Raw genomic sequence first — 55,215 nt, forward strand, 5'->3', positions numbered from 1 at the left:
CCGGCTCGGTCCCCACCGCCGGCGCGACCGGCGGAACCCGCCGGGCGGGCCGCAGACCACCGGGCAGGTAACCGCCCTGGCCGGTCCGCACATACGCGCCGTCGATCAGCCAGCCCGGGCGCCGCGGCATCCCGTCGGCCGGGACCGTGCGGGTGTCGCGGCCCGCGAACAGGGTCGACGGGTCCATCTCCACTCCGGCCGCCGCGAGCTCGGCCACCGCGAGCAGCAGCCGGCGCAGGCCGTGCTCCCCCGGTGCGTCGGTCGCCACGACCCGGTGCGGACGTCCGGCGAGAATCTTCGCCGTGAGCTGGGAGAGCACCCGGCCCGGCCCGGTCTCGACGAAGACCCGCACGCCGGCCGCGTACATCGCCTCGATCTGCTCGACGAAGCGAACGGGGGCCGCGACCTGGCCGGCCAGCGTCGCGCGCGTGCCGTCCGGGGTCCGCGGGTAGGGCGCGGCGGTCGTGTTGGACCACACCGGCAGCGTGAGATCGCCGACGGCCGTGGCGGCGAGCTCACCGGCCAGCGCCTGGGCCGCGCCGGCGATCACCGGGCTGTGAAAGGCGCAGGCCACCGGGATGCGCCGGGCCGAGAGTCCGGCGTCCTTGAGCCGGCCGACCGCGGCGTCGACGTCGGCGGTCGGCCCGGAGATCACGGTCTGGCGGGGCGCGTTCTGGTTGGCGAGCGCCACTCCCGCCACGGTGCCGTCGGCGGCGGGCGCACCGAGCACGTCCCGGATCTGGTCGGCCGTCGCCGACACCGCGGCCATGGTGCCCGGGTCGCCGCCGGCCGCCGCGAGGATCGCGTCGGCGCGGGCCCGGCTGAGGCGGACGAGGTCGGCCCGGTCGTACGCCCCAGCCGCGCACAGCGCGACCAGCTCGCCGTAGGAGTGACCGGCGACGTGGTCGGGACGGATCTTCAGCCCGGCCAGGATGTCGTGGACGGCCAGCCCGGCCATTCCCAGCGCGGGCTGCGCCGCCCGGGTGTCGGTCAGCGCCGCGGCCTGGGCCGCCCGCTCGGTGTCGCTGAAGGCGGCCGGGGGGAACATCGTGGCGGCGACATCCGGGGCGAGCTCCAGCAGGGAGCGCAGGCGCGGGAAGGCCACGAAGAGATCCGCGAGCATCCCGGGCCGCTGGCTGCCCTGGCCGGGGAAGAGGAACGCCACCGAACCGGAGCCAGAGCCCGCGACGGACGTCCCAGCACCGGCGGAGGTGGCACCGGAGGCGCCGGCCGTTCCGCCCGCGGCGCCGGCCTCGTCCTCGGCGTGGACGAACACGCCGAGGCGGGAGTCGGACCGCGGCTCCCGCGCCCGGTCGAGGGCGGCAGCGAGCTCGTCCAGCTCGTCGACGACGAAGGCGATCCGCACCGGGCCGCCTCGCTCCTCGGCCGCGGTGCGGGCGAGATCGCGCAGGTGGTAGGGCCGGCCTGCCTCCTCGTTGGCGCGGGCCAGCTCGGCGAGGCGGTCCAGCCGGCGCAGCGCGGCGGCCCGGTCCCGGCCGCGGATCACGAACAGCTCCGCCGGCCACCGGTCCAGGCCGTGCGCGGGCTCCGGTGCCTTGTCGTAGGCCGACACGACGACGTGGAAGTTCGTCCCGCCGAACCCGAAGGCGGACAGGCCGGCGTGGCGGCGCCCGGCGGGCGCGATCCACGGACGGGCCTGGTCGTCGAAGTAGAACGGGCTGCTCTCCCGCTCCCAGTACGGGTTGGGGCGGTCCACGTGCAGCGTCGGCGGCCGCACACCGGTCTCCACCGCGCGTGCCACCTTGACCAGCCCGGCCAGGCCCGCGGCGCACTTCGTGTGGCCGATCTGCGACTTCACCGAACCGACCGCGCACTGGCCGACGGCGGCGCCGTGCTCGGTGAACACCTCGGTGAGCGTGGCGAGCTCGGTGCGGTCCCCCACGACTGTTCCGGTGGCGTGCGCCTCCAGCATGCCGACCTCGGACGGCGAGATTCCCGCCGTCGCGTAGGCCCGCTCGAGGGAGATGACCTGCCCGGCCTTGCGCGGCGCGGTCAGGCCGAGCGCCCGGCCGTCGGAGGAGCCTGCGACCGACCGGATGACGGCGCGGATCCGATCACCGTCGCGCCGCGCGTCCGCGAGGCGCTTGAGAACGACGACGGCGACACCCTCACCAAGGCTGGTGCCGTCCGCGCTGGAGTCGAAGCTGCGGCAACGGCCCCCGGGAGACAGCGCGTGCACCGAGGCGAACAGCAGGAAGTCATGGACGCTGGAATGTGTGTCCACACCCCCGCACAGCACCATGTCGGACGAGCCCGCCGACAGTTCCTTGCACGCCGCGTCCAGGGCGGCCAGTGAGGAGGCGCACGCCGCGTCGACGGTGAAGTTCAGGCCACCCAGGTCGAGCCGATTCGCCACCCGTCCTGCTATGACGTTCGCGAGCAGGCCGGGAAAGGAATCCTCGTCGAGCTCGGGCAGGAGCTCCTCGAGCTCGGCGGGAAGCTCACCGACCCAGGCCCGGTGCGCGGAGCGGAATCCATACGTCGTGGAAAGGTCGGACCCTGATTCAGCGCCGAAGACGACGGAGGTGCGTCGGCGGTCGAACGGCCGGTTCTCGTACCCGGCGTCGCGAATCGCCCGGGCGGCGACCTCCAGCGCGAGGAGCTGGCCCGGATCAATGCTGCGCAGAGAACGCGGCGGTATTCCGTAGGCGAGCGCGTCGAACGGGATTCTCGGCAGGAATCCGCCCCATTTGGACGGCGTCCGCCGGCCGGCGTCCTTCACGACCGATTCCGGGTCGTAGTAGAGATCCGCGTCCCACCGCTCGGGTGACACCTCTGTTATCGCGTCGACGCCGCCGACCACGTTGGCCCAGTAGTCCTTCTCGTCGGAAGCCCGCGGAAACACCGCTGACATACCGACGATCGCGATGTCGAGCGACCGCGCCGCCTCGCGCACGGCGGCCACGGACCGCGCGGCGCGCTCGGCTTGGTCGCCGTCGGCCACGTCGGTGCTCCCGGCGGTGCGCTGGGCCGGCAGCGCGGCGACCTGCCCGGTCGGCCCGCCGGCCCGCTCGGCTGCCCGCTCGGCGACGAGCGCCGTGGCCTGCTCGGTCACCTCGGCGTGCAGCCGGCCGATCGTCGTGCGGTCCGATCGCAGGGCCGCCACCTGGCCGATCATGAACATGCCGTCCGTGGCCTGCTCGCGGGGCCCGACCGCGACCAGCTGGCCCCCCTCGCGGCGGACGCCCCGGCTGGCGATCCGCAGCCGGCCCAGGTTGAGCGACTCCAGCTCGGCCCACATCTGCTTGCGCGCCACGCCCGCGGCCGTCAGCTCCTCGCGCCGGCGCAGGAAGGTGTGCACGAACTCGGACTCCACACACCGGGTGGCGTGCCCGGGCGAGGTCTCCAGCAGCACGGTGCGGGTGGCGCCGATCGCCGCCTCCTGGAAACCGGGCATGATCGCGCCGTCGGCGACCGCCTCCTCGGTGAACAGGTAGGCCGTCCCCATGAGCACACCGACCCGCGCGCCGCGGTCGGCCAGCGGCGCCGCCGCCGCCGCGACCATGGCCGCCGAGGTCGCGTCATGGATGCCGCCCGCGAACAGCACGTGGACGTCCTGGAGTGACCCCGGCTCGTCGCCGGCGGCCCGGGCGAAGGCGAGCAGGCGCGTGATCTGCGCCTCCCACAGCGAGAAGCTGGCCCGCGGCCCGACGTGGCCGCCGCACTCGCGGCCCTCGAAGACGAACTTGCGCGCCCCGTCGGTGAGGAAGCGGTCAAGCAGCCCCGGCGAGGGCACGTGCAGGAAGGTGTCGATGCCGGCGGCCTCCAGCGGCGCCGACTGGGCCGGCCGGCCGCCGGCGATCAGCGCGCAGGGCGGGCGCACCTCGTGCACCGCCTCAAGCTGGGCCGCGCGCACCTCGGGCGGCGCGAACCCGAGGATCCCCACGCCCCAGGGCGAGTCGCCGAGCAGCTCGGCGGTCGCCGTCAGCAGCGTCCGGGTCGCGGCGCCGTCCAGCAGCGCGAGCGCGAGGAAGGGCAGCCCGCCCCCGTCGGCCACCGAGCGGGCGAACCGCGCCCGGTCACTGACCCTGGTCATCGGCCCCTGCGCGACCGGGTAGCGCAGCCCGCGGGCGGCCGCGAACGGCGATCCCGGCGCGAGCGGCCGGTGGCGCGCTGCCGAGTCGAGGGCGGTCCGCACGGACTCCCGCACGGCCCGCACCACGGCGCTCGCCGACACGTACCGGTCGGCCAGGTCGGCCGCCAGCGCACCGTCCTGCCCGACCGGGAGAAGCTGTTCCCGCAGGTCGCGCCCACCCAGCCGCAGTGCCACCGGGCCCCGCTCGCCGCCGACGGTGGATGCCGTGGCCGCCGGCGCTGTTGCCGCCGGCGCGGCGGACGTCAGCGCGCCGTCGGAGGCGAGCTCGCCGCCGGTGTCCCGGAAATCCGTGGCCGGCTCGTCGCCGTCCTTGGGAGCACCCGTGCCGGCAGGCCAGCCGACCAGCCGGGCGACCGGCAGATCCGGGCGCACGTAGACGCGGTGGCCCTCGATCAGCGCGGTCTCGCTGCCGTCCATGGCGCGAACGGCGGCCGCGATCTCGGTGGGCAGCTCCATCTCGCGAACGAGCGCGAGCTGCGAGTCCAGGACCACACCGGCCGCCCCGCCGGCGATCGCCGCGGCGGCCGTGGCCGGACCAATGCCACCAGCGGCCCACACGGGGGCAACGGTCCCGTCCCGCCGTGTCGCCTTCGCGGCGATCAGGTGCTGTAGCAGAGTGAACGTCGTGAGGTCACCGACCCGTCCGCCGGCCTCACTGCCGCGAGCGACGAGGCCGGCCGCTCCCGATTCGAGCGCGCCCATCGCGTCCGCCACGGACAGCACCTCGACGAGGACACGCCGACCGCGGCCGGCCGCCTCGGCCACCGTCCACGGGGCGTTCACCCCGAGCAGCACCGTGTCGACGCCGGCAGGCAGGTCACCGCTGCCGATCGGGCAGCCCTCGGGGACCCGGACCCCGAACGGCGCGGTCGACCAGGCGGCCGCGGCGGCCATCGACTCCCGGCCGCGGGCCGGGTCGAGGCCGAGATCGAGGATTCCCAGGCCGCCGGCGTGGCCGACCGCCGCCACCAGGTGCGGCGCGGGCTCACCGAACGGGCTGACGACGACGACCAGATCCCGGTCTCCGGGCTCGACCGCCGCGGGCCTCGGTTGGGCGCTGAACGAGCTGCTCATCGGATGCTCCTCCTGGCCAGGCACCACCGTGATGGGCGACGACCGGGAACGGATGCCGTCGGCGCCGGCCGGCGGGCCGGGGTCGGATTCGGGCGGGCTCGGCCGGCGGGCGCCGGTGAACCACGGGAGAGATCGCCGACAGACCGCCGCTGATCCGCGCGCCTCGCGGTAGTCCGGTGTCGGCGTCGTGGGGCGATCGGCATATCAGGCAGGTGCAACTCCATATGAGGGACAGAACCGGCGACCGGCCCGGACTCCCCGCCGCCGGCGACGATTCGGTCGTAGTGACTGCGGCCCGGTCCGATCGGCTCACCCGAGGCAGCGAACGTGCGCGAAATACTAGCCCGTCCGGACGGGGTCTCCACAACCAGGGCGCGCCACGAAACGATCAGGTGCCCCCGCTCATCACCCACGCACGCCGGCGAACACATGGAACGCGGCACGGCACGCTCCACGGCGATCTCGGGGCCGACCGCACCCGACGTGTTGTCCCGCTCCACGGGCAGCACGCGTTTCGCCGTACACCCGATGTTCGCCGCGACGATGCCGCACACACGCCTGGAATGGTTGCGATTCTGCACCTCGCCAGGATTCTTTCCGGCGCGCGCACAGAGTGACATGTCATGCCGTCCGGGTGCGGAGCGTCGGCGACCGAAACCACCGGGAATCAGTGCCGGCTTTCCCCGGACCGGCACCGCGGCCCCGACGGCGGACCGCACCCGCATCCCATCCCATGACATGACATTCATCCAGCCGTTCCTCCGGTGACGATCTGGAACAGCCGCCGACGCCAGCCTGGGCCGGACGGGCGTGCTGTCGGCAGACTCGTCTCTTCTGACCCCCACATACGCAGTGACATGGCCCGTTCAACCTAGTCACCATAACCGAGTGGCCGCAAGCATAAGCGCCGCCCATTTCTCTCGCCCATCTTGGATCCGCCCCCTCGAACGCGCTCGATCGCGACAAATACCCAGTTCACAAGGGCTTTTCCGACGCGATCAGGGCACCGCACGGATGTCGCCCGGGCTCCGGGCAAGCCACACGAGACCACGGGGAGCATTCCGCGACGATGCCGAGCAGGCGGCAAGACCACCCGAAGTGACTAGAGCCAGGTCACGGCCTGGGAGTCCTTGCGTCAGAGTGCTCGGACGACTCTCCCGAGTCATTCGTGGATGCCCGGCCAGGACTCAGGGGCCGCATCGGGTCAGGAGCGCATCAGGTCACCGACGCGTCGCCTCAGGGTCTGTCGGGTCAGGGTGTGCCGGGTCAGGGCGCGGCCGGACGGCGGCGGCGGCACGACGGCGACTCGGCGACGGCGACCACAGCGACGGCCGGCGACGACGACAGCGGCGGCCCGGCAGTCGGCGGGCGAGGCGCAGGCGCCGACCAGCAGCGATCGGCGGCGCGCCGAGAAGGACGGTTCCGACCGGAGTACTCCGAACACCGGTCCACTCGCGGCCAGGGGGTCAGGGGGTCACGACCTGCCGCGACGGCCTGTCACGCGCACCACCGAGGCGGGGCGCTCATACGGCGGGGGCGGGGCCGCGATCGCGGGGCTCGGCGCCTGGCCGGACTTCGCGAGGAAGGACGACCGAACTGTCACAACGGACGGCCAATCCATCCGGTTCCATGCGGGCCGCTCCATACCGGCGACCTGCTCCATACCGGCGACCGCCGTGGCGGGCCGGCCGATCGCCGGCCGGCCCGCCACGCCGAACATGTGACCGCGAGTTGCTTCGACGTCAGCCCGCGGCGGGTGACCGGGATGGGCGGTCCCGGTCCCGCCGGTCTCCCGTCGGGGGTGCGGACGGCCTCGGTCCGCGTGCGCCGTGGCGCGTGGCCGAGCCCTCGGACGCGCCGCGCGCCGGGCGAGCGCGGGCGCGATCCGGTGTACGTTCCGCCTGGGCGCCGATCTCTCGACGTCCGGGCTATGTCGGGCCGTGGGCTGGTCCGACGACCCTGCCGGGCATGCCGGCCGGGCGTTGCTATCCGGGCGCCGGTGCCCCCGGAGGGTGCGGGTCAGGCGAACCCGCACGGACGATCATGAACAGGTTGTGCTGAGGAGAGCGATCGGCACCGGGTGGGCACCCGCACCGCCCGCTCGTGCGCCGCCGGTCCGCGGACCCGCGAGCGCCCCGACCACGGCTGGCCGGGATACGACGGCACCGGCTACGGGCGGGGCAGCCCCGGCGCCGGCATCGAGCCCATCTCACGCTGCCAGGCGAGCGCGAGCTGGGTGCGGTTGGAGCAACCGGTCGCCACGAGCGCGTGCGTCAGGTGGTGCTTGACCGTGTCGATGCTGATGCAGAGGGCCTCCGCCACCTGCCGGTTCGACTGGCCCTCCGCCACCAGGCGGACGACGTCGCGCTCACGGGCGGAAAGCTTCGCCGTCACGGCCGGGCCCGGATTCACCCGGATGTAGAAGCGCAGCAGGTTGCCGAGGTGGCGGGCGAGCACGGCGCCCACGGCGCGGTCACGCGGCCCGAAGGCACCGGGCCGCGGGTCCAGCAGGGAGACGACCGCACCGACACCGCTTCCCCCGGCGAGCCTGATCAGCAGCTTCGCGTGGATCCCGTGGGCGCGCAGGAAGCGCTCCAACCGCAGCCGGACTTCGGGCCGGTCGGGCACCCCGATCTCGTCGAGCGTTACCAGGCCACGCTCCCACATCAGTCGCAGGCTCTCCGGGTCGTTGAAGACCTCGAGGCTGCGGTACCGCTCCAGGAAGGGCCCGGCCATGCGCAGCGCGAGACCGCGACCAGTCGGGCGGGCGTCCTGGAAGGTCGCCTGCGGGGACGAGCCGAGGAAGAACGCCGAGTGGCGGTAGCCGAGATGGCGGGCCATCCCGTCGAGCGCCGCCTCGCGGAACGCCGGCAGCGACGCCGCTCGTTCGCAGTCCTCGACGACGCGGAGCACGCCGCGCAGCTCCGCCGCGCCGAGCGCCAGATCCCGCGGCACCTGCGGCCCGCGGGCCGCGACCGGGGCGCGGCCGGGCAGTCCCGCCGCCACCGCGCCGGGACGGGTACGGGCGCCCGGGTGGCCCACCGCGGACGTCGCCGAGATCGGCGCGTGCCGCATCGTGGGTGCCCGGTGCGGGGCCGCCACGCCGGGCGGCCGAGAAACCCCCGCCGATGTGTCCATCGTCACGGCGAGCCGGCCGGTGGCCGGATGGCCGCTGGGGCTACCATCGGGATTGCTGAGCATTCGGTCAGTCACACATGCCTCCGGGGGCAGACCGACACCAGGTCACTGGCCGGTAGTCGCGAATCAGCCGGCGTATTTCCGGCCAAGCTGGACATGTTCGGCAAGCCTAGGGCCGCGACTACCCAGATGCCAGTCCGCGAAGCCTACTTTCTGACGCCTGATAAGCCTGGCCCGCTTATGTGAATAATGAACCTCAGTTCATGCGTCATTTCCCCGCAGGACACCGTTGATCGTCACGACTGTGACACGCACAGTCACATCAACGCAGCGCCTCCACCACCCAAAGGTGCCAGCAACCGCCCTCAAATTGGCCCGGTCCGACCACCACCTCCACTTTCGGCTGCACGCGTGTAACCGCCTGCCACAGAGGGTAGTTTTCTCACCGAGCGTATATTTGACGATCACATTCGATCACCATTGCGGTCGGCCCACGAGGCCCGCCGAAATGAGGTGAAGCGAGTGACGACCGGATTCGCGATCTTCCTCATCGCCGCGGGCGCAACGCTCCGCTATGCGTTGTCCTATCGGTTGACCGGCATCGACCTGCGGGTCCTCGGTTCGATCATCATGCTGGCCGGTGGAGCCACCCTGCTCGTCTGTCTCGGGCGCGGTCTACGCCCGCCGCGCCGCCGCCGACCGGCAGCCGTTGCCGCGACGCTTCCACTTCCTCCGTTTCCCCCGCGTTCCCCCTCGGCGGATGGCACGACCGAGCGGTTCTGGCCGCAGGCCGGCACTGAACGGTTCGGGACAGAGGAGCCAACCGGATTTCGTTTCCCGGCCGCCGGACCACCCCCGGGCCAACATCCCCACGCGGGCATCCCCGCCATGTGGGAGGACCTCGGCCCCAGCGGTTTCCCCAGCCCCGCCGGGCGGGTCTACAACCCCGGGTACCCCCACGAAGGTGGTCCCGAGTGGTGGGGCGCCGGAGAGAGTCCGCCCCGCTCAGACGTCGCACCGGGGTGGTGCGACACCGGCCCGGACCTGGGCCCGCCGCAAGGCGGCGAGCCCGCCGCGGGCACCCCCGAGGAGCCCGGCGAGCACGCCCGTCACCTGCCACCGAGGGCCGTGTGGCACCTCGACGACGCGGGATGGCCCGACGAGACACACCGCCCGGCGGGCTGACGACGTGTGCCGATCCCAACAGATGCCGATCGCCACAGGTGGCCGATCACAACAGGTGAAGGGCACGCGCACGGTGGACGGCGTCCCGGCGCCTGGCGACGTCCAGCTTGCGGTAGATGCTCTTGAGGTGCGTCTTGACGGTGTTCACCGACACGTACATCTCGGCCGCGATCTCCGCGGTGGTGAGCATCGTGGGCAGGTAGCTGAGCACCGCGAGCTCGCGCTCGCTGAGCCGTTCGGCCGGCTCCGGCCGGTGCTCCCCACTCCCCGGGCGCGGCCCACCACCCACGCTCCCACCACCGGGGCCGCCTCGGCGCCGGGCGTCACCGGGGCCGCCCACGGGCGCGCCATCGGGGCGCCACGGCCCCCGGGGCGACCCGAGCCCACCCACGCCCCCGCCACCACCACCGAAGCCGTCGCCACCGACGCGGTTGCCGTCGACGCGGTTGCCGTCGCCATCGACGCCATTGCCATCCCGGCTGAGGCCGCCGTCGTTGATACCGATGCCGCGGTCGACGCCGTTGCGGACGTCCCGACCGCCGCCGGCCCGGCCCGGCGCGCCGGGCCGGGCCGGATCCGGGCCGGCGAACGACCCGGCCGGCCGCCCCGGCCCAGCGGCCGGCACCGTGGTCCGGGACCGCTGCGACATCGGCGAAGCCGGTTGCGGCACGACGACATCGGGCCCGACCACCAGGTCCGTCGGCTCCCCCGTGCGGGCCACCGGCCCAGCACCTGACGCGGCGGGCGCCCGGGCGCCCGCCCGAGGCGGCGCGCTCCCCTGCCCCGACGCGCCGGGCCCCGCGTGCGCCGCCGCTGACCTCGACGCCGCTGACCTCGACGCCGCAGGCCGAGGCGACGCGGACCCCTGCGCCGCGGACCGCGACGGCACGGGCACCGGCCGCGGCCCGGGCCTCCCCGACCGGGTGAGGACGGCGACGAAGGCCGGATAGGCGTCGGTCAGCCCGGGATGGGCGAGCACCATCGCCAGCGCCTCCGTCCCCGCCTCGAAGAACGGCGCGACCATGCCCTCGTCCGCGGCGAGCGCCACCGCCCGGGCGAGCAGGCCACCGGCGCGGGCGTGGTCGTCACGCCGGGCGGCCGCGACCGCGCCGAGCACGCACGCCGCGACGAGTCCCGCGCCGCCGTCGTCGGCCCGCAGCAGCGGGGCGAGCGCCTCCTCCGCCGCGGGAACGTCGGCGCAGGCCAGGGCGCAGCGCGCCAGCGCGAGCTGGGTCTGCGGGTCCGGGGCCGCGCGGTCGGCGTCCCGCAGCAGCAGCCGGCGGGCCGCCTCCGGATTACCGGCGGCGACGAGCAGGTCCGCCTCGGCCGCCCGCCTGGCCGCCACGCACAGCGGCGGCATCGGGCCGGTCCTGGCGACGAGCAGCATCCGCCGGGCCGCGCGCACCTCGTCGGGTGATCCGTCGAGCAGGCGCAGCCGCGCGGCGCAGATCGCGGCGATCCCGCCGAGGAACGCGGGGTGGGCGGCAGTGATCGTCATCCGCGCCGCGCCCAGCCACCGGTCGGCCTCGACCGGCTCCGCACGCTGCAGGTGAACCAGCACGGCGGCCAGATACGCCTCGGGCAGTCCGGGGGTGCCCCACCGCTCGCCGGGTCGTGCCCCGCCGGGGACGCTGGTCGCCGCATCGGGCAGGCCGGCCAGCGCACCAGAGCGACCGGCCAGTGCTCCGGACGGGTCGGCCGCCGTGCCGACCACCGCGTACAGGTGGCTCTCGGCCTGGCGCAGCCGGCCGCGCAGCGCGTACTGGAGGGCGAGTGCCCCCAGGCAGGACACCTCGACGCCGCCGAGCCCGGCCCGCCGGGCCACCTCGGCGCCCTCGCACAGCAGGCCGGCGGCGACGGCCAGCCGGCCGAGCCACAGCTCGCCCCGGCCCCGCGCGCACAACGCGAGCGCGCGGGCCCGCTCGTCCGGCACCCGACCGGGCCTCGACGGAGCCCGCTCGGCCCCAGCCCGCTCGATCACAGCCCGGTCGATCACAGCCCGGTCGGCCGCGGCGTCCGGATCGCCCCCGGATGCCCGTGCCGGCCCGGCGGCGGCGCCCGCACGCGGTGCCGTCCCGGCGGGCGCGCCACCCGGCGGCCCGGAACGCTGCAGCCGCCGGGCCGCGGCGATCATCGCCGCCGGTTCCCCGGCAAGCTCGGCACGGTACGCCTCCACGATGTCGATCCGGTCGACGAGCGTCCGGCGGCGGGCGGCCGCCGGGCCCGACCCCGCCGCAGGCAGCTGCGCCCGCGCGGAGGACAGGCTGGCCGAACCGGCCTCCAGCCGGCCGGAGCGCAGCTGTGCGACGGCCAGGACGAGATCGCACTCGGCCGACAGCCCCGCCGCCGCGGCGGGCAGCCCGGCGACCAGCGCATCGAGCTCGGGTGAGCGTCCGAACAGGACGTCCACCAGCGCCGGGCCGTCGACGAGCAGACAGGCGAGATACCACCAGTCACCAGCCCGCGACGCGTGACGGGCGGCGTCGGGCGTGCGGTCGTTCGCGGCGAACCAGAGGGCGGCGCGGAGGTTGAGCTCGCGGGGGTCCTCCTCCGGATCACGCACGAGCACACCGCGCAGCATCGACGCGAACATCCGATGGAACCGGTACCACTCCTGCGTGGTCTCAGCCGTGGCCTCCTGGGTGAGGCGATACTCCGGGCGGCCGTCCGGCAACGTGGCGACGGCCGCCGGGAGCGGACCGCCCACCCCGTCGTCCGGGTGGTCGCCGGCACCCGGGTGAGCTGTCGCAGCCGGCCCGTCCAACAGCCGGACGAGGAAGCCGCCCGGGCGCGCGAGCTCACCGAGCAGGTGCGCGGATGTCTGGGCGGACGCGGGCGCCACCGCGGAGACCGCGTGGGCGAGCGGGGCGCTGATCCGCTCCAGCACGCTCGTCCGGAGCAGGAACCGTCGGACGGGCTCCGGGTACTCCTCCAGCACCTCCGCGTGCAGGAACTCGGCGATCGCCGCCCGCGCAGCGCGGGACGGGTCGAGCTCGGCCGACAGAGCGCCGCTCCCCGCGCGGGACGGGTCGAGCTCGGCCGGCGGGACGCCGCTGCCCGCGCGCTCGGCGTCGCGGCCCGGGACCACGTCGGCCGGGACGGGGACCGGCGGGGCCGGCGCCCACTGCTCGTCCCGGCCGGCGGGCGCGCCGGGGGCCGGGCTCCGGGCTCCGCTCGACACCGCGCACGCCGCGGCCAGCCGCAGGCCGACCGCCCAGCCCTCCGTCGCGCGCCGCAGCTGGGCCGCCGCGCCGGGCGGGACGCGCAGGCCGTGGGCGGCGAGCAGTTCGACGGTCTCCGCCGTGGTGAAGGCCAGCTCCGCCGGGCCGATCTCGGTGACCCTGCCCTCGGCGCGCAGCCGGTGCACGCGCAGAATCGGCGCCCGCCCCGACAGGACGATGCGCAGGTGGCCCTCGCCCTCGCTCGCGAGCAGCTCCAGCCCGGCGAGATCATCGGGATCCCGGACGAGGTGCGCGTCGTCGAGGACCAGCACCGCCGGGGCCGGCAGCTCGGCGAGCTGGTTGACCAGCTCCCGCCGGAAGCGCTCAGGGCAGATCCAGGCGTCCGCGGCGACCAGGTGCGCGAGACGGTCCCCGGGAGGCAGGCCGGCGTCCCGGGTGAGCCCGCGCAGGATCTGCGACCACAGGGACACGGGCGGACCGGGCCACCGCGTCGTGCTCCGCGCCAACGGCAACAACGACAGCGCGGACGAAGGCGACCCCGGCTGCGACGGCGACGGCGGCCCGCTGGCCACCGGATCGCCACCTGGGTGCTCGGCGCGCGCGGTACGCCGTCCGAGCATCGGGTCGACGCGCAGCCAGACCACCGGGTGCGCGGGCCGACCCGATCGCGCCCAGTCGGCGAGCGCCATCGTCTTGCCGGCGCCGGCCGGTGCGCACACCACGGTCAGCGGCCGGTCGACCGCCTCGTCGAGCAGCGCCAGCAGCCGCGGCCGGGTCACATGCGGGACGACCGGACGCGGGGGGACCAGCCTCGTACCCACCACCGGCAGGTCGCCGGCCGGCGGCGGCTGGATGCGCGGCCGCGCGGCGGCCCCGTCTCCCCCACCGGCCCGGGGCATGGCAGACCCGGGCGTTCCGAAACGATCGTCCGGTCCGTCCGCGCCGGCCACGCGCTCACCCCCACTTCCCAAACTCAGGGTAGTGGTACAGCTACTTCGAGCCACCGGCAACCGGGCGCGAGAGCGGTGTCGGAAAGAAGTACGCGCCGTCCTCAGGACGCGCGCGCCGCCCGGCGAGCCGAACTCGACGCGCGCAGCGCCGAGGCCGCGGTCGCCACGAAAAGGACGTCGAACCCCATCTGGACGGTGACGACGACCCGGGCGGCCTGACCCGTGGCGTGGATGTCCCCGAAGCCGACCGTGGTCAGCACGGTGACGGCGAAATAGAGCGCGTCGGTCTTGGTCCGGATGCCGGAGATCTGGGCGGACGCACCGACCGCCAGCGCGTAGTAGGCGGCGGCGAACAGGACGACGGTGACGCAGATCCCGGCGAACAGCCACTGCGCGCGGACCCACGCGGCAGAGACGTGCCGGGCGAAGACCACCTGCCTGGCGAGCAGGCATCCGGTCAGGATCAGGCCGAGGGCGAACAGCCCCACCCGCAGCGGGAACCACCGCCCGCCGCCGTGGCCGTAGACGGGCAGGGCGTAGTAGGCCGTCAGGCACCCGGCCAGGATCGCGGCCGCGACCGCACCCATCCGGCGTGCGGACGGCTCCGGGAGCGGGCCTGGCAAGGGCCTCGCTCCCGGAACCGCCCGTCCGGCGTCATGCGATGGACGTCCATCGCTCATGCCTGCCTGCCCGGGGCCGCGCGCGTGTCAGGCCGCGCAGTCCGCGCACACCGCCCGGCGTGGGTCGGCGAGCTGGCTGCGGTGCTGCACCAGGAAGCAGCTCGTGCAGGTGAACTCGTCCGCCTGCCGGGGCAGCACCCTCAGCGCGAGCTCCTCGTCCCTGACCTCGGCGTCGGGCAGGTCCAGCTCCGCCTCGAGCGCATCCATATCGTCGCCGAGGTCGGCCGCCGCTCCGGCGCGCTGCGCCTTCAGTGTCTCCAGGCTCTGCTCCTGGAGCTCGTCCTCCTCGACATCCGTGCTTCGCCGAGCGTCGAAGTCACGAGCCATGCGTCTCCTTACCTTTCCTCGTCCTCACAGACCGCGGCCTGTCGACACCGGCGCCGACCCTGACCACCGGATCGACCATGTGCGGTACCCGAACGACATCGGCTGATCACAATACGCAGTGGCTCTGGCCAGAGAAGTGGGCGACAAGCAGATGTCCGCGTTCCCCGCACCTGGAGCCGGTACCCACGGCCACCAGTTCGGAACGCGGATCTCCAGAGCCGAGCGAAGGATACGGGCCGAGGAGTGTCCGCACCAAGCAGGGGCAGCCCGGCGCGGTGTCACTCCCGCCACATTCGGACGCTCCGGACCACCAGGATGGCCCCGCGATGACCGGCACCGTCGGCACGATCGGTCTGTCATGGGGCGAACCGGGCCGCGACGGCGACCGGCCACACACCGCCCGTCGGTGGTGGGTCGGCCGACGCGAGAACGCCGGCGCGGCTCGGAGGTACCCCGGCGCGCTCGGACGGATCAGCGGCAGCGGTTCAGAGGTAGAGGCCGGTCAGCCCGTCGTCGAGCCGCTCGGCGGCCACGGCGTGCACGTCACGCTCGCGCATCAGGATGTAGGTGGTCGAGTGCAGCTCGACCTCGGCGCGGTCCTCCGGGTCGTAGAGCACCCGGTCGGCCACCTGGATCGTGCGCACCGCCGTGCCGACGGCCACCACGTCGGCCCACGCCAGCCGCTTACCCATCTGCGCGGTGGCCGGGATCACGATGCCCGCCTTCGAGCGCCGGTCCGCGGAATCCTCCCGCGGCCGCACCAACACCCGATCATGAAGAAGCCGGATGGGCAGCGAACCACCGGACACGTCGATGCCGGCCGCGCCCCCGACACCGTTGACATCGCCGGAAACTACGCTCACACGCTCGGACCCTACTCGTCCACGGCGGCGGGACCGGCCCGATGCTTCCGATTTCCCGGTAGAGCAGGCCGTGCGGTGCCGCCGGGGCCGTCCCGCCGGGAAATCAAACTGCCCGCCAGCCGGCGGCGACACAGCGGATCCCAGCCCTCACGCTCGTCGCCGGGCGAGCGGGCGGATCATCCGCCGCGATCTCGCTCGCACCCAGGTACACCGCCCCGACACACAGATGAATCCCACGCCTTACCCCCACCCGCGAACACGGGCATATCAACCAGCCCGGATGGGGAATGCCACCTCAACGCGGTATAAGCTGCCGCCCATCGCAGCCCGGCCCTACACGGCCGGCCGCGCAGAGGCGCCGGGGGGGGAGCCCGGCCTCCAGGAGAAGCGTCCGCGTCGGAAGCCAGGTAACCGTCGACACGCACGAGCCGAGGGATGGGGCAAACCAATGGCGCTGAGAATCAGTGTGGACCTTGAGGGGCTGCGCTGGGCGGACCTCTTCCGGTTCGTCGATCTCGCTCGAAACGGCGGCATCGGGCCAGAGGACCAGGTCGACGTCATCACGTACGGCAGTGACCCGATGTCGGTCAGCCTCTCGGCGCGGATCTACCCGGCCTCCGACGGATTCCTGTCGACCGAGCAGCCGGAGATCGGTTCGGGTGAGGGCATGCGCGGATCGACGCCGCTGTCGATCGGTTCCGGAAGCACCGGGACGGGAGCGGGCTTCGGTTACGACGGCACGCCCGAGCGCGCCGCTTCGTCCAATGGCAGCCACTATCCGGCGTTCGACAACGGATCGGAGCGCCCGCCGTCCGCGGCCGGCAACCTGCCGTCGTACGGGCCCGGTGGTTATGACGGCCAGCAGGAACGGGGCACCCCGCCGCCTCCGCCGCCCCCGAGCGGCAGCCACTACCCGGCCTTCGACGGCCAGAACGAGCGGATGCCCGGCCAGAACGGCCAGTTCGCCGGCTTCGAGCCGGTCTTCGACCGCTCACAGGGCGGTAAGGACACCGGCGGCGCCGCAGGCGTGGAAAGTCCCTATATCGAGGAGTTCGCACGGCTCCAGGAGGGGCTGATGCGGCAGGTCCGCCGCGACGGCGAGGTCCGGCCCGACCGCACCTGACGCCAGCCGGCCCGGCGCTGGCCCATCTGGGCCGGACCGATCCGACCGAGCGCGGGCGCTGTGTGACGGGAGCTCCGACGGAGCGCACCGCTATCGCCACTCTGTCGCGGCAGGTGCACACAGCACTCGCTATCTGTGGAAACGGCGGACGCACATAGTGAGGACAAGGTCACCAGTTACCCGCAGTGGTGGTGCCCCCCGCACGTTTCCGCCCGCAATGGTGCATGCTGCCTTCGATGGAGGATCCGCGCGTAGTCGACGTCGAGCGGTACCACGGTCAGTTGCGCTCGGAACTCGAGATGATCGCGAACGGACCGGTACTGGCCGGCCCACGGATCGTCGAGCACATCAATTCCCTGATCACACTGATTGACCTGCACCAACCGAACGAGTTCGACCTCTGCCTCAGCTGTGACCGGCTCTGGCCCTGCGCGACCGTCGTCGCCATCACCGGTGAGCTAGCGGCCACCGAGGACGAGGTGACGCCCCGGCCGCTGCCCGAAGCCCCGGCCACGCGGTCCGGCGACGGCCGCCAGGCGGACGGGCGCCCGGCCGACCCCCGCCACGCGGCGGCGGGAGGCCCCGCCGACCAGCGCCGGCCGGACGTTCGCGCGGTCGCGCCACCACCGTTCGACACGGGCTCCTACTCGACGACCACGCAGACCAGCACCGGCCAGTCGACGATGCCGCACGAACTGCCACGGGGCACGGACCCGGTCCGGCAGCGCGGCGCCCCCGGCCCGGCGGACGAGCCTATGGCCGCGCCCCGGCCGACCGGGCCGCACCGTGTGCCGCTGCCACCCTCCATGCCACCGCCGTCGTATCCGTCCGACATGCCGCCGGGCACGCGCCCGCCGGCCGCCGTTCCGCCGGCCGCGGCCGCGGCCGCGGCCACCGGCGGGATGCCCACCGGCGGCTCGCGAACGGGTGGGACGCCCCTGGGCGGCGCGGGCAACGGCGCGTCCGCCCGCACCCCCGTATTCGGCGACCCGTTGGCCGGGATCCGCCGTCCGGGCGCCGGCATGCCGCCGCGGGTCGGCGGGGGCCCGCCCGGCGAGCAGGCCCCACCCGGCCGGCCGGGGCCGCCCCCCGCCGACACCGGTCGCCGCTCCGCACCACCCGGCCTCCAACCACCCGGCCTCCAACCGCCGGGGCTCCAACCACCCGGCTTCCAGCCACCTGGGCTCCAAGCAGCCGGGCCGCCGCCGGGCACCGCCGGGCAGCCGGGACGTCCGATGTCGGCCCCCGGCTTCGAGCGAGCCCGCGAACAGCAGCTTCCCGGTGGCCCGGGCAGCCCGCCCGCGCCCGGGTTCAACCGCCCGGGCGGGCCGCCCGTGCACCGCCCCGCCGCCGGCCCGGCCGGCGGCCCGCCGACCGGGCCGATGGAGCGCCCCGGATACAACGGCCAGCCCGGCTACAACGGGCAACCGGCGTACAACGGGCAGCCCAGCCACAACGGGCAGCCTGGCCACAGCAACGGGCAGCCTGGCTACGCCGGGCAGCCCGGCCAGGGCCGGCAGCCAGGCCGTCCCGGTTATCAGGGCCAGGTGGAGCAGTCCGGCCCGATCGCGCGGCCCGGCCTGTTCGGCCAGCCCGCGGCAACGGGCCCGGGCCGGTCCACGGGCCCGGTCTCCACCGGGCTCGGTGACCGCATGCCCGGACGGGCCCAGCACCCGGGCGATCCGTCCCGCCCCCTGCCCCACCCCGCGCAGTCCCAACCGGCGCAGCACCAGCCCGCGGCCGGCGTGTCCCGGTCCGAGCCGTCCCGGGCTCCGGCCCGTCCTGACGGTGTCGAGGCCCCGGCGGCCCAGGCCGACGGTTTCTCGGTGCCGACGTCCCGGCAGGCGCCGCCGATCTCCGGCCCGGTGGAGATGCTGCCCGCCAGCATCGCCGCCGCCCGGGCCGCGGAGCTGGCGCGCGGGCAGGCGGCCGCCGCGGCCGGACCACCGCCGCCGCGGCATCCCGACATCGTCCGCGGCCCCGAACGTGGAACCCGGCCGCCCGTCGGACGGCTCACCTCCGACCCGGCGCGCACGCGCGGCCGGCACGCGGGCCCGGACCAGCCGCGCCCTCAGGGCTCCCCGTGGAGCAGCCAGGCCGCCGAGCAGCGCCGTCCCATCTCCGTCGACGACTCCTGGGCCGGTGTCGGGCGCGGCCCGCGTGGCCAGAACGGCGACGGCGGCCAGGGCGGTCAAGGCGGCCAGCCCGGGCACGGTGGCCCGAACGGCCAGAACGGACACGGCGGTCAGAGCCAGAACGGACACGGCGGTCAGAGCCAGAACGGGCACGGCGGTCAGAGCCAGAACGGGCACGGCGGTCAGAACGGGTATGGCGGCGGCCAGAACGGCCAGCATCAGCCGAACGGCCAGCGGGGGTCCGGCGGCCCGGGACGTCCCGACGTCGGCGCGGTCGGCGCGGACCGTTCCCGCGGCCCGGCCGGCCCAGGCCCGGCGGACCGTGGCCCCGGCCGCGACCAGGCCTCGGACCCGTCGCTGAGCCCTGAGGTGGAGGCCGTCACGAGGGCCTGGCTCGCGCGCAAGGATTCGGTGCTCGACGGCATCGACGTCATCTGACCGCCGACCGCCATCAGGGCGGTCATCGGGGGTTGCGGCGAGTCGCGACCACCCCGCACCGGACCCGGGCCAGGCTGTGTCTCGCACCTCCGGTCTGGCAGGACCACGCCAATCAGGTTTGAGGTCCACGCGGAGGTGGGAGGAACGCGACGCCGGCCCGGCCGTGGCAACGCGGGCAGACCGGAAACGGACAACCGCCCGGAAGGTGATGCGTGGCCGAAGCTCTGACCGCTGGCTTCGACCTGCCCGCCGATCCCCGGGCGGCCGGGCAAGCCCGCGGGCTGGTCGCCGATCTGCTCGTGTCGTGGGGCTGTGGCAACGCCGCCGAAGTCGCGAGACTGCTGGTCAGCGAGGTCGTCACGAACGCCGTTCGCTACGTGGGAGCCCGTGAGGTGCTGCGCGTGTCGATCGAGTGCCGCGGCGAGCAGGTCCGGGTCGCCGTGAGCGATGGGAGCTCGTTGCGCCCGGTACTCAAGGCCGCCCAGGACGACGACGAGTCCGGCCGCGGGATGCAGCTCGTCGCCGCGCTCGCCAGCCGGTGGGGTGTCGTCGACGATCCGCCCTCGACCGGCCCGGGCAAGCAGGTCTGGTTCGAGCTGCCGGCCGTCCGGGAGGCGGCGACGATCGGCTGCGTCCTGAGATGAGGGCGGCGGGCTCGCCCGCGGCCGCTCAGCGCCGCCGCTGGCTCCCCCGGCCGGAGTCCCCGCGACCCGCGTGATCCGTCTCGTCGTCCGGACGGCCGGCGATCAGGTCGAAGAGCCTGTCCCGGCGCGGCCGCCAGCGGGCGGCGAACCGGGCCGCGCGCCGGGCGGCCCGCTCGGCCTTGCGGGACCCTTCGGGGTAACGCCGGTGCGCCCAGGCCGAGCCGGGCCGCGCCAGGCGGACCGCCCCGACCACCGCGACCAGCGGAATGAGCAGGCCGACGACGCCGAAGCCGACGCGGCCCTTGAGGAAGCTGCAGCTCACCGCCACGATGTTGATGCCGAGCACGATGATGAGGTCCCACAGCGCGAGGTGGTCTCCGGTGTCGAGGCCGTCCACGCCCAGTGGTGTCGCGCCGACGATCAGCAGTGCCGTGAACGCCGCGCCCAGGATGACCGCGTCCACCGACATCCGGCCCTGTTCGGACCAGTAGACGTCCTTCAGCCGCAGTACCAGCGCGAACTCGTCGAGGATGAGCGCCGCGCCCACGCCGAACAGAATCGCCAGCAGATCCCACCAGGGCGACCGCCCCCCCGCGGGCGAGAACGCGCCCACCCCGGCGAGCAGCACGAAGGCGATGCCGAAGATGGCGTGGTGGACGTGCACCCCGCCGACCGCGACGTTGCCCGGCCACCAGCGCACGCCCGCACGGATCATGCGCACACTCAGCCGGATGAACAGGAACGTGAGGATGAACGCGACGAGGAGCGCCAGCAACGGCTGCTTCCCAGGCTCGACGATCACCCGTTCGTAGCCGCGCGACAAAGCCGCCCACATTACGTCCCTCCTTCCGCGCCCACGGACCACACACCGGCCCGCCCACATCAACCCGGCAGCGCGCCGCCCCGGCCGCCGCGCGCCAGAGCAGCCGTGCCAGCCCGGCCCAGCGCACCGCGACACGGCCCCACCGGCAAGCAGGCGGGCCGTCACGGCGCGTCACGGTCGACGCCGGTCCAGTGTGCGGCCGCTCCCCCACGGCCCGGCGACGCCCGCCTTCGGCCACGCCCGGCGGCCGTCCGGCGACCCGGATCCGCGACACCGTGCCACCATTCGGCCATAGTGCGGCGAAATCTTCGGGGGGAGGTGGATGATGGCGGCGTATCAGCAGCCAGGTGACGACGGGGCGTCACGATTGGGGGCGGCATGCCGATGTCGACACAGGTCTCTCTGGAAATAGCGCTACTCATCGAGGTCGACGGCGGTCTACTGGTCCGCGCCGACGACACCGCGGGCCCGCGGTTCCCGGGCGGCTCCGCCCGGCTGGGCGAGTCGTCCCTGGACGCCGCCGAGCGGATCCTGCGGGCCGCCCTGTCCGCGGCGGGGCGGCCCGTCTTCGCGGGCTGCGTCGAGCACAGCGAGGCGTGGCGACCCGCCCCGGCACCCAGCCCACGCAGCTCACCCACGGACGCGACCCCGGACAGGACCCGTGCGGACGGGACACCCGGGGACACGACGCCCGCGGACAGGACACCCTGCGACACGCCCGCGGACAGGACACCCGCGGAGACGGCGGCCACGACGGACGGGACGACGTCCGCGCACACCCTGACCGTGCTCTACGCCGTAACCCTCGAGCCGGCGGGACTCGCCGGCGGGCACGCGCTTCCCCGGGGGCTGACGTTGGTCCGCCCCTACGAGAGCGATTCCGGGCCCGCGCTCACGATCCAGCCACCCGCGGTCGGCCACGCGGCGATGTCGTGGTGGGCTGATCGGTGGCCGTCCTGGCGCGGGCTCGCGGTCGCGGACGCCGAGCCCTGGTGGACCGGCCTGCGCCAGTCGGTGCGGACCCTGCGGGCCCAGCTCACCGCCCGCCGCGAGGACGTGCGGGGCGAGGTGTTCCGGGACGCCGCGGTGGCGATGTGCGCACTGGTCGCGGCCGCCGACGGGCATGTCGACCCCGCCGAGCGTGACGCGATGGCCGCGTCCATCCAGGCCGAGGACGTGCTGGCGGACTACCCGCGGGCCGACCTGGAGCTGCTGTTCGACCTGCACGTCGCCCGGCTGCGCTCGGATCTCGCCGCCGGCCGCCGCGCGGCGATGCGCGAGATCGGCAAGGTCCGCGGTGACCCGGTTCGTTCGTGGGCGGTGCTGCGCATCGGGGCGGTGATCGGCCGGGCCGACGGGTACTTCGATCCGGCCGAGCGGCGGGTCGTCCAGGACGCCGCCGACACGCTGGGGCTTCGCTCGGGCGCGCTCGCCGTCCAGGCGGTCGGGCGATGAGCCCGGCCGACGCCGCCCGGCGGCCGCACGCGCCGGCGCCCGGGGCGCGGGCGGTGCCCGCGGGGCCGCAGCCGGGCCGGTCGCTGCACGCCCGGGTCTTCCTGACCTTCGGCGATCTCGTGGTCGTCGCCAACCATCGCGGCCAGCCCTGGTTCTTCCTGCTCGGCGGGCACGTCCTACCGGGCGAGGGGGTGGAGGAGGTGCTGCACCGCGTACTGCGCCGGACGGCCGGCTTCGAGGTGCGCTCCCTCGACTTCGTCGGCGGCGTCGAGCATCTCGACCCCGCCGGCGGGACGTCCCAGCGCATCGATGTGGTCTTCGCGGGGGCCGTGCCGCGCTATGCGGAGTTCGGCAGCCGGATCGACGACATCGACATCGTCACCCTCCAGCCGTCCCGGCTACGGTCCGTCGAGTTCCGCCCGGCGCGCGCCGGGCGGGCGATCACCGACTGGCTGACCGACCGCCAGCCCCGCTGGTACACCGACGGGGGGTCGGCACACCCCCCGAACGGGTCTACCCACTGAGCCCTCGGGGCGGCCGGGGCCTCCCCCGGCCGCCGCCCGCAGCGGCGGCACCCCACGGGCCCGTTACGGCCATCCAACTGTCACCTCCCGGGCCCTTCACAGGGAGCATACGGCCACGTCACAGTGTGTCCGGTAGGCATCGGACAGCGTTGCGGGGGGATGACTACGCCATGCTGTGGCCCGTGCGCTCCGCTGTCTCGTCCGTCCTGATTCCCCGGTCGGCGACCTTGCTCGGCCAGCYGCACAATGAAGCACATTCAGGTGTCGTTCAGGCGTGYGCCGTAGCGTGAGCGGCGAGGCTTCCGGACACTGGGGGTAGACATCGAGATCCCGGTCGCGCTGAACGTCCCGGTCGCGCTGAACGCCGACAACGCCGCGGCTGCACCGCTTGTTCCCGGGCCGACACTGCCCCGTCACCGACGGGTCGGCGAGCGCGGGGCTCCCGCCCATGGCGAGCGTCCGACGTCCGGCCGCGGCGGGCCCCGACCCGCCAGGTCCACCGTCAAGGAGGCGCTGCTCCCGCCGGAGCGGACCGCCCCCGCCGACGCACGCGCCGGGCGCACCGGCGGCACGCCGGCCGACGTGCCCGCGGTGCTCGGCGGGGTGGACGCCACCGGCGCCGCCGCCGTCGCCGTGGAGCTCACCCGGGCCCCCCGCGGGTTCGGCCTGCGCCGGACGCGCCTGCGTGTCCTGGCCGCCGTCGTGGTCGTCGGCGCCGTCGGCGCACTCGTCGGCACCCGGTTCCGTTCGGACGTTCTCGGCACCCTCTCCGACGTCCCCGCGCCGCGCTGGCACTGGCTCGTGGTCTGCCTGCTCGCCTCGGTGCTCTTCTACGTGGCGCACGGCGTGAGCGTGCGGGCGGCGAGCGGGCTGCGGATGAGCCTGGGCACGGCCACCGCCTCCCAGCTCGCCGCGGCCGCGGCGAACCGAGTCGTCCCGGCGGGCCTGGGCGCCATCGCCGTGCACCTGCGCTTCCTGGAACGCCGGGGGATGACCCGTCCCGCCGCGGTGGCCGCCGTGGCGTCGATCAAGGGCGCCGCGTTCCTCGTCCACCTGGCCGGGATCGCGCTCGTCGCCGGCACCCTGCGCGGCTCCGGCGTCGGCGAAGCGGTGACGGCGCCCGTCCGGATGACGGTGAACGGGATCGGAGCCGGCCCCGTCGCGGCCGGGCTCACCGTGGTCGGTGTGGGGATCGGCACCGCCGCCGCGCACCCGCGGGTGCGCACGAGGCTGCGGCCCGCGCTGCGGGGCTTCCGCGCGCACCTGGCGGTGCTCGCCCGCTCGCCCGGCCGGACGGTCGTGCTCGTGACCAGCACCGCAGCCACGAAAGCCGCACAGGTCATGGGCCTCGCCTGCGCGGTGTGGTCGTTCGAGAGCGGGCTGAGCATCGCCTCGATCACCGCCGTGTACCTGGTCGGCTCGGTTGTCGCGGGCGCGGCGCCGACAGCCGGCAGCGTCGGGGCCATCGAACCGGCGCTCGTCATCGGGCTCACCGCGTCGGGTGGCACGGCGGCGACCATGTTCGCTGCCGTCCTGGTCTTCCGCCTGATCAGCTACTGGCTGCCGATCCTGCCCGGGGTGACCGCGCTCGCGATGATGCGCCGCCGCGGCGACCTCTGAGACCCCTGCCACTGGGACCACCGCACCTGAGACCACCGCCTCGAGGACCATCACTCCTCGACGGCCGCTGCCCGGTCTTCTGACCGGCAGCGGAGCGGGCCCGAGACCACCTGGTCCCGGGCCCGCTCCCTCTCAACCAAGCCTCGTCTTCCATCGACCGCACGCCGCGGACGACCCGGATCGGCGGGCTCGCACGTGGACGATCGGCGGTTACGATCAGTAGCGAGTCGGTGGGGCGGGACGGGCGTTGAGCTGCCGCAGCACCCGGTTCTCGTGCTCGAACCCGAGCTCCGATACTCCCGCCGGCTCGATCACGAAGTGGGCCCCGGCCGTCGGGGGCAGGCCCAGCCACCGCGCCACCAGCACCCGGAGCATGTGGCCGTGCCCGAGCAACGCCACGTCCCCGTGCGCGAGCAGCGGCACCACCCGGCCGAGGACGAGGTCTGCGCGCCGCCCCACCTCGTCGGCGGTCTCCCCGCCCGGCACGTCGCCGGTGAAGACCGTCCAGCCGGGATGATCCTCACGGATCCGCGCGGTGGTGACTCCCTCGTAGTCCCCGTAGTCCCACTCGGCGAGCTCCGGCCAGACGACGCAGTCCTCAGCTCCCGGCGCGGCGGCCTGTGCCCCGGCGGTGTCCGACAGCGCGGCCGGCGTCCCAGCGGCCTGTGTCTTGATGGTTCCCGGCTCGATGGTTCCCGGCTCGCCGGCTGGCGGGCACAGGCCCGCGATCTCGGCGGTGTGCGCCGCCCGGCGCCGCGGGCTCGTCGCGACCAGGACGAACCGCCGGCCCACCAGCGCCGCCCGCAGCGCGGCGGCCTGGCGCTCACCCTCGGCGGTGAGGGGAACGTCGGTGTGCCCGGTGTGCCGACCGGTGCGGCTCCACTCGGTCTCGCCGTGCCGGATCAGCGTGACCCGACCGGCGGGAACCACCACCGGACCTGCCGGCTCCGAGGTCACCTGCTCGCGACCCACCGGCCCCTGGCCCACCGGCTCCGAGGTCACCGCTTCCGAGGTCACCGCCTCCGGCGCCGGCGGCGGCGCGCCCCCACGAGCAGCACGACCACCGCCGTCACCAGCGCGACCCTGTCCCATCGAACCGTCCGCACCACCTGGGTCGGGCCGCCCTCGCCCGCCGCGCCGTCCGCACCCGGTGCCGAGCCGACCGTGCCCGGCAGGCCGCCGCCGAGTGTGCCGCTCTCAGTCGTGCCGGCCCCGATCGCGCGGTGCCCGGCGGGCGCCGCACCGAGCGCGGACGGCGCGGCGCTACCCGGGGCGAACCGCCCGCGCAGCTCAGCCACCTTGGCCCGGACCTGCTCGTTCGCTCGTTCGGCCACCCGCTTCGGACTGACGATCTCCGCGATCGCGTCGACGGTCTCGGCCAGCTCTGCGCGGGTCTGTTCGATCTGACGCTGGATGACGGCCGGATCCTGCGGCACCGATGTCGCCCTCTCGGTTCTCTTACTGGGTGGACGGGGTCGGGCTGACGACCCGACTCGATCGTGCCAGACCAGCCCCTCCCCAGCGCGACGAAACGGCGGACCATGTCCGCGGACCTGCGGGTTCCAGATGACCGGCGCCGCTCCGGTGGCACTTGCGAACCTGGTCAGCACCCCGGTCGGGGCGCCCCTACCGCTCGGTGTGAGTTGTCCCCGCCGACCCCTTATCGGTCGACCCCCCTCGTGGGCGGACGTCCAGCCGCCCGGGGCGGACACCGACAAGCACGCGCCACGCCCGACGACCACCAGAGCGGCTCCGGAAGCGCGTCGGCCCGATCCGGACGGGCCGGGAGCGGCACTACGCTGAAGGCGTGCACGTCGGCCGGTGCGGGGCGCGGTTCACCGGCCTGGCCCACCGCCTCGCGTCCGCGGTGCTCCCAGGTCTGGCCTTCGCCGTGCCCACGGTCGCGCTCGCCCTGCTGGCCCACCTGCCGACCGCGCACACCGAAGCACCCGCGCCCGCCGGCGTGGCGCTGTCCGTCGCCGCCATCGTCGCGCTGTGCGCCGGTAGTGATCTCGCCCGCTCAGCCCACTCGGCCGGGGCCGGGCGGCCCGGGCCACCCGGCGGCACCTCGCTCAAAGGCCTGCTCTGCGCGCCCGGCAGCGGCCCCGGTGGGGCGCTCGCCTCCCCCGGGCAGCTCGCGGCGGCGCTCGCCGGCCGACCGCTCGGCGCCCCGCCGACCACCGACAGCGGCGGCTTGGCCGCGGCCGCGGCGCGGCTGTCCCAGTACGGCGTCCACAGCCACGGGCTGTACGGCCAGGGCCTCCAGGGGCACGGCCTGCAGGGGCACGGCATCGCGGTGCTGCTCGCCCACGCCCTGGCGGCTGCCGCGGCCTCCTGGTGGACCAGCCGCGGCTGCCAGGTGCTGCGCGCCGCCTGCCTGACGCTCGGGTCGTGCCTGTCCGCGCTGCGGGCTCCCGTCGCACTGGTCCCGGTGCCGCGCCGGATCGTCCGCGCACCGCGCCTACACGCGCTCCGCGCACTCGACCGCCCGTGGGCGGCGACGCCGTCCCGAGGCCCGCCGGCCATCGCGAGCTGCTGAAACGGCGTAGCGACGCGACCGGCGCCAGGCGCCGCGATCCGTCCGCGCGCCCCTTCCCCACCCACCAGGCCCAACCCGACGCCCGGCCGCTGGCGCCTGGCCGCTGGCCGTCAGACCGCTGACGCCCGATCTCTGGCGTCAGATTTCTGAGGTCAGGCCGAATGTCCGTGGTCTGACCGTCGCCGGCAGGCGTTGCCCAGGCGTGGCCCCGTCGCGGGCTCAGCTCTGGGCGGTGCGCGCTGCCCGGCACACGGTGCCGCGCGCTGACCACGCCAGCCCGGCGGCGCGGTGTGTGTCGGTATCGCCCAGATCTCCGCAGGAATCAGGTGTCCGTGACCAGGAATCCATCCACCATCAGCTACCTTTCCACTACCCGTCGCAGGCGGACGCCGTCCGCGCTGCTGATCGGGATCACCGTCGCGGTCAGCGCGACACTCGGCGCCTGCTCCAACGGCGGCGACGGAACCGGGGTGACGATCGTCGACGCCGGTGGAACCGACGGGGGACTACACGGCGTTGTCCCAACCGAACGCTTCGCGAAGCCGGCGCTCAACCTGACCGATACCGACGGGCGCCCCTTCGATCTTCGCGCCCGAACGCAAGGGAAGATCACTCTGCTTTTCTTCGGCTACACGATGTGCCCGGACGTCTGCCCGACCACCATGGCCGACATCGCCGCGGCCCTGGACGAGGTCGACCGGTCGGTGCGGGACCAGGTCTCGGTGGTGTTCGTCAGCACCGACCCGGACCGTGACACCGCTCCCGTCCTCGACCGCTGGCTCAGCCAGTTCGACTCGACCTTCATCGGCGTACGCGGGCCGTTCAAGGACGTGCAGGCCCAGGCCGAGGCGATCGGCGTCCCGCTGGAGGCACCGAAGGTCCAGGCGGACGGATCCGTCCTGGTCACCCATGGCAGCCAGGTCATCGCCTTCGGCCGGGACGCCCGCGCCCGCGTGCTCTACCTGGCCGGCACCCCGGTGGCCGACTACATCGCGGACCTTCCCGTCCTCACGGCCGAGACCCTCGGAACCGACCCTCGCGACGGGACCGCGACCGCGACGCCCAGGGCGACCAGCGCGCCCAGGGTCACCGCGACGCCGAGGGTGACCGCGACACCAGGGTCGTCCGGGACAGCCGGGACGACGAACACCGTCCAGACCACCGGCGACAGCCGGCCGGCCCTGGTCGCCGCCGGATGACCGGGACCACGGCGGCGTCCGTTGCTTCCGGAGACGCAGGGGACGCCGGGACGCCGGGCACGCGTCGGTTCGCCCGTGTGGCCAGCACCGTCCTGCGGGTCGGCCTCGGCATCCTCTGGCTCGCCGCGGGCGCGCTGAAGATCAACGACCCGGACGGCATGGTGCGGTCCGTCCGCGCGTTCCGGATCCTGCCCGAAGCGCTGGTGGACCCGGTCGCCTACGCCGTGCCGTTCGTGGAGATCGCGCTCGGCGTGCTGCTGATCGTCGGCCTGACCGTCCGGCTGGCCGCCGCCATCTCGGCGGTGCTGTTCGCCGTCTACATCGCGGCGATCGCGTCGGCGGCCGCCCGCGGCCTGCGCATCGACTGCGGCTGCTTCTCCGCGGGCGGCGATCTGACGTCCGAGGCACCCACGCACTACACCCAGGAGATCGTTCGCGACAGCGCGCTGCTGCTGACCAGCCTGCTGCTGGCGCGGTGGCCCGCGGGCTACCTGTCGGTCGACCGGCTCCTGAACGGACCAGCACGACAGCCCCTCGACGACGAGGACGACCTTCTCGGGAGTACCCATGGCATCGCGGACGAGGAAGACATCGCGGACGTCGGCGCCGCCCGGCCGTAGCTCCGGCGGCAGCACGCCCGGCGCCCCTCAAAAGGATCGGGGCCACGCGTGACGGCCGCGGAGCGGCGGGAGAAGGTCGCGGCGGCCCGAGCGGCGGCGGCCGCCCGGGAACGACGGCGCAGGCAGCTCATCATCGGCTCGGTTGTCGCCGCCGTGCTCGTCCTGATCGGGGTGATCGGCTTCGCCGTGCAGAACTCGCGGGAGGAGTCCAAGCCGGTCGTTCTCCCGGCGAGCGCGACGGGGCCCGACAACGCGATCGTCGTCGGGAAAGCTGACGCGCCCGTCACCCTCGACTTCTACGAGGACTTCCAGTGCCCCGCCTGCGGGTCCCTGGAGAGAACCACCGGCTCGACGATCAGCGACCTCATCGACTCGGGCGACATTAAGATCAACTATCACATCATGTCGTTCCTCGGCGACGAGTCGAAGCGGGCGGCGAACGCCAGTGCCGCCGCGGCCAACGAGGGCAAGTTCAAGGAGTTCCACGACGCCCTGTTCGTCGACCAGCCGGAGGAGCACACCGGCGGCTACCAGACCGACACCCTCATCCAGAAGGGCGCCTCGGTCGGCCTGACCTCGGACGCCTTCGTCAGCGCGGTGCGGGACGGCAAGTACGACGGCTACGTCGCGAAGGTCGACGAGGACGCCTCCCGCAGCGGCGTCACCTCGACCCCGACCGTGCTCGTCGACGGCAAGCAGCTCTCCGCCGACCAGCTGACCCCCGACGGCCTGCGCGCCGCCGTCTCCGCGGCGGCCAAGGACTGACCGGGACGTCCGAACTCCTCGGCCGGCCAGCCAATCGGTTGGCCGGCCGGTGGTCTGCCGGGTGGTCCGCCGGCCGGCCGGTCTGTGGCTGTGGGGCCGCTTCGCTCGCGATGCCACTGCCACGTTTGCCGGCCCGCCGGGGCCACGACTAGCTTCTCCGTCATGACCGAGACCGAGACCGCCACCGCTGCCCGGCTCTCCCCCGGCGACCCCGCCCCGGACTTCACCCTGCCCGACGCCGACGGCAAGGACGTCTCGCTGGCGTCGTTCCGCGGGCGCAAGGTCGTCGTCTACTTCTACCCGGCCGCGTCCACGCCCGGGTGCACCAAGCAGGCCTGCGACTTCCGCGACAACCTCGTGCTGCTCAACGACGCGGGTATCGACGTCCTCGGGATCTCACCGGACAAGCCGGCCAAGCTGGTCAAGTTCCGGGACAACGAGGGCCTCACCTTCCCGCTGCTCTCCGACCCGGAGCGGACCGTGCTCTCGGCCTACGGAGCCTTCGGCGAGAAGACGATGTACGGCAAGAAGACCATGGGCGTCATCCGCTCGACGTTCGTCATCGACGCCGAGGGCAGGATCGAGAAGGCGCAGTACAACGTTCGCGCCACCGGCCACGTCGCGAAGCTGCTGAAGGAGATCGGCCTCGCCGGCTGAAGTCGGCCGGCTGAAGTCGGCCTCGCCGGCTCTCGCGGCTGACCGCCGGTTCTCCCCCGTCACTCAGCTCGCGACCCGCAGGTCCCATCGCAGCAGCACGTTGTCCGGGCGGGCGGGATCGACCAGGACAGGCACCCGGCGGCGGAGCTGGCTCGGAATACCGCCCCGGGCGTCACCCACCGGGCTCGCGCCCGCCTCGTCCGCGGGAACGACCGCCCGGCGCGTGACCGGGTAGGGCTCCTGGCCTGGGCGCTCCACCAGCAGGTGCACCTCGGCGACGGTGCGCCCGTCGACGCGCACCCCGGTGTCGCTGACGGTGTCGATGACCGCCATGGTGGCCCGGCCGTTGTCGATCAGCCGGCGGGCCCGGGCCCGTTCCTCCCGCACCGCGGCGGGAGACTGGTCCGGCCGGTCCGGCGAGGCGTCCGCGATGGTCGTCATGAAGATCTTCCCCCAGAGGCATCCAGGCGCCCACCGGCGCAGGTACACCCTGCACCCGGACGGGGCTGCCTGTCGGTCGCGTCGGCGACACCCGCCCCCTGGGGGCACTGTTGGGTCGACGACACCTGCTTCGGCTCGTGCTCCGTGGCTTCGCTGTGCGCCGTCCCCATGGGCCAATCGGTCATCGGCGCTGGTCACAGTCCTGTCCAGCCCACGCCATCCCAAACCCGACGAAGCCCCCGGATGCGGCACGGCAAACGTCGACCCCGACGAATGTGATCAACGACATCGCCGCGAACCCCCGCGGGAGTCAGCCGGAACCGATCGTCTCCCCACCCGCACCACCCCCATAGCAGCCGAGCCGCGGGCAGGATCTGGGCAGGATTCGGACGGCGCGCGCCCATCCCGACCCCGAAGGCCGTCCCGCGGCTCGCTAATCTGGAGTGACGCGGGAGTGGCGGAATGGTAGACGCAGCAGACTTAGGATCTGCCGCCCTAGGGCGTGGGGGTTCGAATCCCCCCTCCCGCACCAGCCGGGCCGAGCTGCCGTTCCTCTTTGTTTGCAGAGGTCAAGCCTTCTTCGGATCATCGGTCGCACCCTCCCCAGTGTCCGGCGGTGTCCGGCCGTCTCCGGTGACGTCCGGCGAGTCGCGGCACATGCGCGGCACAGCATCGGCTCCCGTGCCGCCGCTGGGGCCGTCCGCCGGGGCGATGCCGAGTGCTGTCTCGATCCTGCGGAGCTGGGTGTCGACGTCCCCGTCGATGCACTTCGCGTACACCCGGTAAAGCACCGCCACGGAGTGGCCGGCCCACTCCGCGACCTGGCTGCCTTGGACCATCCCGTTCAGCCACGTCGACACGCAGGCGTGGCGCAGGTCGTAGGGCGTCGCGGCGAGCGGCGACGCGACTTGCTCCGGCGAGAGCGCGGCTTCACGGCCGGCCTTCCAGATCCGACCGTAGGTGTTGGACCGGACAGGTCCCCCTCGGGGCGATCGGAACACCTTGCCGTCCCGGGCGGGCGGATAGGCGGCAAGGTGGGCACGCAGGAATGCCACGAGCGGCGGGGGGATCGGCACCCGGCGGGTGTCACCCTTCGCACGGTGCTTGAGCTCCCTCGGCTCCCGCTTCCCTGAGTCGGTCCATCGCGCGCCCGTCTCCGGGTCTGCGCCATCGAGGATGAACCAGCCCCACTCGTCATCCGTGGGCGGTAGCACGATGTCGGCCGGAGCAAGGTCGTTGCACTCCTCCGGTCGCAGGCCCGAGTAGTACATGCAGGCGAAGAATGCGGCCAGCCTGGGTCCCGTCTTCCCCTGATTGGCGACGGCGGCCAGAAGGCGGCGAGCCTGGTCGTGGTTGCAGACGACGCGCCGGTCGACGACTCCCCCGCTGTTGCGCACCGGCCGCCGCTTGATCTGGTCGACCGGGTTGAAGGGGAGCCGCTTGCGTTCGACCGCGTACTCCAGGCAGGAGTAGAATGCGGACCGCTTCCGGGCGATCGTGGCCGGCGCGGCCGGCCTCCCGTCGATCTTCTTGCTGATCAGGTCGAGTCCGCGGCGCACCAGCTCGTTCTCGGTCTCGCCAAGCGCGGCGAGCGGGATCGTGTTCCTCTCAAGCCAGGCAACCGCGTCCGCGATGTCCCGGGGCGGCTCGGGGGGCGTCGGGTCCCCTCCGCTTTTTGGGGCGACCGGAAGTCGGCTGCGGGCATCGAAGGCCCAGGTGTAGAGCGCCTTGCGGAGAAGGCCCGAGGCGGGCCTCCCGAGCGCGTCCTGGCGGACGAACGCCAGGGTGATGTGCGCCAGTGCCTCGGCTGTGTTCTTCCGGTGCCCAGGGGCGGAGGCGGCCCACGTGGAGTCCACGAACTCCATCGCGTGGGAGTACCAGGTGTCCACCTGCGGGGCCGGTTCGACCGACGCGGCCTCGGCGCCCCCTTTGCTGGCCTGCTTCCGCGCGTACTCGACATCCATGGTCACCGGCCAGCCCGTTGCCACGTCGAACGCGACACCCTCCCTCGTCGCGGTCACGAGCTTTGAGCGGAAGGAAGACGCCAGACCGGAGGTGGTGAAGGACGCCCCCTTCTCCTGGCCAGCGACCTCCCAGCGCACCCGGTAGGCCGTGTGCTTGGCCCGCTGGGTCTTGCGGGTCTTCCAGAGCCGCACGTCGTAGGAGAGTTCGCGTGGCCCAGGGCCGGGTGTCATGCGACGTCCCGGCGAGTGGCCTTCCATGCCTCCAACGCGGAACGCTCGACTCGCACCTTGCGGGAGGGCAGGGTGATGCATGTCGGCGCCAGGCCCTTCAGACGCCAGTCGTAGAACGTTGACCGGGTGATCCGAAGCTCTACGCAAACCTCATCAACGGTGAGCAAGGGCTCGGCGTGGTCCTCACTGGTCGCGGCCTCGGTGCTCGGAACGAGTGCGGGCATGCTGTTGGTGCTCCGTCCTGGCGGATGGGGTGCGGTCCCGGCGGGTTGCTGGGGAGCGGTCGCCGGGACCGCGTGTGGCGGTTTCGTGGTCGTGCTGGCGTGAGGTCGATGACTCACGGTGGCGATCTAGCGATGTGTGTTTTCGGGGTGTGGCCTGTAGGCCTCTCTCCTTTGGGGTGGCTGCGTACCCCCACCCGGCGGGGGTCGGGTCTTCGGTGTTTGTGCTGGTGGGAGCGCATGTGGATGTTGCCGGGTCAGGGGTACGCAGCGCGGGAGCGGGCTGCGTACCCCTTGCCCGGGGGTACGCAGATCGTCGGTGGGCTGCGTACCCCTGGTTGTTGCTGGTCAGGGCGTGTTTTGGTGGGGGTACGCAGCCGGGGGCGGAAGAGGGTCGGTGGTAGGAGCGGGGAGGAAAAGAGGACCCGTCGGGCGCCGGGGGTGGTCACTGGTCGTCACCGAGTTGGGGGGTGAGGGTGGGGGGGTCGATGACGCCGGGGGTGAAGGCGTAGACCCGCACTTTGGTTCCGGCGATCTTGCGGGCGGGTAGCCAGGGCGGTCGGTAGGCGGGGTCTTCGAGGAGGTGGCCGGCGTCGCGCCAGCCGGGGATGACGGCTTCGAGTTCGATGCCAGCGTGGCTCAGGGCGTCGCGTAGGGCGCCGGGGAGGACGGCGAGGGTGTCGGTGCCGTCGTGGGTGAGGGTGCGTCCGATCCAGCCGGCGGGGGGTGGGGTGAGGGTGTGGCCGGGGCGCCACAGGGCGGTGGGGTGGGCGGCGATGTATTCGCGGACGATGTCGAGGGCCATTTCGGGGCGGTTGTCGGCGGGGTCGTCGTCGGTGACCAGGTAGGCCTGCCAGGTCTCCAGCGGGAGGGGTTCGCCCGGGACGATGGCCCAGGCGGTGGCGCACAGGTCCGCGAGGGCGAGGGCGGCGACCATGGGGGCGCGGCGTCCGGACATGCCGCTGGTGCCGCGGAGCTGGCCGGTGAGGTCCTGGTGGCGGGCGCGGATCCGGTCGGTGGCTCCGTCGGTGGCGAGTTCGGCGCACAGCCGGGTGATGAAGGCCGGGCCGGCGGTGCCGTAGTTCTCGGACACGGCGAGGGTGATGTGTTGCGCGAGCTCGCCGTTGTCGGGGGTGTTCTCGCCCATGGGGGCGGTGCGCAGCGACAGGACGCGGGCGGCGGCACCCTGCTTGGTGGTGAACGACAGTGCGGGTCGTTCACCGGTGGAGATGATGATGGTTTCCCAGGGGAGGCCAGAGGCCCAGCCCCCGCCGCGGGCCAGTCCGTGGTTGCGGGGTACCTGGTAGAGCAGCGTGTCGACGATCGCGGGGTCGTCGACGAGTTGGGATTCGTCGAACGGGACGGGGATGCCGCGCACGGCGTTGAGCCGGTATTCGGCGGCGATCAGTTTGGTTTTCCACGTGTACATGCCGTCGGACTTCTCACCGGGGTCGGCCCAGGGTGAGAGGGCGACGCGGGCGGCGGTGGTCTTGCCCCGGGAGCTGGTGCTGGCGATGTCGAGGACGAAGCTGTCCAGGCGCAGGACGCGCAGCAGCGCGGCCGCGAACCCGGCGGCGAGCACGATCCGCATGCCCGGGAAGGCGGCGACTCGTCCGATGGCGGTTTGCCAGGCATCCAGGGTGCCGGCGGGGTGGTGCGCGGCCAGGTARGGGGCCTGTTCCGGGAAGGCGGGTTCGAGAGGCAGCGGCTCGCCGGGGGTGGGCAGGAAGCTGCCGTCGGGTTGCCAGCCCAGCCAGCGGGCGAGTTTCTGGCGGGGGATGGTGTGTTCGTTGGCGGCTTCGACGCTGGCCAGCCACCGTTCGGCGTTCTTCCCGTCGGCGTCGATGACCGGGATCCCGGCGTCCCCAAGGGCCTGCACGAGACGGCGCCCGGATTTGATCGTGGACTTGGGGACGGTGCGCCGGACCCAGGTTCCCCCGGTGCGCCAGGCGAGTTCGACGTTCTGCGCCCCGTCGGGGTCGATGAGGATCCGGACCGGGAGAAGCGGGGCGTAGGTGGCGCGCTGCGGGGGTGCTTCGTCGGGAAAGTAGAGCACTCCCCCGGCGCTGACCTGGTAGCCCTCGGGGACCACGAACCCGTCGGGGAGGTCGTCGAGTCCTTCGGCCCAGCCGAGGTCCGCGCGGCGCTGCGCTTGTTCGAGGGCGCGGGTGTCGCGGGTGGCTTGTTCCTGGTCGCGTTCGCGTTGGACGCGCTGTTTGGCGCCGTGCTGGTGGGCCCGGTCGAACTCTCCTTTCGTCAGGATCCGGGGGGTGAGGTCGGAGCTGGTGAGCCGGTCTCGTAGCCGGCCGATCAGCGCGAAGTCGGCGCCGGTCAGGCCCAGGTCGTGGACGTGTTCCCGGGCGGTCGCGGCCCGCTCGCCGGGATCGGCCACGGCAAGGATCCCCGCCACCATCTGATCCACGTCGGCGGTGGACAGCTCCGGGCGGGTCGAGGTTGGCGCGTCGGGAGGGGTGGGGGTGGTGGCGGGCGGTGAGGGGGTCATGGGGTCCTCTCCCGGCCGTGATCCGCAGCAGCGTCGGTGCGGGCGAGCCGCTCAGAGCGCCGTAGAGCGCCGTTCTGCGGCCCCCTGGGGTGATGGGCTGGGGACGGCGGTCGCGGTCGGGTGGGCTGGGGGGTGGTGCGGTCGCCGGGGCGGGGTTGCAGGGCCAGGCGGCGTCGTTCGGGCAGTGGCAGGCCGATGTCGCTGCCGGCGGCGCGGGCCCGGTCGACGCGGGTGATGCCGTCCAGGGTCCGGCGCCACATGTCCTCGAACTCGGCGGTCGCGGCCCGGCGTGCCCCGTCCTGTTCGGCTTCGAGTTGGGCGCGGATCCACAGCGGGGACGACTCCAGCCGCCAGCACTCCGCCGCGACCAGCACCGCCGCCCGGCGCCGCACATCGGCCGCGGGCAGTGCCAGCCATTGCGGGGATCCGTAGCGGGGCAACGGCCCCACCTCACGGGCCTGGTCGATGAACGCACGGGCCTGGCGGCCCGTGGCGTCATCGCCCATCAGCCGGGCGTACTCCTCACGTGTCATCAGACAGGCTCCGATCTCAGACGCGGGCAGCCGAGGGCAGGTGGCTGGCGGGCATGTCGTCCCAGGTGCGTCCGTCCAGCTCGCGGCCGGCACGGCGCTTGCCCCACCGGCGGATCGAGGCATGGGTGGACTCGTCGACGTGGCCGCGTTCGCCGGACCACGGCTTGTGGGTGTAGCGGTGCGGTTCCCAGCCATGCCGATGCGCCCAAACGGCGTAGCCGTGGGTGGCGCCAACAGCCTCGGATGCGCGCTTCGCGGCGTCGATCTCGGTGGTGTCCTGCCGGTGCGCGGCGTACCTGGCGATGATCTCCGGGTCGATCTTCACGGAATGCTGCGCCGGGGCCCACTCGCCCCACTGCTTGAAGAAGAACGCCCGGCCCCTGGAGGTGGTCTGGTCCCGCAGGTCCCGGGCCCACAGCGGATGCATCGGCCGCGCCTTCGGGCCGGACTCCCCGCCGACGATGACCCAGTCCAGGCAGGCCGGGGCGGCGGCGTAGATCTCCCCGGTCGACGGGTGGATGACATCCCCGGCCAACGCGTCGAGGTGGGCACCGTTGCGCATCCTCAGCACTGTCAGGTGCACCGGGCCCAGTAGCGGCTCAGCGGAGACGAACCGGACCGCGGCGGGGGTCTCCAGCAGCGCGGGGATCCTCAGCTCGGCCCGCTGCTGGTCTTCGGCGCTGACACCGATCCACACGTTCGGCAGGTACCGGGTCGCCGGGGCGGAACGCAGCCGGGCGACGGAAGCGACCTCGGTCCAGAAGCTGGCGCTGGCCAGCAGTGCGCGCATCCGGCCGTGCCGCTTGGTGAGGAGCTGGTAGGTGTGCTGGGGAGTGCGGGCCATCACCGAGAAGACCCGGACGATGAAGGCGGTTGGGATGTCGTCGTGGAACAGGTCGGAGGTGGAGTTCACGAACACCCGCCGCGGCCGCCGCCAGCGCAACGGCTGGTAGAGCCGCTCCTCCGAGCGGGTGACCCGGGCGAACGATCCCTGACCGCGGAACCGCTCGGTGAACCGTTCGGCGTAGCAGTGGTCGCAGCCCGGGGAGACCTTCGTGCAGCCGGTCACCGGGTTCCAGGTCGCGTCCGTCCACTCGATCGTGCTGTGTTCGCTCATCAGAAGAGTCCCTTTCTGCAGGTGGGGTCAGATCCGGCCGTGCTGGTGGAGCCGCTCAGCGACGCGTCCGGTGTGTGCTCCGTCGTCGGTGTCGGTGTCGATGCCGGGCAGGGAGCGGGCCTGCAGGCGGGTGCGCAGGGCCAGGCGGTGGTAGTCGGGATTGAGGTCGATGCCGAGGTAGCGCCGTCCGAGGTGGGTGGCGACCATGCCAGTCGTGCCTGAGCCGGAGAACGGATCGAGCACCACCCCGCCGGGTGGGCAGCCGGTGAGGATGGCCCGGCGGGGGATTTCCGGGGGGAACACGGCGAAGTGCGCGCCGGGAAAGCCGGACACGGCGATTTCCCACAGGTCTCCCGGGTTACGCCCGACCTGGTGAGCGGCGAAGTCCCGGTCAGCCGCCGCGACCGAGGCCGCCGGGTCGATCCCGCGGCGGCCGGGGACCCCCCGGGCCCGGCGGGTGGCCCACTCGGCGCCGGCGCAGGGGTCGATCGGCGCCTCGCGGACAGGGTCCAGGTCGAACCAGTAGCGAGCCGAGCGGGTCAGCAGAAACACCATCTCGGTGCGCGAAGCGAACCGGTCGACGACGGATTCGGGCATCGGGTTGGTCTTGGCCCAGGTGATGGCGTTACGGATCGTCCATCCCTGCTCCTGCAGGGCAAGCGCGACCCGCCACGGGATACCCAGCAGGCTCTTGTAGGGGGCGGTGCTGGTGGTGTTGCGCCGGGCCGGGATCACCGCCGCCCGGTCCGCCCGCCGGGTCGCCCCGACCGACGGACCGCCGTTGGCCTTCCCGGCGTAGCTGTCCCCGAGGTTGACCCAGCACGTGCCGTCCGGGCGCAGCACCCGACGCACCTGCGCAAACACCGCGGCCAGGCTCGCTGTATAGGCCGCGGGAGTCTCCTCCAGGCCGATCTGACCGGGCTGGCCGTAGTCCCGCAATCCGAAGTAGGGCGGGCTGGTGACCACGCAGTGCACCGAAGCGGCAGGCAGCCCGGCCAGTATCTGTTCCGCCTGCCCGGTGTAGAGGGTCACCGAGTCGTCGACGTAGAACGGCGCCAGCCGCTGCCCGTGGTCAAGGTCATTGGGCTCGGTCACGGTGGTGTTCCACCGCGCTGCTTGCGCACTTGTGGTCCGGACGGCGGTCGCGTCCGCGTTGTAGTCCCGGGTGCCGCGCCGGGTCGACACCGCGACGTGCGGGGGCAAGTTGGTCAAGGGAAACTCCTTCCGTGTCAGGGACGGTTGGCCAGGCACTTCGGGCACAGCGGGTTCCCGCCAGGCCCGTAGCGCTGGTGGTGCTCGCCGCAGGCGCAGCGGCCGACCTGCGCGACGGGGATGGCGAGCCGGGATGCAGTCCACAGCCGCTCCCCCGCCGGCACCCGAACCGGCGGGGGCTGGCGGGGTGTGGTGGGTGGCGCGCCGGGTGGGGTGTGGGCGGCGCATTTCGGGCCGGCGGGGTAGTTGCGGACCGGGGTCGCTCCGCAGCGGCGGCCGTGGCTGTAGTGCTCGCACGGCCGGTAGGCGTGGCAGGCCCGGCAGGTGACGCGCAGCTTGTCGTTCGCCCGCCGGCACGCCGGGCAGTGCCAGACCTGCGCGGACACCACGCTCACCGGCGGGGCACCGGGCACCAGCGCCGACACGCCTCACACAGCCGATCGGCGGCGGTGGTGTGCTCGCAGCACTGGTACCGGCCGGCCTTGCAGCGGCACCGGTGCTGCGGCTGCCCGCTGGAGGTGTCGAACACGCACACCGGCGTGGCCAGCCTCGCCGCGTGGGGGCCGGTGTGCCGGGAGGCCCAGTGCAGCCCACCGAACACCAGCCTGACCAGACCGCGGCGGCCGGTGCCTGTGGTGTCGTGCTCGCTGGCGTCGAGGAACACGGCGGTTGTCACCGTCACCCGCGCCGCGCRCCGCCCGCTCACCGCGACCGACCCAGGGCGAACAGAGACAGGACGTTCACGCCGGGACCGGCGGCTGTGGGGGCGGTCATGGCTTCCCGACCTTGACTGCGGTGCGCGGGAGGCCGCCGTGGTTGACCATGTGCTTGGCGAGCCACTGCGCTTCGTCCCGGTCGTCGCAGGCGACGCGGACGATGTCTCCGGTCAGGACGGTTCGGACGATCTTTACCCGGCCAACCCGCTCGGCGCGACTCCGGTAGAGGGTCCACCAGTCAGCCCCCCGGCCGGTCCCGAGCACCTTGACCTCGTTGACCTCGACATACGCGGTACGTGGGCCGTTCACGCCGCGACCTGGCGGACGAAGTCGGCGAGGCCGGCAGCAATGTCACCGGCCTGGCGGGCGAGGGCGCTGACCGCGTCGGCGGCGGGGGTGGGCTGGTGGGCGGCGTAGTAGACGAACACGACCAAGGCGACGAACAGGAGCACAGGCCAGCGGCGGAAACGGCGGGTGTTGCGGATGTGTCTCACGGCAGGTCCCTTCCGGGGCAGGACGGGGAAGACTGGGGCGGCAGTGAACGAGTCGGTGAGGGGCGGCCGGTGCGTTCAGGCCGTGGTGGGGGCGGGGGTGTTGCGCCACCCGCGGGTGAGGACCGTGCTGGTCTTGGTGGCGATGGCGGCGGGCAGGTCGATCCCGAACGCTTCGGCGGTGACGAACGCGGTGATCACGACGTCGGCGAGTTCCGCGGTGACCGGCTCGAGCTCGCCGGGGGTGCGGGCCATACCGAGGTAGCGGCGGGCGGCTTGGACGAACTCGCCGGCTTCTTCGGCCAGGGCGAGGGTCTGGCGGACCTGCTCGTCGGAGTCGGGGAACGCCCGGATCAGCGCGGCGCTGATGACCTGCGCGAGGACCGGCAGGGCGGAGAGGTCATCGGGCGCCGGGTCGGCGGCGCGGCGCTGTTCGGCGAGGTGCTGGCGGTCGGCGTCGAGGGCGGACCGCAGGCCGGCCGGGTCGTGCACGGCGCCACCGTCCGAGCTGAAGTCGTAGTGCCGTCCGGCGCGGGTGACGTCGTCGTCGGTGACCACGTGCAGAGCGCTGGCCTGCGTGGCGGGGTGGCTGGTGGTGGTCATGCGGCGTGGGTCCCTTTCCGGTGAAGGTGTGTCGTCGAGGTGGGGGCAGGGAGCCGGCCGGGCGGCCGGTGACGTTCAGGTCCCGGCCGGCGTCCGCTGCGGAAGGGTCGGCACTGCGTGGCGGGCGCCGGTCGGGGGTCGTGGTGACCGGCGCGGCGGGTTATCGGGTGTCGGCGCGGCGGTGGCGGCGAACCTGGTCTGCGGGGTCGATCAGGATCCGGTCCGGGGTCCCGAACCGTTCCTCCGTGCCGAAGATCAGCCGGACGGGGGTGGACGGCGGCAGGTCTGGGTTGTGCTTGGGTAGGGCCTTTCCGAGCGTGGAGAGACCGATGTGGTCCACGACGATGCGAAACTGCGGGTTGAACAGCGGCGAGACGACGTCACCCGAATGCAGGGCTTTCGGGTCCACGTATTCCGACATGCGGAGTCCTTTCCAGCGGGCGGGTAATAGGGGGGTGGTCCGGCGCGGCGGCGAGAATTCCGCCGCGCCGGACCGGGGTCGGGACTTACTGCCTGCTGTGGCTCAGGGCCCGCAGGGAACGGAGTTCCTGTAGGTACTCGCGGGGGGTGAGGGTCTGGCTGAACCTCAGCCGGCCGTCCAGGTAGTAGCAGCGCAGATGCGCCGTGTCGCCCGCTCTTTCGATTTCGAGCCGGTACCCGTTCACGACCTCGCTCCAGCGCTTCGGCTTACTGCTACCACTCACGTGACGACCCTTTCTCGATGGGTGATCTACCAGTTGATGGCGTGCTTAGTGATGTCGCGATTCCTGACGGCGACCCGAGGTCGGCGGCGGCTTCTACTGTCTACGGCTGCGGAGTCCCTGCCTGAATTCGCGGGCGGTGACGGTCTGGGAGAACTTCAGCTTGCCGTTCTTGTCGTAGGAGCGGAGATGCACCTCGTCTCCTACCTGTTCGATTTCCAGTAGGTGGCCGTTCACGACTTCGCTCCAACGCTTCCGCTTGTCGTTTCCGCTCATGCCGACGCTCCTTTTCTCTGTATGTGACTATCGGTTGATGACGGGCTTGGTGATGTCGCGGTACGTGGCGGTGGTCCCGAGGTCGGCGGCGGCTTTGTTTGCGGCGGTGGGTGCGCGGTGGCGTCCTCCGTTGCAGCCGAATGCGATCGATACTGTCCGGTGGCCTGTGGCGAGCCGTTCCCGTGCGTTGTTGACGGCGTTGTGAATGGCCTGGCGGATACCGGGGGTGTTCAGGACGATGTCCTGGATTTCCCGGTCGTTGGCGGTGAGGTGGCGGAGGTGTTCGGCGGCGTGGGGTCACGGAACTCCCGCAGGTCGACGATGATGTCGACGCCCGGTGGACGTCCGTGCAGGTAGCCGAACGACACGATCCGAATCCCGCTGCTCTTCGGTGTCATCAGGCGGTTTCCTGGTAGCGGTCGAGGTTGCGGGCCCGGTGCAGCGGGACAGGATTTTCGAGGCGCAGCGTGACGCGCTTTCCCGTCCCGACGGCGTTCCCGTGGACGATCGCGTACGGCTTCCAGTAGTCGGGGAACACCTGGATGCGGTCGACGAGAATCAGCACCTTGGAATCCTTGGTTTCGGTGATGATGTCGCCGGGGGTCAGGTCGGTGGGATCGATGCGTGTCCAACTGTCGCGGCGTTTCATCGGGCCGGTTACCGCCCGCCGGTCAGATGGGTGAGCGCGAGCGTGAGCAACGGCTCGTGGGCGGGGTAGAGCCGGTCCCCGGCGGCGCGGATCGCCCCGGCGAGCCCGGTCAAGGTGTCGAACGGCCACCAGCGGGCGTCGGTGGCGTCGCTGCCCGCGGTTGGCTCCGTCTCGCGCATCGCGATCAGGGCCACGGTCGAGGCGATCCAGGCCCAGTCGGTGTTGCGCGGGTCGTCAACGATCCGCCGGTCGAGGACGCGCATGGCCCACTCGGCGTAGCCGAGGCCGGTCTCCTCGCGCAGCTCGCGGATGAGGGCGACGCTCGCGGTCTCTCCGGGGTCGACCATCCCGCCGGGGATCGCCCACTCGCCGGTGTCGTCGCGGCGGATCAGCAGCAGCCGCCGGCCGGCCGCGGTATCAGCGACCACGATCGGGTCCGCGGCCTGGTTCTCCCCCCAGGCCTTCAGGTTCCGCCCGATCCGCCCGGTAGGCCCGGCCGGGTTCACCGGGCGACCGTCCACGACCTCGAACGGGATCAGGGCGGCGGCCTGACGGGCCGGCCAGTCCAGGACCGCCGTCGGGTCGGTCACCGTGTCCAGGACCCAGCCGGCGGACAGGCCGGCGGCGATCCCGGCCTCGGTCAGCTCGTGGGGGGTGATGTCGGTGGTCATCTACTTGCCGCCCTTCGACTTCTTGTTCTTCTTGGCCGTGCCGGTGTCGTATTCCAGGGTCAGTTCGGGCTCGCGGGCGCTGTTGAGGTTCATCGCGAGCGCTCCGCCGGTCAGCATCCGGGTCGCGAGGTGACCGAACTCCCGGCGGGTGATCTCCTTCTTGGCCATCGGAAGGTGTCCTTTCGTTAGGGGCGGTGAACGCCACGCAGCGCGGCGATCTCGGAGGAGAGAAGGGCGATCCGGCGGGTGATGTCGGCGGCTTCCGCGCCGGTCGGCTTGTTCCGCTGCACCCAGTCCTTCAGGCGGTCGATCTGCTTTTGCGCACCGGCCTGCGGTGTGAGCGGATCACGGGGGTCCATCGTTCTGCTTTCTTTCGCTGGCCGGGTGTTTTCGGCATGGCGGTAGCCCGGGAACGTGCGGGTTTGGTTTTAGTGAAAGCCCCGGGGTGGTTATGAGCGGCGCGGGGGTGGCCGCAGACCGTCGAGATACTCGGACAGCACGTCCACGGATTCGTCGTCGGGGTGCATACGCGCGGCGACGCCCAGGGCGCGGGTGAGGTGGGTCTGGCGGGCGCGGAGCTGCGCGCGGGTGTGGCGGCGAGGGCTACGGGGGCGAGGCATCGTGGGGTCCTGTCTGGAGACGGAGCGGGGGCAGCGCGGCTTTACAGCGCGAGCGGAAGAGTCAGCGGTTGCAGCCGTGGCCGGGCAGGCAGGTCGTCTTGCCGCGGGGGCTGTGGTGCAGCCAGTCGGTGGCACCGCAGGAGCAGCGGGCCCGGTTCGCGGCCAGGTGGCCCGGGGGCAGGGAGTCGATGTCCACGCGGGTGGACTGCCGGCCCCGGCGGGTCTCGGTGATGCCGGCGGTGGTGACCCGCACGGAGTTCCCGCTGGCACGGTCGGACCAGCGCTGCGCGGCACCCACCACGCGGTCACCGATGGCGCCTGACGGGTTGCAGGCCTTGCAGAGCTGCTTGCCCTGCTTGCCGGTGCCCTTGCAGCGGGAGCAGGTACGGGGCTTGGCGGCGCGAGCCATGATCGCGTCCTTTCGTCGGGGTGGGTTTCGGTCAGTCGGTCAGCAGCGCGTAGATCCCGACCGCGGGCAGCTCCCGGCCGGGCTGCAACGCCTCGGCGTCGGCGCTGTGGATGTCGTTGTCGAGCACGCGCAGCGCCGCGGCGGCGTGGATGCTGTCGACGACCCACGCCGGCAGGTGGTCTGCGCCTGTCGCGTCGAGCGCGGCGGCCAGCCCGACGAGCGGGGTCGCGGCCCAGTGCCCGGCCCGCCGTTCCAGCTCGCCGCGCGTCTCGATCAGCCAGTCGTTGATGTCTCCCGCCTCCCGCACACGCGGGTCGGTGTTGTCCAGGTCCTGGCCCGTGGCCCAGATCTCTACGGCGGTGCTGTGGTAGGCCAGGTCCCCGGCCCAGACCCACCGGGTCAGCTCGAGCGCGGCCACGCATGCGACGTGGGTCGGGTAGGTCTCGTCGCTCCACACGCACGGGTCGGCCAGGGCGACCGGGGTTCGGCAGACCTCGCAGTCGCCGGCGGTCTCGGGTGGGGTCGGGCTGGTCATGAATCGGTCCTCCTCGGACTCGGTAGGGGCGGAAAGGTCGAATGCGGCCGATCCGTCGGCTATCCGCCCAGGGCGGTGATCTGGGCGTTGACCGCGGCGAGCCGTTCCCGCTGGGAGACGGTGAGCGGGCCGACCGCGGCTAACAGTCGGTCCCTGCGGGCGCGGTACTCGGCGAGCTGGCGGTGCGGGTCGGGCGTGGGGGTACGGGTGGGGGCCATGGGCCGGTCCTTCCTGCGCGGGGTTGGGGTGGGATGGCTAGCGGGCGGGTCCTCCGCCGGGGCAGGGCTGGCCGTGGTGGCGGTGGGCGGCGGGGCGTCCGTCGGCGCGCCGGGGACGGCGGGTGTGGCAGGTGCCGCACTCGACGCGGGGCATCTGGAGGCGGCCGTTACGGGTGGCGCCGGTGGACTCCCGGGCCCACGCGGCGAGTCCGGCGGCGGCGCCGTCGGTGCGGGCGGTGTGGGCGCCGATCCGCCGGGCGCGGGCGGCTTGTTCGTCGCGGGCGGCGTCCTTCTCGGCCTGGCGGGCGAGCCAGCCGGTCAGGCGGCCCATCAGCGGCCGGCCGGGGTGCAGCCGGCGGCGCAGACATCACCGCGGGAGGTGGTCCGCAGCGGGCCGCGGGTGCCACAGGCGCGGCAGGCCCGGTACGGGCTGTTCGGCACGTCGTACGGCCGGGCCCGGCCGGCGGCGAGGTTCGCGTCGATCTGCCGGTTCGCCCGACGGTTGGCCCGGATCCGCTTCCGGCAGGGCGCGCAGACCGCGGAGCCGTCGTCAGCGGCGAGCGGGCCGTGGTCGTTGTGTCCGCAGTACGCGCAGTGCCCGGGATGCTGGGCCTGGTGCGCCCTGCCCGCGGCGTTGAGGCCCTGCGGGGGCGGGGGCGTGGCCGGTGTCGTGACCATCAGAGGCTCCTCACTGTCTGTAACTGTCGGTGGGCGTGGTCGGGTAGGGAGGGAGGCAGTGCCACGGGGTGGCAGGGCCTTCCTCGCGGGGTCCAGGGAGGGTCAGGGAGGCGGTCAGCCGCCTCCCTGGCGGGATGTTTTCGCTGGTAGGAGTAGGGAGGTCGGGTAGGGAGGCGGGTAGGGAGAACTCCCTGCCTCCGCGGGTCCTCCCTACTGGCCTCCCTGCGCCTGACGGTCGCGGACGGTGATGGCCTGGCGGACGGCTTGGGCGGTGACGTACATCTGGCCGGACTTGTGGGTGTCGGAGTCGTAGGCGGTGAGCGCGGCGCGCAGGGTCGTGGTGGACCAGGACTCGTAGAAGCCGGGAGCGAGGTCCATGAGCCGGGACAGCACGACCTGGGTGCGCTCACGGTCGGCGCCGCGCAGGGCGGTGAGCATGTCGGCGAGCGGGTCGCGGTCCTCGGACTCGGCGACGCCGGTGGCGTTGGTGTCGACGGCCTCCCGGCGGTCCCGGGCCCGCTCGGCGAGGGCGGTGGCGTCGTCGTCGTCGATGAAGTGCGTCCGGATGGTGATCGACGATTCCCCGGCGGGGAGCGGGACACCGTCACCGGCCACGACGAGGGTGCCCTTGTCCAGGCCCTGGCGGAGCACGTGCGGGGCGGCGCCGCCGTTGACGGCCTTGTCTCCGAGCGCCATCTTGGCTTGCGCTTCGGTACCCACGACCAGGGCGGCGCGGATGTGCGCGCCTTCGCGGACGAGCTTGGGCAGGTTCTGGTCGGTGGGGTCCTGGGTGCCTTGCCACAGCAGCACGTCGACCGCGCGGCCCTGGTTGTGCATCTTGCGGGCGCCCATGAAGTAGCGGGAGGTGGCCTTGGTGCCACCGTAGGGCCGCCTGAGCTCGTCGAGCGCGGGGCACATGAACGCGACCTGCGCTTCGTCGACGATCACGATCAGTGGGTGGAACGTGCCCCCGGTGCGGGCCAGTTCGTTGCGGCGTTCCATCTCGGTGACGGCGTCTTCGACCATCTCGGTCGCGGCGATGACGTGGGCGTCGGTGGGGCCTTGGATGAGCCGGGTCGCGATGCCCTCGAACATGCCCCAGTCGCCCACACCCTTGAGGTCAGCGATCCAGAACTCCACCGTCGGGTCCTGGGCGAGCCACAGCGCCAGGGCGCGCAGGCTGGCGGTCTTGCCCTGATTCGACAGACCGGTGATCAGCAGGTGGCGCTGGTACAGGCTGATCAGCGCCGCATCCCCGCGCAAGTCCTGACCCCAGGGGGCCCGGCCCGCGCGGTAGTCGGCGGTCAGCTCAGGGTCGATGACCAGCGGGGACGGGCCGATCGGCTCGTCGAGCGCACCGGAGTCAGCGATCCACAGCCGGACCGTGCGGGCAGCTTCGGGGATCGTGATGAACAGTTCGTGCTCGTGGCGGCCCAGGTTCTCGGCGAGCTTGCGGCGCCGGTCCTGCACCTCCTTGGTGGACGTGCCGGACGGCAGGGTGACGTCGACCTCCACGCCACAGCCCGCGATCCGGATCGGTCCGAGCATGCCCGAACCGTGGTCGGGCATGGCCCGGATCGCCTTGGCCAACGGGGCGATACCGAGGTCTCGCAGAGCGGTGACCACGATCGACGGGGTGATCGGCGCGTCATCGACCGGGCGCTGTCCGGGGCGGGCGAGGCGGGCAGGCAGCACGGCACCGTCCTGGCCAGCGCGGCGGGTGATCGCCAGCCAGGCAGGGACAGCCCCGGCCGCCGCGAGAGGAACGAGCACGGTCGCGGCCGTGACCAGCAGGCGCAGCAACCAGCCGATGAAGTGCCAGTAGTCACCCCACCCCACCCCCAACGGGGTGATCACCCCGGCCAGGATGCCGGCGGCCAGCAGCGTGGCGGCGATGACGACGATCACGGCCACCGTCGACACGGTGACGGCCTTCAGCGCGGCGGGCAGGTCCGTCACCCGCTGGCGGCGGGCTTCCTTCGCCGCGTTCAGCCGGTCCAGCCATTCCGCCACCTCGGCTCGGTCCCCGCGAGCCCGCGCGGCCTGGATCTGCTCCCGGATCGCCGCGTGGGTCGCCGCGTCCACCGCCCGGCGGGCGAGTACGACATGCCCCTGCGCGGACTGCACCACCACCCGGCCCGCAGCACGAGCGATCTCCTTGCCTCCCACCGGCACCGTGGGGAGCGCCACCGGCCGCCGCGCGGGCGTGCCGGCGGGGCGGGGGGTGACGACCTGGCCCTGCTGGTCGATCACCTCACCGTCGAACACCTCCCCGCCGGCAGGAAGGGCGGTGGGGGTCCACGGGCCAGGAAGCACGACACCGCCGGACGGGGTGTCCTCGGGGGCGGGGGTGTGGGTCTGCTCAGTCATCGGTCACCTCCCGGGTGAGTCGAGCCAGCGGCGGCGGCGGAGATCAGCCAGGTCGAGGCACCCAGCGGAGTGATCCCGGCCCGGACAGYGGCGGCGACGTCGACCCGTTCCGCGGTCGTCACGACCACCGCGACCGCGAGCCCAACAGCCCGCAACGCCAGGACGATCAACGCGACCATGGTTAGGGCGACCGCGAGCCACAGCGGTAGCCGCCGCAGATCGGACTGCACATCGCCGGTCACCGTCGACCCCGGCGGAGGCGGCCCTGCTTGGGTGCGGGCGGGGCGGCTTCGGTGGCGCGCCGCCGGTTCTCGTTCCATCGGCGCTGGTCGGCGGCGATCTGCTCGCGCTGGACCGACCCGCGGACGGCTTCGGATCCGCGTTCGACGTCGACGCGCTCGCCGGGGTGGAGGAACTTGAGGTCTTTGATCGCGGTCCCGCGGTGCTTGCCGCAGACCCGGCGGGTCGACTCCCCGCTGGTCACGACGTGGTAGGCGTCGGTGTCGCAGTCGCCTTCATCGCAGATCACATCGGTGTGGTACATGGCTGCCTCCGGGTCAGGGCTTCGGGTACAGCTCGGCGTTGAGCTCGTCGCGTAGCCGCCGGGCCTGCGCCATGCCGATCTCCAGATCGCGGCGGAGCTGTTCGGCGGTGACCGGCTTGCCGTGACGGCGGGCGATTCGCTTCGCGGCGGCGCGGACCTGCTTGTCGGTGCGGGTCGCGGGACGGGGCCGGTCCGCCCCCGGGGTGGAGTCGGGTTGCGACGGCGGGTCCAGGAGCGCCACCGGACCCGATCCGCCCAGCTCAGGGCCGGAATCCGCGTCGGTCTGAACCGGCGATGCTCCGGGTACTGTCGAGTCGGTTTCGCAGGCGACGAGCTCCGCGAGTCCGGCGTCCCACGGGTCGGCGCCCGGACCGGCTGGCGGGGCGGCGTCGGGGTCCGGCGGGGGCGGGGTGGCGAGTCGGCCACGGGCCGGCAGGTACAGCCCCGGGGTGTAGACCAGCCGGGCGGTCCCGTCGGCGGCCAGGGCCACCGGCGCCCGCCGGGCGGCGATCCGCCGGGCCCGCGCGACCCGCCGGGCGGCGGCCCGCTCGATCCGGGCCTGGGCCCGCTCCGCCCGGCTACGCGGCGGGGCCGCCACCGCGAGCTGGTGAGCCACCACCCCACTGACGGACACGATGCCCATGACCAGACCAGCCAGCAGCCCCGTCCCGGTGGCGCCATGCAGGAAGTTCAGGGTGAACGCGACCGCGCCGAACACCGCGACACCAGCGGTCAGCATCGTGGTCGGCCGCTCAGGGTGACGGCGCCGCGAGACCAGAACGGCCATCGCGAACACCCACACACCCAACTCGGACAGCAGCGGGAGCACGAGACCGGTCGGGTTGCCGTACAGATGCCAGCCGTAGATCGCCATCGCGGGGATCGCCATCACCGCGGACACGACCGCCAGCGGGTACACCAGCAGCTCCACCGCATGCTGCGCCCGCCACGCCGCGCGGTCCTTCTTCTTCTTGTCCTGCGCGGCCTGCCGCTTGGCCTTCGCCGCCGCGTCGGCGGCCTGGTCCTCCCGCTGGCGCTTCGCCGCCGCGGCGGCGTCCTGCCGGTCCTGGTCGCGTTCCGCGGCCCGGTCCGCACGGTCCTGAGCCCGCGCGGCGTCGCGGTCCGCGCGGCGCTCCTCCGCCCAGCTCACCGGTTCACCCCCAGATGTGACAGGTCCACCGCGGCCGTGGTCAGCGCGTCGGCCAGCGCCTCGGTCCGCTCGGACGACCGACGCAGCCACTCCGCCGCCTGTCGCGCCGTGCGCTGCGCGCTCTGACCGCGGTCGTCGTACAGCCCCGGCCGCAACGCCATCTCGTCGGCCTGCCGACCCAGCTGCTCACAGGCCTGCACAAGCCGGGCGGCCATCTCCGCCAGCGCGACCACCGTGCTACCCAGCTCCGCGGGCGTGCGGGCCGGCCCGAACGTCCGATGGTTGATCTGCCTGATCGCCTCGGAGGCATTCCGGGCCGGCACGGTCCCCGCCGCGGCGCTCACCGGGCAACCCGGGCGTAGATCACGTACTCGGCCAGGTCACCGTCGGGCCCGTAGGGCTCACTCCAGCCCTCGACCATCGCGGTGACCCGCCCGCCGCTGGCCTGTTCCACCCACGAGCGCATCCACGACTCGACGTCGGCCAGCTCGGTGCGGTCGCTGTCCCCGCCGTAGCCGGCGGTGGGATGCGTCGCCGCGGGCGCCACGTCGAGGTAGGGCCACGCCCCGCCGGTCGGCGAGCCGGGCGCGAACAGCGACCACTGCCCCGACCCGCACGGCGGGGTCACCGCCCACACCTCCCCGAAGGGGTCACGGTGCGCGGCATGCCAGGCGGACAGGTCGTTGCCGACCCACCCGGGCTCACCACCGCGGCCGGGACGGCGGTGCAGACCGAGCCGAAGGACGAACGCCCCGGCCAGCACCACAGCAACGGCAAGCAGATCGAGGATCATGACGCCACCTCGCCGGTGCCGGCGGCGACGAGCCGGGCGTTACGCCAGAACCAGGCCCCGCGCAGGGACGGAGGGAGATCGGCATACGACCGGCCAGCAAGGACCACAGCGGCAAGCGACGTCTTGCCCTGCCCGGCACCACCGACCGTCACAGCGCCGGGGTCGAGAGCGGCACCCAGCGCGAGGGCACCCGCGGCGGCCGTCTTGCCCTGGGAAGGAACACCCCCGCACAGCAGCGACGGCTGCTCGGCAGCGGGTACCAGCGCCGCGCTGGGGGTGTCGGCGGCCAGGATCGCGGCGATCTCCCGATCCACCTCGGCAAGATCCGCGGCACGCCACGGCCACTCGGCCTCGATCGCGGCCAGCTCCCCCGCGGTCGGCCCGGCCAGGTCGAGAGCGTCAGTCGGGTAGCGGCGGGTCACGCGGCCACCCCCGACGGGGCCGGGGTGGCGAGCTGGCGGGCGATGTCCCGCCCCTCGGGGGTGTTCACGACCTCGTAGATCTCGACCTCGACGTCGAACAGCACGAGAGTGATCCGCACCGACAGGTAGCTGCCGGATCCGCCGCCCACGATCAAGGGACGCCCGAGGATCTCGCTCAGCATCCGCAGAACGGCCAGGTTGTACTCGTCCTCCTCGACGTCCGAGCGGTACTCCAGCCCACGGCCGGGAGTGACGTAGAGGAGACCCTCGGCAGGCGCGCTGATGCGCAGTGGGACCGCGCCGTTCACGATCGCCAGCAACGCGAGACCGGCACGCAGCGCGTCGGCCTGCTTCGCCAGGACGGCCGGATCCATCGGGGACGGGACAGCGGCGGTCATCGGACGTCCGTCCCAGCCACGCCCCGAACCAGCCGGTCCAGGTCGACGGTCAGCGCCGCACGCCAGGCGTCCCGGTCGCACATCCCCGACGCCATCGCCCGGCCCCGGGCACCCGCCGCGACCTTCAGGTCCTGGCGGGACACCGACACGTACATCCGACGGTCACCACGGAAGACCGTCAACGCTGCCAGGTACCGCCCGAAATGGCTGTCCGCACGARCCCCCGCAGCCGCCGTGGCCTCAGCCACGGTCACCGGGGCGGTCATCAGACGGGTAGCTGTGCGGGCCATCAGCGGCCACCACCCTTACCCGACTTGCCGTTCACCGGCGCCTTGTCGTCCACGATCACAACCCAGCGCTTCGGCTCCCGGTCGTTCGGCAGCTTCGGCCACGGCCGGCCACCGTTGTCATCGCCCGGCAACGGCCGGGGCAAGGCATGCTTGAACAAGGTCTGTTACCTCCACGTAGGGGACGGACTCAGGACCCCTGGGGCGAGGCTTGCCGGCGTGCCCCGGGGGTCCGCTGGTGTGACGTGCTCCATAGAACAGCGCTAACTAGCGCTAGTCAAGCGCCATCCATCGCCAACTTGGGATCGCAGTAACAGAGATGAACGTTCTGCTGGTGGAGCGTGGTCGTAGGATCAGAGATCTCTAGCGATCCCGAAGGGGTGGCGGCGTGCAAAACGACTGGCCAGCGGTCGCGGCGGCGATCAAGGACCGTATGGAAGAACAGGGACGCTCCCAGAAGTGGCTTGCTMAGGCGTCGGGGGTGTCGACAGCGACCCTGCGAGACCTGGCGCGAGGGGACAGCGACAGAACGCGCAGCGCCGCCACCTTGGCGAAGATCAGCGAGGCTCTGGGTTGGCCCTCTGACTACCTGCTAAAGGTCTCTCGCCGTGTCGAGCCGACCGAACCAAGCGCAGCCGAATCCGGAGCCGGCGGCACCGACGACAGGTTGGTCGAGGAGCTCCGCGCGATTCGTGAGCACCTAAGCCGGATCGACACCCACCTGAGCAAGTTGGCTGGGGACGGGCCGGGCGCTACCGATCCCGTTTGAGCGGCCGGCATGCGATGGATCAAGTTCGGCATGCATACGAGGAAACACCCCGGACCCAGGGGTGCAGGGAGTGCGGGCCGGGGGTGCACGGGTGCACGAGGGGGTGCACGGAGTGCTTTACTGGGTCGCGAGGTGACGACATATGGCGACCCGCAAGGACCCGAACCATCGCCTAGCTGCTGTGATGGCCGAAGCGTCCATCAGCAACAAGGGTCTCGCCGTTCGGGTGGCTGACGTCGCGCGACGCGACGGCCATCAGATATCTCCTGATCATGTTTCGGTGCGCCGCTGGCTTGACGGGGTCGAACCACGAGGGGAGACACCGCGCTATATCGCGACTGCTCTCAGCTCAAAACTCGGCCGCCCGGTCCACCTCAAAGAAATCGGCTTCCGAGAAGCTCCGCCAACTGGCCTAGACAGCCAAATCGGAGAACCTGCTTTTCCTTCCAGTTCGAACGCATCTGTGGACGCGCTAGCTGCATTGTCGACGGCCGATCTCGGCGACGATTCCGCCGCAGTACGGGCACCCTGGACGGACACCGCATCCCCAGGTCTAATTACGGGCTTCCTTTTCGGTTCGTCGCTACAGACACAATCGGGCGGGTTCACCCCACTAACTTCGGCTCCGGGTCCTGCGGATGCCATACGCGCGACCGCTTCCCACCTGATGGACCTGGATTTCCGTTTCGGTGGCGGCCATGTCCGCCGGCTTCTACTGTTCTATTTCCGAACGGAAGTTGTCCCCCTACTCGAGAGACACCACCCCGACCCGACACGTCGAGAGATATTCCGGGCAGCGGCAGAGGTCGCTGAATTGCTGGGCTGGAGCGCGTACGATGCTGGGCGGTTTGGGGCCGCGCAACGCTATTACGCCCACGGACTTCGGCTTGCACGGGAGGCCGGAGACGAATTGCTAGGCGGGTGGATGCTCGCGAGCCTTAGCCATCAGGCTAACTACCTCGGCAAGTTCGACGAGGCCGTCCAGTTGGCACGGGCTTCATATTCTGCGACTCGAGGAAAGTCGGGCGTCGCTACCGTGTGCCTCGCCCTTGCGATGGAAGCGCGCGCCTTAGCTAACCTCGGTGACGTTCGCGGGTGCACAACAGCTATCCATAACGCCGAACTTCTCTTCGAACGACACAATCCGAACGACGATCCCGCGTGGATCGCGTTCTTCAACGCTGAGGAGCTAGCGGGCGAAGCCGCGCACTGCTACCGAGATCTAGGCAGATCGAAGGAAGTCCGAATCTTTGGCGAGCAAGCGCTAGACCCCATAAATACGCCACCCCGGACACGCGCCTTCATAGGGATGGTCAACGCGACAGGCGCGCTCAACGGCGGCGACCTGGACGAGGCGGTCGCTTTGGCGTCCGAGGCCGTGGACCTCGGTGTCTCACTCCAGTCCAAGCGGCACCTTCGCTACCTGACCGATTTCGATCACACTCTCAGGGCCAGATATCCGAAAGATCCGCGAACTATCTCCTTCTCTGAAACACTGGCGCGCCATTATCCGATCACGACACCCTCCGGCGATTAAGCGAGGGCTAGAAAGCCCGCCAACCGCCGACAACTCCAGTCCTAATACTTCCAATTCGCCGCAGATATTCTGTCGCTATATCGTCGGACTCTTCAATATTCTGCATAACCCACGTCGTCATCTTGATTTCATGAACTCGACGGAGCACGTCAAATCCACTCCACCGAGTCACATCGAATCCGTAGGCGTCAACGAAAATGGCATACTCCGCATCAGTCCACCACCCCGCAGAACAGTACTCAGTGGCCGTCATTGCTAGATCCCACTCAGGCTGTCCCCATGCAAACCTCTCGAAGTCGATGAGCACTCCTTCCCCGTCACGCATCATTAGGTTGTTCACGTGGGCATCACCATGGGTCACGCAAGGCGCTAGAGGGAAAGCGAGGTCCGATATCTCCCGATTGAGTCGATCGCAGCACCCGAACAAAAAGTCCTTATCCGAGGACGGAATCGGCGCCTTCTCGATTCTGCCCTCCACGCGCCCCAGCACATCTTCGGTCGGCAGGAGGAAGGTTGTGGGCGACGGAAGAGAGTGGAGGCGACGCAGAAGATGCCCCAGGGTCGCGATATCCTCACGAGATCCATCGCGTCCGTCGATATACCTCCAGAACGTTACGGGATGACCATCCGCGTCGATCGGCTGCGAAACAGTGTAGGTCCGGGCAGCCGGGTAGCGGTACCGAGCAAGCCAACGCGATACATGAACCTCTTTAACGGCGTCAGCCCAGTAATCCCTTGTTCTTGCAATACGCACAACTACCGGGGCCTCTGCTAGAAGATAGAGAGCATTCTCTCCCAACCGAAGCAATTTGGCGCCAGCGCTGTTGAGCCCATAACGCGCGCAGGCGGTGCCTAGGGCAGCCCGAGTCGAGTCTGAACTGAAGACCTGCGCGCCTGCTCTCGCCATGTGGTCAAGGCTAGGCGGTCGGCCCGATGTGGCACAGCCCATCGGGCGAGGTGTAGTGCTCGGTGACCCTGGCGATGCAGGTGACATGTATGAACTCCAACAAGATGAGCGGGCTGCTAGCGCCACCGGGAGCGGGCCCGAGACGGCAGCGAGTCGGCATGCACGACCACGCGCGCCCTAGACAGCGCTGTGGAGCGAGCTCGGCAAGGGCGAGAAGCCGATCCCCGGACGGGAGCTTGAGGGTCGCCGCATCGGTGGGGGCAGACGGGTGCGTCCGGCACCCGGGGGGCAGGAAAGCCCCCGCCGCAAGAGCGGCTGCGGACTATCCCCGGCACGACCCGTCGTAGCAAGGCCTGACGTTTGAGATCACAGCAGGTCAGGGCGCCTGTTTCGCGCGGGCGGCGGAAGACTTAGGATCTGCCGCCCTAGGGCGTGGGGGTTCGAATCCCCCCTCCCGCACTGCCTGACCAGGAGCGTTCACGCAGGTCATCCCTGAAGGGGCGGGGCCGGAGACTCCCCCGCTTCCCCGTCCTCCGGGTCGCCGGAATCGCCTGTGTCGCCGGAATCGCCGCGTGCAGCCGATCATGGTGCGGCTGCGCGCCCCCGAGTCCCTCGACCTCGACCGCGGCGGCACCCACCCCCTCCGCCGCTAGCGGTAGTTCGTTGGATCAAGGTTGTGGCGGGTAGGTCTGCTCTGTTGGTTGTCTTTYAGGAGCGGAGGGAGGCTGGCATGACCAGACGTCTGCCCTGTCCGCCGGCACCAGGCCCGTTGGAGGATTACGCTGCCCGGTTTGATGATCTGTTCTCGGCGTTGGGGCAGCGGCGGGGGTTCCGGGAGTATCTGACCGGGCTGCTGGCCCCGCGGGACCGGAACAAGACGCTGACCTGYCTGGCCGGGGCGGAGCCGGTAGTGGGTGCGGGGCATCCGGYGGTACAGCGGCTGCAGTTCTTCCTGTCCGAGTCGGTGTGGGACCCGGAGAAGATCAACGACCGGCGGGTGGAGCTGCTGCAGGCCGGCCCGGCTACTGCCGCGCACCCAGGCGGGGTGCTGGTGATCGACGACTCCGGGGACCGTAAGGACGGCACCGCGACGGCGCATGTGGGCCGGCAGTGGCTGGGCCGGTACGGCAAGACCGACAACGCCGTGGTCACGGTGAGCACCCTGTGGGCCGACGACCATCTTTACTATCC

At 72.6% G+C, this 55,215-nt stretch carries 62 protein-coding genes and 1 tRNA gene; 16 read left to right on the forward strand and 47 right to left on the reverse strand.

Annotation, left to right across the window (positions count from 1 at the left end; all coding sequences use genetic code 11):
- Both BBK14_RS25680 and BBK14_RS25695 read right to left on the reverse strand, forming a co-directional pair.
- The coding region (locus BBK14_RS25680) for a type I polyketide synthase (protein WP_116430153.1) at window positions 1-5,191 on the reverse strand (5,191 nt) is incomplete at its 3' end.
- Between the two features lie 2,169 nt (window positions 5,192-7,360).
- Window positions 7,361-8,404: a helix-turn-helix transcriptional regulator gene (locus BBK14_RS25695; protein ID WP_020463071.1), complete on the reverse strand. Its 1,044-nt coding sequence runs from the start codon at window positions 8,402-8,404 to the stop codon at window positions 7,361-7,363.
- A gap of 447 nt (window positions 8,405-8,851) precedes the next feature.
- On the opposite strand from BBK14_RS25695, the gene BBK14_RS25700 reads away from it, so the two are divergent.
- Entirely contained in the window at window positions 8,852-9,514 is a 663-nt protein-coding gene (locus BBK14_RS25700) for a hypothetical protein (protein WP_071065824.1), read from the forward strand.
- Window positions 9,515-9,560: 46 nt separating this feature from the next.
- Here the strand turns inward: BBK14_RS25700 and BBK14_RS25705 are convergent, their stop codons facing one another.
- The 4 genes from BBK14_RS25705 to BBK14_RS25720 form a co-directional block, all read right to left on the reverse strand.
- Window positions 9,561-13,646 carry a helix-turn-helix transcriptional regulator gene (locus tag BBK14_RS25705; RefSeq protein WP_071065825.1) on the reverse strand — a complete coding sequence of 1,362 codons (4,086 nt, stop codon included), beginning with the start codon at window positions 13,644-13,646 and terminating at the stop codon, window positions 9,561-9,563.
- A 101-nt stretch (window positions 13,647-13,747) separates the two neighbouring features.
- Window positions 13,748-14,269: a potassium channel family protein gene (locus BBK14_RS25710; RefSeq protein ID WP_241831851.1), complete on the reverse strand. Its 522-nt coding sequence runs from the start codon at window positions 14,267-14,269 to the stop codon at window positions 13,748-13,750.
- An 84-nt stretch (window positions 14,270-14,353) separates the two neighbouring features.
- Window positions 14,354-14,653, reverse strand: a complete 300-nt coding sequence (locus BBK14_RS25715) for a DUF4193 family protein (RefSeq protein ID WP_020463075.1) — start codon at window positions 14,651-14,653, stop codon at window positions 14,354-14,356.
- A 485-nt stretch (window positions 14,654-15,138) separates the two neighbouring features.
- Window positions 15,139-15,516 carry a GroES family chaperonin gene (locus BBK14_RS25720; protein WP_020463076.1) on the reverse strand — a complete coding sequence of 126 codons (378 nt, stop codon included), beginning with the start codon at window positions 15,514-15,516 and terminating at the stop codon, window positions 15,139-15,141.
- Between the two features lie 448 nt (window positions 15,517-15,964).
- On the opposite strand from BBK14_RS25720, the gene BBK14_RS25725 reads away from it, so the two are divergent.
- From BBK14_RS25725 to BBK14_RS25735, 3 genes are all read left to right on the forward strand, one after another.
- Window positions 15,965-16,639 (forward strand): hypothetical protein, encoded by a 675-nt coding sequence (locus tag BBK14_RS25725; RefSeq protein WP_071065827.1) that lies wholly within the window; start codon window positions 15,965-15,967, stop codon window positions 16,637-16,639.
- Between the two features lie 236 nt (window positions 16,640-16,875).
- The gene (locus BBK14_RS25730; RefSeq protein ID WP_071065828.1) at window positions 16,876-19,212 is read left to right on the forward strand and encodes a hypothetical protein; all 2,337 of its coding nucleotides are present in this window, start codon (window positions 16,876-16,878) and stop codon (window positions 19,210-19,212) included.
- A 212-nt stretch (window positions 19,213-19,424) separates the two neighbouring features.
- Window positions 19,425-19,856 carry an ATP-binding protein gene (locus BBK14_RS25735; protein ID WP_071065829.1) on the forward strand — a complete coding sequence of 144 codons (432 nt, stop codon included), beginning with the start codon at window positions 19,425-19,427 and terminating at the stop codon, window positions 19,854-19,856.
- A gap of 25 nt (window positions 19,857-19,881) precedes the next feature.
- On the opposite strand, the gene BBK14_RS25740 is transcribed toward BBK14_RS25735, so the two are convergent.
- Window positions 19,882-20,691, reverse strand: a complete 810-nt coding sequence (locus BBK14_RS25740; RefSeq protein ID WP_071065830.1) for a hypothetical protein — start codon at window positions 20,689-20,691, stop codon at window positions 19,882-19,884.
- A 366-nt stretch (window positions 20,692-21,057) separates the two neighbouring features.
- Here BBK14_RS25740 and BBK14_RS25745 point away from each other — a divergent pair, with 366 nt between their 5' ends.
- From BBK14_RS25745 to BBK14_RS25755, 3 genes are all read left to right on the forward strand, one after another.
- Window positions 21,058-22,134 carry a TerB family tellurite resistance protein gene (locus tag BBK14_RS25745; RefSeq protein ID WP_071065831.1) on the forward strand — a complete coding sequence of 359 codons (1,077 nt, stop codon included), beginning with the start codon at window positions 21,058-21,060 and terminating at the stop codon, window positions 22,132-22,134.
- Complete coding sequence (locus BBK14_RS25750) at window positions 22,131-22,658, forward strand: NUDIX hydrolase (RefSeq protein WP_241831852.1); 528 nt, start codon at window positions 22,131-22,133, stop codon at window positions 22,656-22,658. The genes BBK14_RS25745 and BBK14_RS25750 overlap by 4 nt, the downstream gene beginning before the upstream one ends.
- Before the next feature lie 582 nt (window positions 22,659-23,240).
- A complete protein-coding gene (locus BBK14_RS25755; protein ID WP_112105576.1) occupies window positions 23,241-24,278 on the forward strand; it encodes a lysylphosphatidylglycerol synthase transmembrane domain-containing protein in 1,038 nt (345 codons plus the stop codon).
- A 216-nt stretch (window positions 24,279-24,494) separates the two neighbouring features.
- Here BBK14_RS25755 and BBK14_RS25760 read toward each other — a convergent pair whose 3' ends face one another.
- Both BBK14_RS25760 and BBK14_RS25765 read right to left on the reverse strand, forming a co-directional pair.
- Window positions 24,495-25,211 carry a histidine phosphatase family protein gene (locus tag BBK14_RS25760; protein WP_071065870.1) on the reverse strand — a complete coding sequence of 239 codons (717 nt, stop codon included), beginning with the start codon at window positions 25,209-25,211 and terminating at the stop codon, window positions 24,495-24,497.
- Between the two features lie 80 nt (window positions 25,212-25,291).
- Window positions 25,292-25,714, reverse strand: a complete 423-nt coding sequence (locus BBK14_RS25765; protein ID WP_071065833.1) for a DUF3618 domain-containing protein — start codon at window positions 25,712-25,714, stop codon at window positions 25,292-25,294.
- Window positions 25,715-26,085: 371 nt separating this feature from the next.
- Here BBK14_RS25765 and BBK14_RS25770 point away from each other — a divergent pair, with 371 nt between their 5' ends.
- The 5 genes from BBK14_RS25770 (at window position 26,086) to bcp (ending at window position 30,058) form a co-directional block, all read left to right on the forward strand.
- Complete coding sequence (locus tag BBK14_RS25770; RefSeq protein WP_071065834.1) at window positions 26,086-26,817, forward strand: hypothetical protein; 732 nt, start codon at window positions 26,086-26,088, stop codon at window positions 26,815-26,817.
- Between the two features lie 332 nt (window positions 26,818-27,149).
- On the forward strand, window positions 27,150-28,016 hold the full coding sequence (locus tag BBK14_RS25775) for an SCO family protein (RefSeq protein WP_241831853.1): 867 nt from the start codon (window positions 27,150-27,152) through the stop codon (window positions 28,014-28,016).
- A 77-nt stretch (window positions 28,017-28,093) separates the two neighbouring features.
- On the forward strand, window positions 28,094-28,636 hold the full coding sequence (locus BBK14_RS25780; protein WP_420849193.1) for a MauE/DoxX family redox-associated membrane protein: 543 nt from the start codon (window positions 28,094-28,096) through the stop codon (window positions 28,634-28,636).
- 48 nt (window positions 28,637-28,684) lie between these two features.
- Complete coding sequence (locus tag BBK14_RS25785) at window positions 28,685-29,401, forward strand: DsbA family protein (protein ID WP_071065837.1); 717 nt, start codon at window positions 28,685-28,687, stop codon at window positions 29,399-29,401.
- 162 nt (window positions 29,402-29,563) lie between these two features.
- On the forward strand, window positions 29,564-30,058 hold the full coding sequence (bcp, locus tag BBK14_RS25790; RefSeq protein ID WP_071065838.1) for a thioredoxin-dependent thiol peroxidase: 495 nt from the start codon (window positions 29,564-29,566) through the stop codon (window positions 30,056-30,058).
- Between the two features lie 63 nt (window positions 30,059-30,121).
- Here bcp and BBK14_RS25795 read toward each other — a convergent pair whose 3' ends face one another.
- Window positions 30,122-30,499, reverse strand: a complete 378-nt coding sequence (locus BBK14_RS25795) for a hypothetical protein (RefSeq protein ID WP_071065839.1) — start codon at window positions 30,497-30,499, stop codon at window positions 30,122-30,124.
- A gap of 448 nt (window positions 30,500-30,947) precedes the next feature.
- On the opposite strand from BBK14_RS25795, the gene BBK14_RS25800 reads away from it, so the two are divergent.
- Window positions 30,948-31,031: transfer RNA gene (locus BBK14_RS25800), tRNA-Leu, on the forward strand.
- Between the two features lie 37 nt (window positions 31,032-31,068).
- Here BBK14_RS25800 and BBK14_RS25805 read toward each other — a convergent pair.
- From BBK14_RS25805 to BBK14_RS38530, 36 genes are all read right to left on the reverse strand, one after another.
- On the reverse strand, window positions 31,069-32,694 hold the full coding sequence (locus BBK14_RS25805) for a tyrosine-type recombinase/integrase (protein ID WP_116430154.1): 1,626 nt from the start codon (window positions 32,692-32,694) through the stop codon (window positions 31,069-31,071).
- Entirely contained in the window at window positions 32,691-32,918 is a 228-nt protein-coding gene (locus tag BBK14_RS25810) for a helix-turn-helix transcriptional regulator (protein WP_071065841.1), read from the reverse strand. Before BBK14_RS25810 ends, BBK14_RS25805 begins: the two co-directional genes overlap by 4 nt.
- A 442-nt stretch (window positions 32,919-33,360) precedes the next feature.
- A complete protein-coding gene (locus BBK14_RS25815; protein ID WP_071065842.1) occupies window positions 33,361-35,418 on the reverse strand; it encodes a DUF927 domain-containing protein in 2,058 nt (685 codons plus the stop codon).
- Window positions 35,415-35,951: a hypothetical protein gene (locus tag BBK14_RS37340; RefSeq protein WP_071065843.1), complete on the reverse strand. Its 537-nt coding sequence runs from the start codon at window positions 35,949-35,951 to the stop codon at window positions 35,415-35,417. The genes BBK14_RS25815 and BBK14_RS37340 overlap by 4 nt, the downstream gene beginning before the upstream one ends.
- Before the next feature lie 16 nt (window positions 35,952-35,967).
- Window positions 35,968-37,068, reverse strand: coding sequence for a DUF5131 family protein (locus tag BBK14_RS25825; RefSeq protein WP_071065844.1), 1,101 nt, complete (start codon window positions 37,066-37,068; stop codon window positions 35,968-35,970).
- Window positions 37,069-37,095: 27 nt separating this feature from the next.
- A complete protein-coding gene (locus BBK14_RS25830; RefSeq protein WP_241831854.1) occupies window positions 37,096-38,280 on the reverse strand; it encodes a DNA-methyltransferase in 1,185 nt (394 codons plus the stop codon).
- Between the two features lie 17 nt (window positions 38,281-38,297).
- Window positions 38,298-38,675, reverse strand: a complete 378-nt coding sequence (locus BBK14_RS25835) for a hypothetical protein (RefSeq protein ID WP_131802418.1) — start codon at window positions 38,673-38,675, stop codon at window positions 38,298-38,300.
- A complete protein-coding gene (locus tag BBK14_RS25840) occupies window positions 38,672-38,956 on the reverse strand; it encodes a hypothetical protein (RefSeq protein WP_131802420.1) in 285 nt (94 codons plus the stop codon). Before BBK14_RS25840 ends, BBK14_RS25835 begins: the two co-directional genes overlap by 4 nt.
- 94 nt (window positions 38,957-39,050) lie before the next feature.
- Window positions 39,051-39,305 carry a hypothetical protein gene (locus tag BBK14_RS25845; protein WP_071065847.1) on the reverse strand — a complete coding sequence of 85 codons (255 nt, stop codon included), beginning with the start codon at window positions 39,303-39,305 and terminating at the stop codon, window positions 39,051-39,053.
- Entirely contained in the window at window positions 39,302-39,490 is a 189-nt protein-coding gene (locus BBK14_RS25850; protein ID WP_071065848.1) for a hypothetical protein, read from the reverse strand. Before BBK14_RS25850 ends, BBK14_RS25845 begins: the two co-directional genes overlap by 4 nt.
- Window positions 39,491-39,565: 75 nt before the next feature.
- A complete protein-coding gene (locus tag BBK14_RS25855; RefSeq protein WP_071065849.1) occupies window positions 39,566-40,090 on the reverse strand; it encodes a pyrophosphohydrolase domain-containing protein in 525 nt (174 codons plus the stop codon).
- Between the two features lie 160 nt (window positions 40,091-40,250).
- Entirely contained in the window at window positions 40,251-40,511 is a 261-nt protein-coding gene (locus tag BBK14_RS25860) for a hypothetical protein (protein ID WP_071065850.1), read from the reverse strand.
- A gap of 85 nt (window positions 40,512-40,596) precedes the next feature.
- Complete coding sequence (locus tag BBK14_RS37880; RefSeq protein WP_131802423.1) at window positions 40,597-40,794, reverse strand: hypothetical protein; 198 nt, start codon at window positions 40,792-40,794, stop codon at window positions 40,597-40,599.
- A 93-nt stretch (window positions 40,795-40,887) separates the two neighbouring features.
- Window positions 40,888-41,067: a hypothetical protein gene (locus BBK14_RS25865; protein ID WP_071065851.1), complete on the reverse strand. Its 180-nt coding sequence runs from the start codon at window positions 41,065-41,067 to the stop codon at window positions 40,888-40,890.
- A gap of 27 nt (window positions 41,068-41,094) precedes the next feature.
- On the reverse strand, window positions 41,095-41,316 hold the full coding sequence (locus BBK14_RS42415) for a RapZ C-terminal domain-containing protein (protein ID WP_116430156.1): 222 nt from the start codon (window positions 41,314-41,316) through the stop codon (window positions 41,095-41,097).
- On the reverse strand, window positions 41,298-41,465 hold the full coding sequence (locus BBK14_RS38505) for a hypothetical protein (RefSeq protein WP_157904337.1): 168 nt from the start codon (window positions 41,463-41,465) through the stop codon (window positions 41,298-41,300). The genes BBK14_RS42415 and BBK14_RS38505 overlap by 19 nt, the downstream gene beginning before the upstream one ends.
- Window positions 41,465-41,716 carry a hypothetical protein gene (locus BBK14_RS25870; RefSeq protein WP_071065852.1) on the reverse strand — a complete coding sequence of 84 codons (252 nt, stop codon included), beginning with the start codon at window positions 41,714-41,716 and terminating at the stop codon, window positions 41,465-41,467. Before BBK14_RS25870 ends, BBK14_RS38505 begins: the two co-directional genes overlap by 1 nt.
- A gap of 8 nt (window positions 41,717-41,724) precedes the next feature.
- Window positions 41,725-42,387: an NUDIX domain-containing protein gene (locus BBK14_RS25875; protein ID WP_071065853.1), complete on the reverse strand. Its 663-nt coding sequence runs from the start codon at window positions 42,385-42,387 to the stop codon at window positions 41,725-41,727.
- A complete protein-coding gene (locus BBK14_RS38510) occupies window positions 42,388-42,555 on the reverse strand; it encodes a hypothetical protein (RefSeq protein ID WP_157904338.1) in 168 nt (55 codons plus the stop codon).
- 17 nt (window positions 42,556-42,572) lie between these two features.
- Entirely contained in the window at window positions 42,573-42,746 is a 174-nt protein-coding gene (locus BBK14_RS38515; protein WP_157904339.1) for a hypothetical protein, read from the reverse strand.
- A gap of 90 nt (window positions 42,747-42,836) precedes the next feature.
- A complete protein-coding gene (locus tag BBK14_RS38520) occupies window positions 42,837-43,007 on the reverse strand; it encodes a hypothetical protein (RefSeq protein WP_157904340.1) in 171 nt (56 codons plus the stop codon).
- 61 nt (window positions 43,008-43,068) lie between these two features.
- Window positions 43,069-43,416 (reverse strand): hypothetical protein, encoded by a 348-nt coding sequence (locus tag BBK14_RS25880; RefSeq protein ID WP_071065854.1) that lies wholly within the window; start codon window positions 43,414-43,416, stop codon window positions 43,069-43,071.
- 31 nt (window positions 43,417-43,447) lie between these two features.
- On the reverse strand, window positions 43,448-43,951 hold the full coding sequence (locus BBK14_RS25885; protein ID WP_071065855.1) for a hypothetical protein: 504 nt from the start codon (window positions 43,949-43,951) through the stop codon (window positions 43,448-43,450).
- Window positions 43,952-44,010: 59 nt separating this feature from the next.
- The gene (locus BBK14_RS38525) at window positions 44,011-44,169 is read right to left on the reverse strand and encodes a hypothetical protein (protein ID WP_157904341.1); all 159 of its coding nucleotides are present in this window, start codon (window positions 44,167-44,169) and stop codon (window positions 44,011-44,013) included.
- Between the two features lie 37 nt (window positions 44,170-44,206).
- A complete protein-coding gene (locus BBK14_RS25890; protein WP_071065856.1) occupies window positions 44,207-44,500 on the reverse strand; it encodes a hypothetical protein in 294 nt (97 codons plus the stop codon).
- Entirely contained in the window at window positions 44,500-44,847 is a 348-nt protein-coding gene (locus BBK14_RS25895) for a hypothetical protein (RefSeq protein ID WP_071065857.1), read from the reverse strand. The genes BBK14_RS25890 and BBK14_RS25895 overlap by 1 nt, the downstream gene beginning before the upstream one ends.
- Window positions 44,848-45,057: 210 nt before the next feature.
- Window positions 45,058-47,217 (reverse strand): FtsK/SpoIIIE domain-containing protein, encoded by a 2,160-nt coding sequence (locus BBK14_RS25900; RefSeq protein ID WP_071065858.1) that lies wholly within the window; start codon window positions 47,215-47,217, stop codon window positions 45,058-45,060.
- Entirely contained in the window at window positions 47,214-47,459 is a 246-nt protein-coding gene (locus BBK14_RS25905) for a hypothetical protein (protein WP_071065859.1), read from the reverse strand. Before BBK14_RS25905 ends, BBK14_RS25900 begins: the two co-directional genes overlap by 4 nt.
- On the reverse strand, window positions 47,456-47,761 hold the full coding sequence (locus BBK14_RS25910; protein WP_071065860.1) for a hypothetical protein: 306 nt from the start codon (window positions 47,759-47,761) through the stop codon (window positions 47,456-47,458). Before BBK14_RS25910 ends, BBK14_RS25905 begins: the two co-directional genes overlap by 4 nt.
- Before the next feature lie 13 nt (window positions 47,762-47,774).
- Window positions 47,775-48,911 (reverse strand): hypothetical protein, encoded by a 1,137-nt coding sequence (locus tag BBK14_RS25915; protein WP_071065861.1) that lies wholly within the window; start codon window positions 48,909-48,911, stop codon window positions 47,775-47,777.
- Window positions 48,908-49,255, reverse strand: a complete 348-nt coding sequence (locus BBK14_RS25920; protein ID WP_071065862.1) for a hypothetical protein — start codon at window positions 49,253-49,255, stop codon at window positions 48,908-48,910. The genes BBK14_RS25915 and BBK14_RS25920 overlap by 4 nt, the downstream gene beginning before the upstream one ends.
- Window positions 49,252-49,704: a hypothetical protein gene (locus BBK14_RS25925; RefSeq protein WP_071065863.1), complete on the reverse strand. Its 453-nt coding sequence runs from the start codon at window positions 49,702-49,704 to the stop codon at window positions 49,252-49,254. Before BBK14_RS25925 ends, BBK14_RS25920 begins: the two co-directional genes overlap by 4 nt.
- The gene (locus BBK14_RS25930; protein WP_071065864.1) at window positions 49,701-50,126 is read right to left on the reverse strand and encodes a hypothetical protein; all 426 of its coding nucleotides are present in this window, start codon (window positions 50,124-50,126) and stop codon (window positions 49,701-49,703) included. Before BBK14_RS25930 ends, BBK14_RS25925 begins: the two co-directional genes overlap by 4 nt.
- Entirely contained in the window at window positions 50,123-50,524 is a 402-nt protein-coding gene (locus BBK14_RS25935; protein ID WP_071065865.1) for a hypothetical protein, read from the reverse strand. Before BBK14_RS25935 ends, BBK14_RS25930 begins: the two co-directional genes overlap by 4 nt.
- The gene (locus BBK14_RS25940) at window positions 50,521-50,814 is read right to left on the reverse strand and encodes a hypothetical protein (protein ID WP_131802424.1); all 294 of its coding nucleotides are present in this window, start codon (window positions 50,812-50,814) and stop codon (window positions 50,521-50,523) included. Before BBK14_RS25940 ends, BBK14_RS25935 begins: the two co-directional genes overlap by 4 nt.
- Entirely contained in the window at window positions 50,814-50,972 is a 159-nt protein-coding gene (locus tag BBK14_RS38530; protein ID WP_157904342.1) for a hypothetical protein, read from the reverse strand. The genes BBK14_RS25940 and BBK14_RS38530 overlap by 1 nt, the downstream gene beginning before the upstream one ends.
- Window positions 50,973-51,244: 272 nt before the next feature.
- Between BBK14_RS38530 and BBK14_RS25945 the strand changes: the two genes are divergently transcribed.
- Both BBK14_RS25945 and BBK14_RS25950 read left to right on the forward strand, forming a co-directional pair.
- On the forward strand, window positions 51,245-51,580 hold the full coding sequence (locus tag BBK14_RS25945) for a helix-turn-helix domain-containing protein (RefSeq protein ID WP_083391257.1): 336 nt from the start codon (window positions 51,245-51,247) through the stop codon (window positions 51,578-51,580).
- 142 nt (window positions 51,581-51,722) lie between these two features.
- Window positions 51,723-53,117: an NsdA family TPR-like regulatory protein gene (locus BBK14_RS25950; RefSeq protein ID WP_071065868.1), complete on the forward strand. Its 1,395-nt coding sequence runs from the start codon at window positions 51,723-51,725 to the stop codon at window positions 53,115-53,117.
- A gap of 7 nt (window positions 53,118-53,124) precedes the next feature.
- On the opposite strand, the gene BBK14_RS35910 is transcribed toward BBK14_RS25950, so the two are convergent.
- On the reverse strand, window positions 53,125-53,916 hold the full coding sequence (locus BBK14_RS35910) for an aminoglycoside phosphotransferase family protein (RefSeq protein WP_157904343.1): 792 nt from the start codon (window positions 53,914-53,916) through the stop codon (window positions 53,125-53,127).
- An 838-nt stretch (window positions 53,917-54,754) separates the two neighbouring features.
- Between BBK14_RS35910 and BBK14_RS25955 the strand changes: the two genes are divergently transcribed.
- On the forward strand, window positions 54,755-55,215 hold a 461-nt coding region (locus tag BBK14_RS25955; RefSeq protein WP_131802426.1), incomplete at its 3' end, for a transposase.

This window comes from Parafrankia soli (assembly GCF_001854695.1).
Lineage (GTDB): Bacteria > Actinomycetota > Actinomycetes > Frankiales > Frankiaceae > Parafrankia > Parafrankia soli.

What these genes read in the sequence shown, in the direction of transcription:
- BBK14_RS25715 (WP_020463075.1), bottom strand. Translation starts at nt 14,653, where the DNA reads ATGGCTCGTGACTTCGACGCTCGGCGAAGCACGGATGTCGAGGAGGAC.
- BBK14_RS25725 (WP_071065827.1), top strand. Translation starts at nt 15,965, where the DNA reads ATGGCGCTGAGAATCAGTGTGGACCTTGAGGGGCTGCGCTGGGCGGAC.
- BBK14_RS25730 (WP_071065828.1), top strand. Translation starts at nt 16,876, where the DNA reads ATGGAGGATCCGCGCGTAGTCGACGTCGAGCGGTACCACGGTCAGTTG.
- BBK14_RS25740 (WP_071065830.1), bottom strand. Translation starts at nt 20,691, where the DNA reads ATGTGGGCGGCTTTGTCGCGCGGCTACGAACGGGTGATCGTCGAGCCT.
- BBK14_RS25745 (WP_071065831.1), top strand. Translation starts at nt 21,058, where the DNA reads ATGCCGATGTCGACACAGGTCTCTCTGGAAATAGCGCTACTCATCGAG.
- BBK14_RS25750 (WP_241831852.1), top strand. Translation starts at nt 22,131, where the DNA reads ATGAGCCCGGCCGACGCCGCCCGGCGGCCGCACGCGCCGGCGCCCGGG.
- bcp (WP_071065838.1), top strand. Translation starts at nt 29,564, where the DNA reads ATGACCGAGACCGAGACCGCCACCGCTGCCCGGCTCTCCCCCGGCGAC.
- BBK14_RS25795 (WP_071065839.1), bottom strand. Translation starts at nt 30,499, where the DNA reads ATGACGACCATCGCGGACGCCTCGCCGGACCGGCCGGACCAGTCTCCC.
- BBK14_RS25805 (WP_116430154.1), bottom strand. Translation starts at nt 32,694, where the DNA reads ATGACACCCGGCCCTGGGCCACGCGAACTCTCCTACGACGTGCGGCTC.
- BBK14_RS25810 (WP_071065841.1), bottom strand. Translation starts at nt 32,918, where the DNA reads ATGCCCGCACTCGTTCCGAGCACCGAGGCCGCGACCAGTGAGGACCAC.
- BBK14_RS37340 (WP_071065843.1), bottom strand. Translation starts at nt 35,951, where the DNA reads ATGACACGTGAGGAGTACGCCCGGCTGATGGGCGATGACGCCACGGGC.
- BBK14_RS25825 (WP_071065844.1), bottom strand. Translation starts at nt 37,068, where the DNA reads ATGAGCGAACACAGCACGATCGAGTGGACGGACGCGACCTGGAACCCG.
- BBK14_RS25855 (WP_071065849.1), bottom strand. Translation starts at nt 40,090, where the DNA reads ATGACCACCACCAGCCACCCCGCCACGCAGGCCAGCGCTCTGCACGTG.
- BBK14_RS25860 (WP_071065850.1), bottom strand. Translation starts at nt 40,511, where the DNA reads ATGTCGGAATACGTGGACCCGAAAGCCCTGCATTCGGGTGACGTCGTC.
- BBK14_RS25865 (WP_071065851.1), bottom strand. Translation starts at nt 41,067, where the DNA reads ATGAGCGGAAACGACAAGCGGAAGCGTTGGAGCGAAGTCGTGAACGGC.
- BBK14_RS38505 (WP_157904337.1), bottom strand. Translation starts at nt 41,465, where the DNA reads ATGACACCGAAGAGCAGCGGGATTCGGATCGTGTCGTTCGGCTACCTG.
- BBK14_RS25870 (WP_071065852.1), bottom strand. Translation starts at nt 41,716, where the DNA reads ATGAAACGCCGCGACAGTTGGACACGCATCGATCCCACCGACCTGACC.
- BBK14_RS25875 (WP_071065853.1), bottom strand. Translation starts at nt 42,387, where the DNA reads ATGACCACCGACATCACCCCCCACGAGCTGACCGAGGCCGGGATCGCC.
- BBK14_RS38510 (WP_157904338.1), bottom strand. Translation starts at nt 42,555, where the DNA reads ATGGCCAAGAAGGAGATCACCCGCCGGGAGTTCGGTCACCTCGCGACC.
- BBK14_RS38515 (WP_157904339.1), bottom strand. Translation starts at nt 42,746, where the DNA reads ATGGACCCCCGTGATCCGCTCACACCGCAGGCCGGTGCGCAAAAGCAG.
- BBK14_RS38520 (WP_157904340.1), bottom strand. Translation starts at nt 43,007, where the DNA reads ATGCCTCGCCCCCGTAGCCCTCGCCGCCACACCCGCGCGCAGCTCCGC.
- BBK14_RS25880 (WP_071065854.1), bottom strand. Translation starts at nt 43,416, where the DNA reads ATGGCTCGCGCCGCCAAGCCCCGTACCTGCTCCCGCTGCAAGGGCACC.
- BBK14_RS25885 (WP_071065855.1), bottom strand. Translation starts at nt 43,951, where the DNA reads ATGACCAGCCCGACCCCACCCGAGACCGCCGGCGACTGCGAGGTCTGC.
- BBK14_RS38525 (WP_157904341.1), bottom strand. Translation starts at nt 44,169, where the DNA reads ATGGCCCCCACCCGTACCCCCACGCCCGACCCGCACCGCCAGCTCGCC.
- BBK14_RS25890 (WP_071065856.1), bottom strand. Translation starts at nt 44,500, where the DNA reads ATGGGCCGCCTGACCGGCTGGCTCGCCCGCCAGGCCGAGAAGGACGCC.
- BBK14_RS25895 (WP_071065857.1), bottom strand. Translation starts at nt 44,847, where the DNA reads ATGGTCACGACACCGGCCACGCCCCCGCCCCCGCAGGGCCTCAACGCC.
- BBK14_RS25900 (WP_071065858.1), bottom strand. Translation starts at nt 47,217, where the DNA reads ATGACTGAGCAGACCCACACCCCCGCCCCCGAGGACACCCCGTCCGGC.
- BBK14_RS25910 (WP_071065860.1), bottom strand. Translation starts at nt 47,761, where the DNA reads ATGTACCACACCGATGTGATCTGCGATGAAGGCGACTGCGACACCGAC.
- BBK14_RS25925 (WP_071065863.1), bottom strand. Translation starts at nt 49,704, where the DNA reads ATGATCCTCGATCTGCTTGCCGTTGCTGTGGTGCTGGCCGGGGCGTTC.
- BBK14_RS25935 (WP_071065865.1), bottom strand. Translation starts at nt 50,524, where the DNA reads ATGACCGCCGCTGTCCCGTCCCCGATGGATCCGGCCGTCCTGGCGAAG.
- BBK14_RS25950 (WP_071065868.1), top strand. Translation starts at nt 51,723, where the DNA reads ATGGCGACCCGCAAGGACCCGAACCATCGCCTAGCTGCTGTGATGGCC.